40 protein-coding genes and 2 pseudogenes are annotated in these 47,485 nt (G+C 62.8%); 34 read left to right on the top strand and 8 right to left on the bottom strand.

Annotation, left to right across the window (positions count from 1 at the left end; translation table 11 throughout):
- From A2J01_RS09175 to A2J01_RS09165, 3 genes are all read left to right on the top strand, one after another.
- A partial coding sequence (locus A2J01_RS09175; RefSeq protein WP_156519220.1) for an amino acid adenylation domain-containing protein occupies window positions 1-7,510 on the top strand: 7,510 nt, incomplete at its 5' end.
- A gap of 86 nt (window positions 7,511-7,596) precedes the next feature.
- Complete coding sequence (locus tag A2J01_RS09170; RefSeq protein ID WP_064112564.1) at window positions 7,597-8,619, top strand: alpha/beta hydrolase; 1,023 nt, start codon at window positions 7,597-7,599, stop codon at window positions 8,617-8,619.
- Between the two features lie 102 nt (window positions 8,620-8,721).
- The gene (locus A2J01_RS09165) at window positions 8,722-9,543 is read left to right on the top strand and encodes a helix-turn-helix domain-containing GNAT family N-acetyltransferase (RefSeq protein WP_030536776.1); all 822 of its coding nucleotides are present in this window, start codon (window positions 8,722-8,724) and stop codon (window positions 9,541-9,543) included.
- 10 nt (window positions 9,544-9,553) lie between these two features.
- Here the strand turns inward: A2J01_RS09165 and A2J01_RS09160 are convergent, their stop codons facing one another.
- The 5 genes from A2J01_RS09160 to A2J01_RS09140 all read right to left on the bottom strand — a co-directional run bounded on the left by A2J01_RS09160 (window position 9,554) and on the right by A2J01_RS09140 (window position 14,761).
- Entirely contained in the window at window positions 9,554-11,020 is a 1,467-nt protein-coding gene (locus A2J01_RS09160) for an FAD-dependent oxidoreductase (protein ID WP_064112563.1), read from the bottom strand.
- An 87-nt stretch (window positions 11,021-11,107) separates the two neighbouring features.
- Window positions 11,108-11,569: a carboxymuconolactone decarboxylase family protein gene (locus A2J01_RS09155; protein WP_003944075.1), complete on the bottom strand. Its 462-nt coding sequence runs from the start codon at window positions 11,567-11,569 to the stop codon at window positions 11,108-11,110.
- A complete protein-coding gene (locus A2J01_RS09150; RefSeq protein WP_064112562.1) occupies window positions 11,566-12,501 on the bottom strand; it encodes an NAD(P)-dependent oxidoreductase in 936 nt (311 codons plus the stop codon). The genes A2J01_RS09155 and A2J01_RS09150 overlap by 4 nt, the downstream gene beginning before the upstream one ends.
- On the bottom strand, window positions 12,498-13,247 hold the full coding sequence (locus A2J01_RS09145; protein ID WP_064112561.1) for an SDR family oxidoreductase: 750 nt from the start codon (window positions 13,245-13,247) through the stop codon (window positions 12,498-12,500). Before A2J01_RS09145 ends, A2J01_RS09150 begins: the two co-directional genes overlap by 4 nt.
- A gap of 47 nt (window positions 13,248-13,294) precedes the next feature.
- Window positions 13,295-14,761 (bottom strand): aldehyde dehydrogenase, encoded by a 1,467-nt coding sequence (locus A2J01_RS09140; RefSeq protein ID WP_030536772.1) that lies wholly within the window; start codon window positions 14,759-14,761, stop codon window positions 13,295-13,297.
- Between the two features lie 217 nt (window positions 14,762-14,978).
- Between A2J01_RS09140 and A2J01_RS09135 the strand changes: the two genes are divergently transcribed.
- From A2J01_RS09135 to A2J01_RS09040, 20 genes are all read left to right on the top strand, one after another.
- Entirely contained in the window at window positions 14,979-15,836 is an 858-nt protein-coding gene (locus A2J01_RS09135; protein ID WP_064112560.1) for a mycofactocin-coupled SDR family oxidoreductase, read from the top strand.
- A gap of 136 nt (window positions 15,837-15,972) precedes the next feature.
- Entirely contained in the window at window positions 15,973-16,539 is a 567-nt protein-coding gene (locus A2J01_RS09130; protein WP_024487471.1) for a TetR/AcrR family transcriptional regulator, read from the top strand.
- Window positions 16,536-17,741, top strand: coding sequence for a cytochrome P450 (locus tag A2J01_RS09125; protein ID WP_003944019.1), 1,206 nt, complete (start codon window positions 16,536-16,538; stop codon window positions 17,739-17,741). Before A2J01_RS09130 ends, A2J01_RS09125 begins: the two co-directional genes overlap by 4 nt.
- Window positions 17,741-18,547, top strand: a complete 807-nt coding sequence (locus tag A2J01_RS09120; RefSeq protein WP_003944110.1) for an SDR family oxidoreductase — start codon at window positions 17,741-17,743, stop codon at window positions 18,545-18,547. Before A2J01_RS09125 ends, A2J01_RS09120 begins: the two co-directional genes overlap by 1 nt.
- A complete protein-coding gene (locus tag A2J01_RS09115; RefSeq protein WP_064112559.1) occupies window positions 18,544-19,938 on the top strand; it encodes a cytochrome P450 in 1,395 nt (464 codons plus the stop codon). Before A2J01_RS09120 ends, A2J01_RS09115 begins: the two co-directional genes overlap by 4 nt.
- Window positions 19,939-19,940: 2 nt before the next feature.
- Complete coding sequence (locus A2J01_RS09110) at window positions 19,941-20,132, top strand: ferredoxin (RefSeq protein WP_020907945.1); 192 nt, start codon at window positions 19,941-19,943, stop codon at window positions 20,130-20,132.
- 37 nt (window positions 20,133-20,169) lie between these two features.
- The gene (locus A2J01_RS09105; RefSeq protein ID WP_007728648.1) at window positions 20,170-20,721 is read left to right on the top strand and encodes a hypothetical protein; all 552 of its coding nucleotides are present in this window, start codon (window positions 20,170-20,172) and stop codon (window positions 20,719-20,721) included.
- 5 nt (window positions 20,722-20,726) lie between these two features.
- Window positions 20,727-21,974 carry a hypothetical protein gene (locus A2J01_RS09100; RefSeq protein ID WP_082900828.1) on the top strand — a complete coding sequence of 416 codons (1,248 nt, stop codon included), beginning with the start codon at window positions 20,727-20,729 and terminating at the stop codon, window positions 21,972-21,974.
- A 26-nt stretch (window positions 21,975-22,000) separates the two neighbouring features.
- The gene (locus A2J01_RS09095) at window positions 22,001-23,638 is read left to right on the top strand and encodes an acyl-CoA synthetase (RefSeq protein ID WP_064112557.1); all 1,638 of its coding nucleotides are present in this window, start codon (window positions 22,001-22,003) and stop codon (window positions 23,636-23,638) included.
- A gap of 53 nt (window positions 23,639-23,691) precedes the next feature.
- Complete coding sequence (locus A2J01_RS09090) at window positions 23,692-24,945, top strand: cytochrome P450 (RefSeq protein ID WP_064112556.1); 1,254 nt, start codon at window positions 23,692-23,694, stop codon at window positions 24,943-24,945.
- A gap of 34 nt (window positions 24,946-24,979) precedes the next feature.
- A complete protein-coding gene (locus A2J01_RS09085; protein WP_042923097.1) occupies window positions 24,980-25,720 on the top strand; it encodes an MlaE family ABC transporter permease in 741 nt (246 codons plus the stop codon).
- Window positions 25,717-26,589 carry an MlaE family ABC transporter permease gene (locus A2J01_RS09080; protein WP_082900827.1) on the top strand — a complete coding sequence of 291 codons (873 nt, stop codon included), beginning with the start codon at window positions 25,717-25,719 and terminating at the stop codon, window positions 26,587-26,589. Before A2J01_RS09085 ends, A2J01_RS09080 begins: the two co-directional genes overlap by 4 nt.
- Window positions 26,590-26,598: 9 nt before the next feature.
- Entirely contained in the window at window positions 26,599-27,768 is a 1,170-nt protein-coding gene (locus tag A2J01_RS09075) for an MCE family protein (protein ID WP_064112555.1), read from the top strand.
- Window positions 27,765-28,787, top strand: a complete 1,023-nt coding sequence (locus A2J01_RS09070) for an MCE family protein (RefSeq protein WP_064112554.1) — start codon at window positions 27,765-27,767, stop codon at window positions 28,785-28,787. The genes A2J01_RS09075 and A2J01_RS09070 overlap by 4 nt, the downstream gene beginning before the upstream one ends.
- Window positions 28,784-29,806, top strand: coding sequence for an MCE family protein (locus A2J01_RS09065; protein WP_064112567.1), 1,023 nt, complete (start codon window positions 28,784-28,786; stop codon window positions 29,804-29,806). Before A2J01_RS09070 ends, A2J01_RS09065 begins: the two co-directional genes overlap by 4 nt.
- Window positions 29,806-31,068: an MCE family protein gene (locus A2J01_RS09060; RefSeq protein WP_064112553.1), complete on the top strand. Its 1,263-nt coding sequence runs from the start codon at window positions 29,806-29,808 to the stop codon at window positions 31,066-31,068. Before A2J01_RS09065 ends, A2J01_RS09060 begins: the two co-directional genes overlap by 1 nt.
- On the top strand, window positions 31,065-32,198 hold the full coding sequence (locus A2J01_RS09055) for an MCE family protein (protein ID WP_197494187.1): 1,134 nt from the start codon (window positions 31,065-31,067) through the stop codon (window positions 32,196-32,198). Before A2J01_RS09060 ends, A2J01_RS09055 begins: the two co-directional genes overlap by 4 nt.
- Window positions 32,195-33,514 (top strand): MCE family protein, encoded by a 1,320-nt coding sequence (locus A2J01_RS09050; protein ID WP_064112552.1) that lies wholly within the window; start codon window positions 32,195-32,197, stop codon window positions 33,512-33,514. The genes A2J01_RS09055 and A2J01_RS09050 overlap by 4 nt, the downstream gene beginning before the upstream one ends.
- Window positions 33,481-34,017, top strand: coding sequence for a hypothetical protein (locus tag A2J01_RS09045; protein WP_231915745.1), 537 nt, complete (start codon window positions 33,481-33,483; stop codon window positions 34,015-34,017). The genes A2J01_RS09050 and A2J01_RS09045 overlap by 34 nt, the downstream gene beginning before the upstream one ends.
- Before the next feature lie 5 nt (window positions 34,018-34,022).
- Window positions 34,023-34,481, top strand: a complete 459-nt coding sequence (locus A2J01_RS09040; protein WP_231915748.1) for a hypothetical protein — start codon at window positions 34,023-34,025, stop codon at window positions 34,479-34,481.
- Here the strand turns inward: A2J01_RS09040 and A2J01_RS09035 are convergent.
- The gene (locus A2J01_RS09035; protein WP_064112550.1) at window positions 34,478-35,068 is read right to left on the bottom strand and encodes a TetR/AcrR family transcriptional regulator; all 591 of its coding nucleotides are present in this window, start codon (window positions 35,066-35,068) and stop codon (window positions 34,478-34,480) included. The genes A2J01_RS09040 and A2J01_RS09035 overlap by 4 nt on opposite strands.
- Before the next feature lie 203 nt (window positions 35,069-35,271).
- On the opposite strand from A2J01_RS09035, the pseudogene A2J01_RS09030 reads away from it, so the two are divergent.
- Window positions 35,272-36,810, top strand: a pseudogene (locus A2J01_RS09030) (FAD-binding protein).
- Between the two features lie 28 nt (window positions 36,811-36,838).
- Here the strand turns inward: A2J01_RS09030 and A2J01_RS09025 are convergent.
- Window positions 36,839-37,348, bottom strand: a complete 510-nt coding sequence (locus A2J01_RS09025; RefSeq protein ID WP_030536759.1) for a MarR family winged helix-turn-helix transcriptional regulator — start codon at window positions 37,346-37,348, stop codon at window positions 36,839-36,841.
- Window positions 37,349-37,522: 174 nt separating this feature from the next.
- Between A2J01_RS09025 and A2J01_RS09020 the strand changes: the two genes are divergently transcribed.
- Window positions 37,523-38,305, top strand: a complete 783-nt coding sequence (locus tag A2J01_RS09020; RefSeq protein WP_003944012.1) for a dioxygenase family protein — start codon at window positions 37,523-37,525, stop codon at window positions 38,303-38,305.
- A gap of 39 nt (window positions 38,306-38,344) precedes the next feature.
- On the opposite strand, the gene A2J01_RS09015 is transcribed toward A2J01_RS09020, so the two are convergent.
- The gene (locus A2J01_RS09015; protein ID WP_030536758.1) at window positions 38,345-38,803 is read right to left on the bottom strand and encodes a peroxiredoxin; all 459 of its coding nucleotides are present in this window, start codon (window positions 38,801-38,803) and stop codon (window positions 38,345-38,347) included.
- 57 nt (window positions 38,804-38,860) lie between these two features.
- Between A2J01_RS09015 and A2J01_RS09010 the strand changes: the two genes are divergently transcribed.
- The 9 genes and pseudogenes from A2J01_RS09010 to A2J01_RS08970 all read left to right on the top strand — a co-directional run.
- Window positions 38,861-40,447 carry an anthranilate synthase component I gene (locus A2J01_RS09010; protein ID WP_007728697.1) on the top strand — a complete coding sequence of 529 codons (1,587 nt, stop codon included), beginning with the start codon at window positions 38,861-38,863 and terminating at the stop codon, window positions 40,445-40,447.
- The gene (locus tag A2J01_RS09005) at window positions 40,444-41,148 is read left to right on the top strand and encodes a TIGR02234 family membrane protein (protein ID WP_050656512.1); all 705 of its coding nucleotides are present in this window, start codon (window positions 40,444-40,446) and stop codon (window positions 41,146-41,148) included. The genes A2J01_RS09010 and A2J01_RS09005 overlap by 4 nt, the downstream gene beginning before the upstream one ends.
- 125 nt (window positions 41,149-41,273) lie before the next feature.
- Window positions 41,274-42,083: an indole-3-glycerol phosphate synthase TrpC gene (trpC, locus tag A2J01_RS09000; protein ID WP_003944016.1), complete on the top strand. Its 810-nt coding sequence runs from the start codon at window positions 41,274-41,276 to the stop codon at window positions 42,081-42,083.
- 74 nt (window positions 42,084-42,157) lie between these two features.
- Entirely contained in the window at window positions 42,158-43,507 is a 1,350-nt protein-coding gene (trpB, locus tag A2J01_RS08995) for a tryptophan synthase subunit beta (RefSeq protein WP_007728699.1), read from the top strand.
- Window positions 43,504-44,307, top strand: a complete 804-nt coding sequence (gene trpA / locus A2J01_RS08990) for a tryptophan synthase subunit alpha (RefSeq protein WP_064112549.1) — start codon at window positions 43,504-43,506, stop codon at window positions 44,305-44,307. Before trpB ends, trpA begins: the two co-directional genes overlap by 4 nt.
- The gene (lgt, locus tag A2J01_RS08985; protein ID WP_176742007.1) at window positions 44,304-45,362 is read left to right on the top strand and encodes a prolipoprotein diacylglyceryl transferase; all 1,059 of its coding nucleotides are present in this window, start codon (window positions 44,304-44,306) and stop codon (window positions 45,360-45,362) included. Before trpA ends, lgt begins: the two co-directional genes overlap by 4 nt.
- Window positions 45,359-45,784: a TM2 domain-containing protein gene (locus tag A2J01_RS08980; protein ID WP_030536756.1), complete on the top strand. Its 426-nt coding sequence runs from the start codon at window positions 45,359-45,361 to the stop codon at window positions 45,782-45,784. The genes lgt and A2J01_RS08980 overlap by 4 nt, the downstream gene beginning before the upstream one ends.
- Window positions 45,785-45,910: 126 nt before the next feature.
- Window positions 45,911-46,783 carry a TM2 domain-containing protein gene (locus tag A2J01_RS08975; protein WP_058227005.1) on the top strand — a complete coding sequence of 291 codons (873 nt, stop codon included), beginning with the start codon at window positions 45,911-45,913 and terminating at the stop codon, window positions 46,781-46,783.
- Between the two features lie 207 nt (window positions 46,784-46,990).
- Window positions 46,991-47,485 (top strand): annotated as a pseudogene (locus tag A2J01_RS08970) (glutamate synthase subunit alpha); the annotation flags it as partial.

The following is a 47,485-nucleotide window of genomic DNA, read 5'->3' as shown; positions in this document are numbered from 1 at the left end:
CACTCTTTCGCAACTTCCGGTGCCTCAGATCAGCTTCAACTACCTCGGACGCGTCGGTGGATCCGACGCCGACGCTTCAGCGGGATGGGTACCGATCCGTGACGAGGACCTGCGGACGGTTGCGGCCGTCGATCTCCCACTCGCCAGCGTCCTCGAGGTCAACGTGATGACGGTCGACAGCGATACCGAGGACGGTCCGCAGCTCGTTGCCGGCTGGACGTTCCCACCGGACATTCTGGGTGCGGACGACGTTCGGCAACTGGGGCAGTGGTGGCTCGACGCACTGGCCGGGCTCGCAGAGTTCGCGGCGGGCGGCGGCGGATTCACACCCTCGGACTTCGATCTGGTCGATCTTAGACAGGAGGCGATCGACGACCTCGAAAGTCGGTGTCCTGACCTGAGCGATGTCTGGCCACTCTCTCCACTGCAAGCGGGGTTGTTGTTCCACGCCGAATTGGCCGAACGATCGGTCGACGCATACCTCGTACAAGTGGCTCTCGATCTAGCCGGCGCAGTCGATTCGGAGCGCCTGCGCCGCGCCGCCGACGCGCTGCTCGGCCGGCATGAGAACCTGCGTACCGCCTTCCTTCACAGCGCCGACGGCCGTGCCGTCCAGGTGGTCCGAAGCAACGTGGCAGCGCCGTGGCAGGAAATCGACCTCACTGGTGCACCAGATCAGGAAAATGATCGAGCGCTGGCCGAGGACCGAGCGCGCCCGTTCGACATGGCACGGGCGCCGTTGATCCGATTCACCCTGATCGCTCTCGCCCCCGAAAAGTTCACGCTCGTGCTCACCAATCATCACATCCTTCTGGACGGCTGGTCCATGCCCCTGCTGATCCGGGAATTGGCGACGCTCTATGCCGCCGACGGTCAAGTGGCGGCCTTGCCTCACGCGCGCGCGTATCGCGACTATCTGACCTGGATGAGCCGCCGCGATCAGCAAGCTTCCCGAGCTGTGTGGGCGAGGATGCTGAGCGGAGTCGAAGGACCGACGCTGTTGGCTCCAGCGGTTCGATCGCGTCGACTCTCCACCATGGCGGCCGAGTGGGTGTTCGATCTGGACGAGGAATTCACAACCTCACTTCGCGGGATGGCGCGTGAACTCGGGCTGACGATCAACACGATTGTTCAGGCATCGTGGGGGATCGTCCTTGCTGCACTGACCGGGAGAGACGATGTGGTGTTCGGAGCGACGGTGTCGGGTCGACCTCCCGAGCTGACCGGGATCGAAACCATGGTCGGGCTGTTCATCAACACAATTCCGGTCCGAATCACGCTGCGCCCGAGTGAAAGTATCGGCACACTCCTCGCGCGGATCCAGGCCGAGCAAGCAGAGCTGTCGGATCACCACTGTCTCGGGCTTTCCGAGATCCACGTAGGCGCGGGGCCGGAGATCGGATTCGACACGTTGACTGTCTTCGAATCGTATCCCGTTGACCGTCAGGGGCTTTCGTCCGATGCCGATATTGCGGGGGTCCGGATCACCGATGTCGAAGCCAAGGACGCTGCCCACTACCCGCTCAGCCTCGTAGCATCGGTCGACACCAGGCTCCGCCTGAAATTCGAGTACATACCCGAGGTTTTCGGTGCCGCCGACATCGAAGAGATCGCCGGACGACTGCGGCGCGTACTCGAAGCGTGTACCCAGCCGGATCGCCCCTTGGCTGTGGTGTCGGTGCTCGCAGTCTCCGAACATGCTGAATTGGTGCCAGTCCGTGGCACGGCCGGCGGGTCGTCGCGCGTCTTCCCGGAGATCTTCGACGAGGCAGCCCAGCGTGATCCGAACGCACCGGCCGTGGAATCGGCGGACGGCAGCATGACCTACGGCGAGCTGGACATCCTCTCCAATCGCATTGCTCGCATGCTCGTCTCGCACGGCCTGGGAACCGAGGACTATGTAGCGGTCGGTATCCCACGTTCTCTCGCGTCCGTGGTGTCGATACTTGCCGTCGCCAAGACAGGCGCTGCGTTCGTGCCGATCGATCCCGACTATCCGGACGAGCGGATCAATCACATGCTGATCGATTCGAAGGTCAGCTTCGGATTGACCACCACCGCGGGCCGAGATCGATTGCCCGATATCGCGGAGTGGCTGATTATCGACGATCCGCATTTCACGAAGAAGTGCGAGGGATTCTCGGGGAGCCCGTTGACCGACAACGACCGACTCCGTCCGATCGGGTTGGATTCAGCTGCCTACGTGGTCTACACCTCGGGGTCGACCGGCGTGCCCAAGGGCGTCGTGGTCACGCAGCGAGGGCTCGGCAACTTCGCCCGAGACCAGCTCGAACGCTACGGCGCAACTCCACAATCACGCACGCTGCACTTCTCCACTCCGAGTTTCGACGGGTCGCTCTTCGAATATCTGCAGGCTTTCGGAGCCGGGGCGACGATGGTTATCGCTCCACCCGGGATCTACGGGGGCGAGGACCTGGCGCAACTTCTGGCAGAGCACGCCGTCACGCACGCGTTCGTCACCACGGCGGCATTGGCATCGGTGGACCCGGCTGGGCTGGAACAACTTTCGGAAGTCGTATTCGGGGGCGAGGCGTGCCCGCCCGACCTCGTCGCTCGCTGGGCACCTGGCCGCCGCCTGTACAACGCGTACGGACCGACCGAAGCAACGATCATGTCCAACGTCAGCCCGCCGATGACCGCCGGAGAACCAATCACCATCGGTGGACCCGTCAGGGGCGTCAGCGAACTGGTGCTCGACACTCGACTTCAAGCGGTTCCCGTCGGGGTCCCCGGCGAGCTGTACCTGGCCGGACCAGGCGTGGCACGGGGATATCACCGAAGGGCGGGGTTGACGGCAGAACGCTTTGTTGCCAACCCGGCTGACCCAGGAACGCGGATGTACCGCACCGGCGACATCGTGCGATGGACGGCGGACATGTGTGTCGAGTACGTCGGGCGAAGCGACTTCCAGGTCAAGGTTCGAGGCTTCCGTGTCGAACTCGGTGAGATCGACAGTGTGCTCATGTCGGAGCCCAACGTCGGTTTTGCCGTTACGGTCGCCGATTCCGCCCCCACCGGAGACACCCGACTCGTGTCGTACGTCGTGCCCACGGCGGGTCGACTGGACACCAGGATCCTGAGTCGCGCCGTGGCCCGGCGCTTGCCTTCGCACATGGTGCCTGCCGTTCTCACGGTGCTGGAGAACATTCCGTTGACCGCTGTCGGAAAAGTCGACCGTTCGGCGTTGCCAAGACCCGAAATCGAGACGACCACAGGGGATTTCCGTCCCCCGGTCGGCCCGGTCGAACAGGCAGTGTCGGACGTGTTCGGCGAGGTGCTCGGCCTCGAACGAGTCGGTACCGACATCAGTTTCTTCGAGCTCGGTGGAAATTCTCTGAGCGCCACTTCGGTCGCGGCGAGGCTACGGGCGGTGCTCGGAGCTACCGTAGGCGTGCGGGATCTGTTCGAGACGCCGACGGTGGCCGAGTTGGCTACGGTGATCGGCCAGTCGGTTGCCGAAGGGTCGGAGCGACTGGGACCGCGCCCCCGACCCGACAACATCCAATTGTCGTTTGCTCAGCAGCGGATGTGGTTCGTCAATCAACTCGACACCAGTTCTCCTGCATACAACATTCCGCTCGTGGTGCGGTTGAGCGGTGAACTCGACAAACCGGCCTTGAGATCAGCGATGTCCGATGTCATCGCCCGCCACGAATCGCTGCGAACGATGTTCCCGGTCCACGGTGACGGACCGGTCCAGCACATCCTGCCCACCGAGAGCGCCGAGCTGCCGCAACTGACCGAGACATCGGTGACCGACGAACATCATCTCCGTGACGAGCTTGCCCGGATGGTCTCGGCCGGTTTCGACGTCGCCGCACGAATTCCCCTGCGGGCAGCGTTGTTCACCATCGATGAGCGCGAACACGTGCTTGCCGTAGTGGTGCACCACATCTCGGCTGACGGCTTCTCGATGTCTCCGTTGACCCGAGACGTGACGATTGCATACGAGGCCCACGCGTACGGCGGGGATCCCCAGTGGACGCCGCTTCCAGTCCAGTACGCCGACTTTGCGCTCTGGCAACGGGAGATTCTGGGCTCAGTCGACGACCCCGGGTCGGTGATCAGTGAGCAGTTGGCTTACTGGCGACGTGCACTGTCAGGTGCTCCCGACCTCTTGGAACTTCCGCTCGATCGAGACCGGCCGACGCAACAGAGTTTTCACGGCTCGCGGATTCACTTCTCGATCAGCAGTGATCTTCACCGCCGTATTCTGAACGTGTCGCGGCAGCACGAGTCCACTGCATTCATGACTGTGCATGCAGCGCTCGCGCTCTTGCTGGCACGTTTGGGCAGCACCGACGACATCGTGATCGGCACGCCGATCGCCGGCCGGGGAGATCGTGCCCTCGATGATCTGGTCGGCATGTTCGTCGGCACGCTCGCACTGCGCACACAGGTGGATCCGGCTCGATCGTTCCGCGAGTTGGTTGAGCATTGCCGCGAAGTCGACCTCGCCGCGTTCGCTCATTCCGACGTGCCCTTCGAGCGGGTAGTGGACGCGGTCGGGCCGAAACGGTCGAGCGCTTATGCACCGATTTCCTCGGTGTCGCTGGAATTCCAGAACAACAAACGACCGATTCTGAAGCTACCGGGACTGGAAGTCCGCGGGATCGACCCTGAACTCGAGGTAGTGAAGGTAGACCTGGAATTCCTTCTGGCCGAGGAGTACGACGATCGCGGTGAACCGGGAGGGATGAGCGGAGCCGTCGACTTTGCCACTGATCTCTTCGACCCCGGTACGGTCGGCGGTTTTGCCGACATGTTCGTTCGTGTGCTCGAGGCCGTGACCCGGAATCCGCAGGTACCGATCGGTGACATCGACCTACTCGGCGATCTCGAACGTCGCGAGTTGACGCCGGCGCATGGGCTCCCCGAAGTACCTCCGAAATTGTGGCCTGAGTTGTTGGCGGACGCCGTGGCGATCGATCCTGACTCGGTGGCCCTGTCGCTCGAGAACCGGCAGCTCAGTTATCGCGACCTGGACGAGTGGTCGAATCGTGTTGCCCGGGAGTTGTGCGGTCGCGGTGTGGGCCCGGAGACCTTCGTGGCACTGGGAATGCCTCGTTCGATCGAATCGGTGGTGGCGATCTGGTCGGTGACCAAAGCCGGAGCGGCTTTTGTGCCTGTCGATCCGGCCTATCCGCGCGAGCGCGTCGAATACATGCTCGCCGATTGCCGAGCCTCGCTCGGTTTGACTGTTCAGACCAGCCGAACTCACCTACCCGACGTTGTTCCCTGGCTGGAACTCGACGACCCACACTTCGCCCGGCGGGTAGCCGCGCTGTCGCCGGAACCGATCACCGATGACGATCGAACCGGTGAACTGAACCTCGATCATCCGGCCTACCTGATCTACACCTCGGGATCTACCGGGAAACCCAAGGGAGTGAACATTACTCATCGAGGTTTGGCGAGCTTCACGGCCGAAACTCGTGAGAGGTTCGAGGTCACTCACGACTCTCATGTCTCTCAGTTGGCATCGCCGAGTTTCGACGCTTCCATCTTCGAGTTGACGATGGCATTCAGCGCCTCGGCGCAAGTCGTGATCGTTCCGCCTGCTGTGTACGGTGGCGCCGAATTGGCCGATGTTTTCCGGCGCGAGCAGGTCACTCATGCCACCATTACACCGACCGCGCTGGCGGCGTTGGGTGACAACGGTTTCGAGGCGCTTCGTGTTCTCGATCTGGTGGGCGAGGCCTGCCCGCCGGAGGTCGTCGCGCAATGGGCGCCGGGTCGGAGGCTGCACAACGGCTACGGCCCGACTGAAACCACCGTGCAGGCGAGCGTCAGCGATTCGATGAAACCCGGTGCGGGAGTGAACATCGGCTCGCCGGCAGTGGGCTTCGGCTTCCTGGTGCTGGACGAGCGTTTGCAGCCCGTCCCGGTGGGCGTGCCGGGGGAGTTGTACATCATCGGTCCAGGTATGGCACGTGGGTACCATAATCGGGCGTCGCTCACGTCGGAACGATTTGTCGCGTGCTCGTACGGGTCGCCGGGGCGCCGGATGTACCGCACCGGAGATGTCGTGCGTTGGCGTGAATCCGGCGGTGACAGTGCCAAAATCGTTGGCTCCGGCGATGGAGTGCATCACACGCTCGAATACATCGGGCGCAGCGACTTCCAGGTCAAAGTCCGTGGTTTTCGGATCGAACTCGGGGAAATCGATGCAGTTCTCTCACGCCATCCGTCGGTGGACTTCGCCGCGACTGTCGGCCACACGGGACCGTCGGGTGAAACGGTCCTGGTGTCGTACGTGCGTGCGTCAGCTGCCGACGCCACCGGCACCGACGAGATACGGGCGTACGCAGCCGACCGACTACCCTCGCACATGGTTCCGTCGGCAGTGGTGCTTCTCGATCGGATTCCGATGACACCGGTGGGCAAGCTCGACCGAAAGGCCTTACCGGAACCCGAATTCGGTTCGGCTGCAGCCGAGTTCCGCGAGCCGGTCACCGACACCGAGCGCGCCGTGGTCGACTCGTTCGTCGAGGTTCTGGGTGTCGACCGGGTGAGCACTACCGACAGCTTCTTCGACCTGGGCGGGTCCTCCCTGGTGGCCACCCGAATCGTCAGCGCACTGCACTCTCGTTTCCGACGGAGAATCCCGCTTCAGTGGATGTTCCTCGACCCGACACCCGCTGGAATCGCTCGACGCCTCGACATGCCGACAGCCGACGCCGGTATGGAAGAGCTTCTCGCCGTGGTTGTTCCACTGCGGACGAAAGGGACTGGGCGACCGCTGTTCTGTGTGCACCCCGGTATCGGCCTGTCCTGGGGGTATGCCGGCTTGGTGCGGTATCTGCCCGAGGACAGACCCGTGTACGGACTTCAGCTCCCCGCTCTCAGCGACGACGGTGACTATCAGTCGATCGAACAGTTGGCGCATCGCTACGTCGAAGAGGTGGAGGCCGTTTCGCCGGACGGGCCGTACGACTTGCTCGGGTGGTCCCTTGGCGGAGTCATCGCGCACGCCATGGCCGTCGAATTGCAATCGTCCGGCCGCGACGTCGCCACACTGGCGATGATGGACAGCTACCCCGACAACGGCGATGCCCCTGCGTCAGCCGAACTCGACGTCCGAGACATACTGCGAGGACTCGGCCTCGAGATCGAGACCGACCGAGGTCTGACCTTCGACGAGGCGGCGGCCGTGTTGGCCCGGAGGCTCGGGCCCGAGACGGGAGTCGACGGTCGGGACCTCGAACGGATTGCCCGAGGGTACAAGACTTCGCAGAGAATCACGCACCAGTTCGTTCCCCAGGTCTACGAAGGAGATCTGCTGATCTTCCTGGCATCCGGAGAAGACGACACGATTCCGCGCGACAGGTCGCCGCAGGAATGGAGCCCACTCGTTACGGGCCGGATCGTGGAGGTGCCCGTGCGCTGCGAACACAACGAGATGATCGAACCTCCGGCCATGGCGGTCATCGGACCGGAGCTCGCCCGGGTGCTCTCGATGTTTTCCGGATACCCCGAACGGGCATGACAACTTCAAGCCACCAAGCCGCACGCCCGCGAAGCGAGCGCCACCGAGCTGTTGCCGGGCACCGCAATCGAGCACGAGGAGCGGCAATGAGAAGAATCGGACGTACTCGGGCAATGCTTGTCGTCGCCCTCGTCGCGTGGACGGGACTGTTCGGCGAAGCAGCGTTGGCCTCGGCTGACCCGGCCCCGACATCCCCTTCAAGCGGTTCAGCTCTCGATCACGTCGAGGAGATCAACGCCCGTCAGCTGACTATGTACGTCTACTCGGCTGCGATGGACAAGGTGATTCCGCTCGAGGTGATTCGGCCGGCAGACACAAGTGCGCCCCGGCCGACCCTCTATCTACTCAATGGCGCCGGCGGAGGCGAGGACACGGCGACGTGGCAGACACGGACAGACGTCGTCGACTTCTTCGGCGACAAGAACGTCAACGTCGTCAACCCGATCGGCGGTGCCTACAGCTACTACACCGACTGGGAGAAGCCCGATCCTGTTCTCGGACTGAACAAGTGGACCACATTTCTCACCCAGGAGTTGCCACCGATCGTCGATGCCACGCTCGGGACTACGGGTACGAATGCCGTTGCCGGATTGTCGATGGCAGGTACCTCGGTTCTGAGCCTGGCCGAGGCGGCGCCATCCGTTTACCGTGCCGTCGGTGCTTTCAGCGGGTGTGCCGAGACGAGTACTCAACCCGGTCAGGACTACGTGAGATTCGTGGTCGGATTCCGCGGCGGCAACGTGGACAACATGTGGGGTCCTCCCGGCGGTCCGGGCTGGGTAGCCAACGATCCTGTGGTCAACGCCGAGAGATTGCGGGGGGTCGACCTCTACATCAGCAATGGATCGGGCCTGCCCGGCCCACACGAGAATCTGGGCGGACCGATGGTCAACGGCGACCTCGGCGTTCTGGCGAACCAGGTGATCGTGGGTGGAGTCATCGAGGCCGGGACGAACCAGTGCACCCAGCGTTTGGCCGAGCGGCTCGACTCCTTGGGCATCCCGGCCACCTATGATTTCCGGGCAACTGGCACTCACTCTTGGGGTTACTGGCAGGACGATCTTCACAACTCGTGGTCAATGATTGCCGCGTCGATCGGTGCGCGTTAGCCGGCGAACCCTGGGGTCGGTGGCTGAGTTGTTTCTCACTCCGGGACACTCTTGCCGAACCTAGCCGACCGAACTGCAGGTCAGCGGCGTTATAGTCGCCTCATGAGTTCAGAAACACTCGCTCCCCTCGACACCGACGTACTTGCGCGCAGGTTTGCGTGCCTGGGTGATCCGACGCGGCTGCGAGTGCTCCGACTTGCTGCCGGCGGTCCGATCGACGTCGAGACGATTGCACACGCCGCATCACTCGAGCCGTCGGCGTTGAGTGCTCACCTCGAGGCCTTGATCGAGGTCGGTTTTGTCGAGGCTTCGGTGCGTGAAGGCACTTCGGTTGTCAGTGTTGCCGGAACGGCATACTCCGATCTGATGGCAGCGGCCGCCGTCGTGGCTGCTCGTGGTCCGGTCGAAGACACACTGGGAGTTCTTCCCGATGACGTGGTGGTGCGCCGCATGGAATCCGGCGACTGGGATGCCGTCCGCTCGATCTACCGCGAAGGAATCGACACCGGAACCGCGACGTTCACCACCTCGGTGCCATCCGCCGAGAAGCTCGACGCGCAATGGTTACCCGATCATCGATGGGTGGCCGAGATCGACGGCCGCGTCGAAGGCTGGGCGAGCCTCAGCCCGGTGTCCTCGCGTGATTGCTACCGCGGGGTCGCCGAGAACTCCATCTACATCGGTAGCGGCGCTCGCGGGCGCGGCGTGGGCAAGCTGCTGCTTCGCCGACAGGTGCAAGCCGCCGACGCCAGTGAGATCTGGACAGTGCAGTCGTCGATTTTCCCGGAGAACCGGGCAAGCGTCGCCTTGCATCAGGCCGTCGGATTCCGAGTCGTCGGCACTCGGTCGCGTATCGCTCAACTGGGTGGGCGGTGGCGTGACACGTTGTTCCTCGAACGTCGCAGCGAGGACGCTGACATCTGAGAAGAGACGCTCAGCCCTTGGCAGCGCTGATTCCCGCGCGTCGCCCGTAGAAGCTGCCGTCTCCGAGGGACGTTCCGGAGGCATACCCTCCAGCGCAGACACCGGCGGTGCATCGTCCAGCGGCAAACAGACCCGGGATCGGTTCGCCGGAGACGTGCATGACCTCCGAGTTGATCGACGTGCGCAGACCGCCGAGCGTGAAACCGGCGGTGAAATTGCGAAGATCGAGCGCAGCGACGGGTGAGCCGATCGGCTTGACCCACTCCTTCTTCTTACCGAGTACCGGGTCTTCACCACGGGCGGCGTGGCGGTTGTAGACCTCCACGGTCGATTGGAGGGCGCCTTCCGGCAGGCCCATGTCGGATTCGAGTTCCTCGACGGTCTCTGCCACCCACTTGGGCTGGAATCTGAAGAACGGGGTGGAACTGTCGGCGGCGCAGCCCTCTTCGTAGGAAGCTTCGTCGATGATCAGGTAGGCCTGATTCTCGTTGCGCAGCAGCGTCTCCTGGCCGATTCGTCCCGGGTACGTGTCCTCGTTGACGTAGCGCTGGCCGCGTCCGTTGACGAGAATGCCGCGGATCATCAACTGGGGGTCGCCGAAGAATGCGACCTCGGTGGCGTCCATGTGCGCGAGGTCGGCCCCGAGAGCCTGCGCCATCTGGATGGACTTTCCGTCGTGCTCTTCGATAGCCGCACCGGGGCGCCCGATCAGCCGTGGGGCGTACGACTGGATCATCGCTTCGTTGTAGGCGAAGCTTCCCGTCGCCAGAACGACACCCGTGCGTGCTCGAACTGCCACTTCCTTGCCGTACTGCTTGGCGATGATGCCGACCACTCGATCTCCGTCGACGACCAGGCGCTGGACTCGCATGTCGTATTCTGCTCGTACGCCGAGGCTTTCGGCTGTCTCGATCAGTGGCTTCATCAACATGAAACCACCGCCCTTCTCCCCGGTGCGCTTGCCGCTCATCTGTGGAACGTGCCCGCGAGGGGCCGGTGTCGCGATCGTGTTGAACGGTGCCGAGTTCTCGCCGCCGGAATACATGAGTCCGTCGTCGAAGGGTGTTTCCCAGCCGGGTTGGCCGTAGAAACTCTCCTTGAACGGCACACCGTTGTCGACGAGCCAGTTGTAGTGGTCGACGCTGCCTTCGCAGTAGTCGGTGATCTTCTCCTCGTCGGCGCCGGGACCGAGTGCGGCCATCATGAACGATTTCATGTTGGCGGGGGAGTCCTCGAACCCGAGTGCCTGCTGCAGCGGGGTCCCGCCGCCCAGATAGATGAATCCGCCTGCCAGCGCCGCAGCGCCGCCCCAGCCGCTCGTGCGCTCGAGCACCAACACGTCGGCGCCCGCTCGCGCGGCCTCGATCGAAGCACTCACTCCGGCAATGCCGTAGCCGGCGACGACGACGTCAGCCTCGAAGTGCCACTGCTCGATGTTTGCGGAGGACTGCGGACGGATTGAGCTGGCCTCGGCCATGGATTCGGATCCTTCGTTCTTCTGGTCGGTTGGTGGGGGAATCGGTGGGTGTGATGGATGCCCTGATGGCAGTATCTCGACCGAAAGTCAGTCGGTGTCCGTTTTCGCGGAATCGGCCGCGGCCTTCTCCTTGGCGCGCGCGGCTTTACGTCTGTCGGCCTTCACGGCGATCAGCGCATTGTTGAGCCCGGTGGCCAGCGGCCAGCCGACGTAGTGGCACAGGAAGATTGCGGCCTCTTCGAACTGCTGCTCGGTCAACTCCTCGTTGTGGAGAGCAGCGTTGATCTGGATCTTCGCCACATCGTTCTGCCCCTGGGCGGTGATGGCACCGATCAGGAGTAGTCGTCGATCACGTACCGACAGTCCCGGTCGCGTCCAGATGTCGGCAAAGAGGTGGTCGGCGGTGACCGCGAAGAAGTCGCCGGGAACGTCGGCGGGAAGCTCCCAGCCGTACACCTCGTTCATCTTCGCGACGCCACGAGCACGGGCCTCGGAGATGCGGCTTTCGTCGGTTCCACCGGCATCGGTCATGTGAGTGGTGTCGGTCATGCGTGCTCCCGAGTAGTAGATGCCGTCGAAGGTTCGGCCGGCCTGTCTTCGCTGTCATTCCCGACGCCCAGACCGGCACCGAGTCCGGCGAGCGCAAGGTGCGCGAGCGGCAGGTCGAGATTCAGCCGATCACCGAGGTCGATGGCCAAGGCCAAGTCCTTCTCCCCGAGATTGCGCACATGCCGCAGTATCGAGAACCACGGGTCGTCCTCCGAGACCGGTGCGGTGGTGTCGCGGAGCATGATCGCGCCCGCGCCACCAGTGATCGCATCGGTGTGCCTGACGACCTTTCCGAGCGTGCGGAGATCGAGTCCTGCTGCTTCGGCGAGTCGCGCGGCCTCGGTCGTGGCGGTGAACGAGACGAAGTGAAGAAGGTTGCGTGCGAGCTTCATTCGCGTTCCCGCGCCGACGTCACCGGCGTGAACCACCAGCTCGGCCCAGGATCCGAAGGGCTCGCGGACGGCTTCGAACGCCTCGTCGGAGCCGCCGATCATCACTGCCAGCCTGCCCTGCGCTGCGCCGCCGGCACCGCCACTGATCGGCGCGTCGACCAGCAGAACACCACGCTGTTGACAGATGTCAGCGAGTTCCACCGCCGTGGTGTCCGAGATAGTGGAGTGAATCGCGACGACAGTGCCTGGCTGTGCGGTCGACAGAATCCCGTGCGGCCCGCACACAACCTCGCGTACCTGCGCGTCGTCGAGCACCGTGACGGAGATGATGCTCGCCTGCGCTGCAACGTCGGCGGGCTTCGATGCTGCGCTCGCGCCCGCAGTGGTGAACGGTTCGAGCGCTTCTGCGCGGGCATCACACACCACCAGTCCGCCCGGCCAGTCCAGGAGGCGCTGCGCCATCGGCGCGCCCATGTTGCCTAGGCCGATGTATCCCAGTCTGGTTTTCGAAGCGCTGGCTTTCGGCGCCGATTGCGTCATGACCGGTACACCTGGCCTCCGTCGACGTTGAAGATCTGCCCGGTCACCCAGCCTGCGTCGTCGGAGAGGAGGAACAGGCACATGCCGACGAGATCGTCCGGTGTTCCCATGCGCTGCAACGGGATTCGTTTCACCATGTCCTTGACGATGTTGCCGGGGGCGACGGTTCGAGTCGCCTCCGTGTCGATAGGGCCGGGAGCGATGGCGTTGATCCGGATGTTCGACCAGCCGAGTTCGGTCGCGAGTTGTTGTGTCAGGCTGTTGACGCCGGCCTTCGCGAGTCCGTAGTAATTCGAGTACAGCCAGGCTGCTGTGGAGGACTGGTTGACGATCGAACCGCCCTTCGCTCGCATGTGAGGTACTACCGCCCGGCACACGTGCAATGCGCCGTCCATGTTGACGCTCATGAACTTTCGGTAGTAGTCCCAGTCCACCGTCAACAGGGAATCGATCTTCATTCCGCCGTAGATGGCAGCGTTGTTCACCAGGTGCTCGATGCTGCCGAACTGCTCGATCGTGAAGTCGGCGAGTGCCGCAGTCGACTCCCCGTCGGCGACGTCGACGTCCTTGAACACGGCATTTCCGCCGTCCGCGTTGATCTGCTTGGCGACTGCTTCACCGAGTTCGCGATTGAGGTCCGCCACGACCACGTTGGCCCCCTCCGCGGCCAGAGCGCGGGCATACGCCTCTCCGATACCCTGCGCTGCTCCGGTGACTATCGCGGTGCGACCGTCGAAACGTCCCATGTCGACCTACTTTCGTGGTGATCATTCTGTGGTGAGGGTGTGGAATGTCAGGAAGGTGAAGCGACGAGCTTGGTTTCGAGGTATTCCTCGAAACCGGCGAGGCCCATTTCGCGGCCGATCCCGGATTGTTTGTAGCCGCCGAACGGTGCGTCGGCCGAATACCAGACGCCGCCGTTGACGCTCAGCGTTCCGGTTCTGACACCGGCAACGACGTGCGCGACGCGATCGGGATCGGTGCCCCACACCGACCCGGACAGGCCGTATGGGGAATCGTTGGCAATCCGGATAGCGTCGTCGTCGTTGTCGTACGGAAGGATCACGAGGACGGGCCCGAAAATCTCCTCCTGCGCTACGCGAGACGAGTTGTCCAGCCCGGCAATGAGAGTGGGTTCGACGAAGAAACCCCTCTCGCGATCGTCGGGACGGCCCCCACCCGTCACGATCGTGCCGCCCTCTTCGACCGCGAGGGCGAGGTAGCTCTCCACCCTGGCGCGCTGGCGCGCCGAGATGACCGGGCCACACACCGTTCCGCGCGCGCTGGGGTCGCCGGCTCGGATACCCGCCATCGCGGCAGATGCCGCGGCCAGAGCATCGTCGTACCGAGAGCGCGGCACCAGAAGTCTGGTACTGAGCGCGCATCCCTGACCGGCATGAACGCAGACGGAGAACGCGGCAACCGAGCATGCACCCTTGATGTCCGCATCGTCGAGGACGATGAATGCGGACTTACCCCCGAGTTCGAGGAAGACCTTCTTGAGAGTTTGCGCGGCCGTGGCCATCACTGTGCGTCCGGTGGCGGTGGAACCGGTGAAGGACACGAGATCGACGCGCGGATCGCTGCACAGCTGCGCGCCTAGGGAGTGATCCGTCGACGTCACGACGTTGACTACGCCGGCCGGGATCTCGGTTTCTTCTGCAATCACCTTGGCGACCAGCGCGGCGCACCAGGGCGTGTCCGGCGCGGGTTTGAGAACGATGGTGTTGCCGGCTGCGAGGGCGGGACCGAGCTTGGCGAAATTGATCTGGTGCGGAAAGTTCCACGGTGTGATTGCGCCGACGACGCCGACGGCTTCCTTGAGCAGTCGGCGATGGGTCGGAATCCCCATGGGTGACGCGTGCCCGAGATCTTGTTCCCACGAATAGGTTTCGATCAGATCGGCCCAGTAGCGAAGATCTTCGATCGGGCCTTCGAGTTGCGGACCGCTCGTCAGCATGACCGGTGCGCCGACCTCGGCGACGGTGATCTCACGCAACTCCTCGATGTGGGACTGGAGTGCATCGCACAGTTGGCGCAGGCAGCGAGCGCGAAACCCGTGATCGCGTGCCCATTCGGTGTCGTCGAACGCACGGCGCGCAGCGGCGATGGCCGCGTCCATGTCCGCGGCGGTGCCTTCGGCCGCACGGCCGATCAGTTCCTCGGTCGCCGGGTTGAAAACTTCGAAGGTCCCGCCGGATCCGGGAACCAGTTTTCCGTCGACGAGAAGTGCAGAACTGTCTGCGGGTCGAAGCGTCATAGCGCAAACCCTCTCTTTCTGGACATGTGTCTGGACTCTAGTTCACACTTGTGGTTGAGGCAATGGTTTTTGGGGCATAAGAGATTTCGAGAGCCCAGCAGTCTCGAGAGGGTCTCGGATCTGCTTCGACGAAAAGCGCCTCGTGTCCGGTGCGGCGCCGCTACGGTTCACCGCACATTCACAACCACGTCTTCACATCCACAGGAGAGAGGTCGAAATGAACAGAGTTGACGGAAAAGTGGTGTTGGTGACCGGCGCTGCTCGAGGTCAGGGGCGCAGTCACGCCGTCCGTCTCGCGCAGGAGGGCGCGCACATCATCGCCTTCGATCTGTGCGCAGACATCGCCAGCAACGAATACCCGCTCGCCAGTCCAGCCGATCTGGAGGAAACCGCTCGCCTGGTAAAAGAGGCCGGGCAGCAGGTGGTGACGGCGCGTGTCGACGTCCGTGATCGCGCCGGACTCGAAACAGCACTTGCCGAGGCGGTAGGGCAGTTGGGCGGATTGCATGTCGTCGTGGCGAACGCCGGTATCTGTCCGCTGGGCAAACACGTGTCGACCGCCGGTTTCGTCGACGCCTTCGATGTGAACTTTCTCGGTGTCGTCAATACAGTGCACGCGTCGATGGAATACCTCGGCGAAGGGGGTTCGATCATCGCGATCGGCTCTGTTGCCGGTCTGGTGCCGCAGACCGGATTCAACGGGCAACAGGCGCTCCCGGGTCCGGGTGGCGACGGATACGGCCTGGCCAAGAAGCTGATTCAGGCCTACACCAGTTCGTTGGCGCTGACCCTCGGGCCGAGTTCCATTCGCGTCAACGCGATTCATCCGACCAATGTGAACACCGACATGTTGCAGAGCATGCCGATGTACCGGACGTTCCGTCCCGACCTCGAGAATCCGACCGCCGAGGATGCGGCTGTGACGTTCCCGTTCATGCAGGCGATGCCGATCCCGTGGGTCGAACCCGCGGACATCTCGCATGCAGTCGTGTACCTGTCCTCGGACGAGTCGCGATTCGTCACCGGCCAGCAACTGCGCGTGGACGCTGGTGCCGGGATGAAGATCGGTCTGTAGTAGAACTTTTCGCGTTGCTGCTGCCTGTTCGTGGTGAATTTTCCAAGTTTCCCCATTTCGTTGCCCTGGACAGGACGCTGTAGTAACGTCCAGACACGTGTCCAGCAAACGGGGCGATTCAAGTGGCGGGGGATCGATTGTCTACGAATCCACTCGCAGGCGCCTCACGGGCAAACAGGCGGAAACTGTGGCCAGGCTTGCCGAAGCAACAGTGAAAGTTCTACGCAAACAAGAGTTTTCCGGGCTGACTGTCCGTTCGGTTGCGGCCGAAGCGGGTGTAGGAACTGCGACCGCCTACACGTATTTCGCGTCCAAGGAGCATCTCGTCGCAGAGGTTTTCTGGCGAAGACTTCAGAACTCGTCGGCGCCTGATGGCTCAGGGTTGGATCGCACCGCGCACGTGCTGTCTGTACTTCGAAATATCGCGCTGCTTCTCGCGGACGAACCGGAGGTATCGGCCGCCGTGACCAATGCACTGCTCGGATCCGACCCTGAAGTGGAACATCTTCGCGGCCGGATCGGGCTCGAGATCCATCAACGACTCGCCTCGGCGTTGGATCCGAATGGCGAACCCGAAGTGTTGGAAGCGCTCGAAATGCTTTATGCCGGGGCGCTTCTGCGGGCAGGGATCGGCTACGGAACCTACGCGCAAATCGCTGGACGCCTCGAGGCCTCAGCTCTACTGATCCTGGAGAAATCATGACAGAAGCTTTGATCGATCCGGTGGTCTTCAATCCGTACGACTACCACTTTCACGACGATCCGTATCCGACGTACAAGCGTCTGCGCGAAGAATCACCCCTGTATCACAATCCGGACGTGGGATTTTGGGCATTGTCGCGATATGCGGACGTGGTCGACGGATTCAAGGACAACAAGCGTCTGTCGAGCGCAAACGGAGTATCACTCGACCCCGCAGCCTACGGTCCACACGCGCATTATGTGATGTCGTTTCTCGCTATGGATGATCCCCGCCATATGCGGTTGCGCCAGTTGGTTTCTCGCGGATTCACACCGCGGCGTGTTGCGGAGCTCGACGGCCGGATACTCGAACTGACGAAGCAACATCTGATACCCGCGCTGGGCGCGGGGGAGTTCGACTGGATTACGGAGGTGGCGGGAAAGCTGCCGATGGACGTCATCTCCGAACTCATGGGTGTCCCCGAACCCGACCGAGCCGAACTGCGGCGCAAGGCGGATCTGGTGGTGCATCGAGAGGCGGGTGTTCTCGACGTGCCGCAACCTGCGGTGGAGGCTTCGATCAGTTTGATGGGCTACTACAAGGAGATGATCGCGCAGCGTCGCCGATCGCGGACGGACGATCTGACCTCGGCCTTGCTCGACGCCGAGATCGACGGAGACAAGCTTTCGGACCAGGAGATCCTCGGATTCATGTTTCTGATGGTCGTGGCCGGAAACGAGACCACGACCAAGCTTCTCGGAAACGCTCTGTACTGGGGTTCGCACCACCGGGAGCAGATCGCACCGGTCCTCGACGATCCCGAACGAGCCTCGGAATGGGTGGAAGAGACTCTTCGCTACGACACGTCGAGTCAGATCGTGGCTCGGACTTCGGTTGTCGACCTCGAATACCACGGGCGCACGATTCCGGCGGGGGAGAAGGTCCTGCTCCTGATCGGATCGGCCAACCGAGACGCCGACGTCTTCGACGATGCCGACAGCTTCCAGATCGGCCGGAGTTCGTCGGGCAAACTCGCGAGTTTCGGTGGTGGCGTGCACTTCTGCCTCGGTGCCCACCTTGCCAAGCTCGAAGCCAAGATCGCCCTGGCGGAGTTCGGGCGTCGGGTCAGCGACTACGAAGTCGTCGAGTCCGGAATCGAGCGTGTTCATTCGACAAATGTCCGGGGCTTTGCGGCCCTGCCGGTGAAAGTGCAGGTGCGCTGATGCCTCGTTTCGAACCCAATCCTGTTCGCCGGCCGGCACTGATCAGTGGTGCGTCGTCGGGAATCGGCACAGCCACCGCGTATGCCCTGGCCGAACTCGGGCATCCGGTTGCACTCGGTGCGCGTCGAGTCGCCGAATGCGAAGCCATCGCCGAGAAGATCCGCAGCAACGGTGGTGAAGCGTTCGCCCACTTCCTCGACGTCACGGACGGTGATTCGGTCGACGGGTTCGTCTCGGCCGCAGAGGCAGTCCACGGCCCCGCGGAAATCGTCGTCTCCGGTGCCGGAGACCTCGAATTCGGGGCTGCGGACGAGATGAATCCTGAGGCGTTTCTACGGCAGATCCAAGTTCACCTCGTCGGTGCGCAGCGATTGGCGCATCGTGTTCTCCCCGGTATGAGGCAACGACAGCGCGGTGACTTCGTACTGATCGGCTCGGATTGTGCCGAGCGCCAGCGTCCACTCATGGGTGCGTACGACGCAGCGAAGGCCGGGCTCGAGGCAATGGGGCGTCAGATGCGAATGGAGCTCGAGGGAACAGGCATTCGCGCGTCGATCGTGCGACCCGGGCCGACACTGACCGGCATGGGGATGGACACGACGCCGGAGATCATCGGACCGGTCGGGGAATCGTGGAGCAAGTGGGGGTTCGCCCGCCATGGTTACTTTCTGCGCGCCTCGGACATCGCCAATGCCATCGTCGCCGTTGTGTCGGCGCCGCGAGGAGCACACATCGTGCTCGTCGAAGTTCAGCCCGAGGCGCCACTGGACAAACTTCCCACTGCGAACTCACAGGAGACGACATGACGCACGGAGTGCAAGAGACGTCGCGAACACTGCCAGAGCCGCCGCGGGTGTCCGGCGGGGATCTCCCGCACGGGCATCTCGAGGAACTGCGAACCGACCCGATAGCGCTCATGCGCCGGGTGCGTGAGGAATGTGGTGACGTCGGCGCCTTTCAACTTGCCGACCGCACAGTGATCTTGCTGTCCGGAGCCGAGGCAAACGAGTTCTTCTTCCGCTCCACCGACGAGGATCTCGACCAACAAGCGGCTTACCCCTTCATGAAGCCGATATTCGGTGAAGGCGTCGTCTTCGACGCCAGCCCGGAGCGGCGTAAAGAGATGCTGCACAACTCGGCTCTGCGCGGCGAACAGATGCGCGGGCACGCCGCCACGATCGGCCGCGAAGTCGAGGCGATGGTCGCGCAGTGGGGAGACGAAGGCGAGATCGATCTGCTCGACTTCTTCGCCGAGCTGACCATCTATACCTCGTCGGCGTGCCTGATCGGCAAGAAGTTCCGCGACGAACTGGATGATAGCTTCGCCAAGCTGTATCACGAGCTCGAACAGGGAACGGATGCATTGGCTTTCGTGGATCCGTACGCGCCGATCGAGAGTTTCCGCCGCCGCGACGAGGCCCGGTTGGCGTTGGTCGCTCTGGTACAGGACATCATGAACGGGCGCATCGCGAATCCTCCGCAGGGCAAGGATGACCGCGACATGTTGGACGTGTTGGTCTCGGTCAAGGACGAGAACGGCGACCTCCGGTTCAGTGCCGACGAGATCACCGGAATCTTCATCTCGATGATGTTCGCCGGCCACCATACGACTTCCGGCACGGCAGCGTGGTCGCTGATCGAGATGTTGCGGCATCCCGACACCATGACGGACGTCGTCGACGAACTCGACAATCTGTACTCCGACGGCGCCGACATCAGTTTTCATGCCCTGCGCCAGATTCCGGTTCTCGAGGCTGTGGTCAAGGAAACCCTTCGACTGCATCCGCCGTTGATCATCCTGTTGCGGGTGGCACGTGGAGATTTCGAAGTGGGCGGCTTCGAGATCCGAGAGGGCCATCTTGTCGCCGCGACACCCGCGATCTCCAATCGAATCGCCGAGGACTTTCCCCGGCCGGACACCTTCGATCCCGGGAGGTACATCGACCCGAATCAAGAGGACATCGTCAACCGCTGGACGTGGATTCCGTTCGGAGCCGGCCGGCATCGCTGCGTCGGCGCTGCGTTCGCCCAGATGCAGCTCAAAGCGATCTTCTCGATCCTGCTGCGGGACTTCGAGTTCGAGATGGCGCAGCCGTCGGAATCCTACCGAAACGACCACAGCAAGATGGTCGTCCAGTTGCAGCAGCCGTGCGCGGTGAGGTACCGGCGCCGAACACGTCCCGTGCGTGAGGGGTGATCATGCACGTCGAAGTCGACCTCGACCTGTGCCAAGGCCATGCGGCGTGTGAGCTGGAGGCACCGGAGATCTTTGTCGTCCCGAAGCGGGGGAAGGTCAGTCTTCTGGACTCGGACCCACCCGAGTCGCTCCGCGGTGAAGCCGAGATGGCGGTCAGGTACTGCCCGACCGGCGCCCTGAGAATTGTCGATTGATTGCAGCGAATTCATGTGCTCGAGGGAGGAAGTTCAGATGACGGGTTTCGACCGCGCAGAGCTCGACGAGATGGTCCAACGCTGGATCGAGGCGAACAAAAAGGCCGAAGCCGCCGGCGATTGGAAACCGTTGGCGGACATGTATACCGAGGACGCCACGTACGGGTGGAACTACGGCCCCAAGCAGGATTTCATGGCGGTGGGGCGCGAGGAGATTCGCGAAGTCGCGCTCGGTCTCGAGATGAAGGGCCTCGAAGGCTGGGAGTATCCGTATCAAGACTTTGTGATCGACGACCGTAGCGGAAACGTGATCGGCTTGTGGAAGCAGATTTCCGATGCCAAGCGTGAGGACGGTAGCAACTACTCCGTCTACGGTATCGGTGGTAGTTGGTTCCGCTACGGCGGGGATTTCCAATGGTCGTGGCAGCGTGACTTCTTCGACTTCGGGAACGTGTCGGCACTGTTCATGGAGATGATCGGCAACAACGCTCTCTCGAAGGGGATGCAGGGCCGGATCCAGCGATCGATCTCGGGCGACCCGCTGCCGGGCTGGTATCCGGTGGGCACCGCGCCGGTTTCGCTGTGGTGAGTCCGATGTCGGTGCGCGATTCCTTCGAGGCACTCTCGCAGCGCGACCTTGCCGTGCTGGTGCCCGAGTTGCTCCTGTGCGGGCAGCTGATCGATCGCTCGGGCATGGCGCATCTGATCGTCGAATTCGGACGCGAGGGTATGGCACAGGTGGCCGTCGAGGAGTGGGAGTCGGCCAGCCCCTGGTACACCCGCCGCATGCAGAAGGCTCTCGGATACGAGGGCGACGACGTCGTGACGATCTTCAAAGGATTACAACTCGACATCGGCGCTCCTCCACAGTTCATGGACTTTCGATACCGGGTCGACGATCCGCTGCACGGTGAATTCTGGCTCGATCATTGCGGAGCACTCATGGACGTCGAGCCGTTGGGCGATGAGTTCGTGACCTCGATGTGTCACGACATCGAGGATCCGACTTTCGATGCAACGGCCATCGCGACCAACCCGCGCGCCCAGATCCGGCCGATTCACCGACCACCGCGCAGGCCCGCGGACCGACATCCGCACTGCGCCTGGACCGTTTCCATCGACCCGTCGCACGCGCCTCCCGTGATGACCGCGCACACCGAGCAGATCGGACGCACCGCCGCGGTGACGGTCGAGCTGAGCCCGATCGATCACGGTGGGGACGGTAGGGCGGACTACTCGGGTCCGTTGTTGTCCGACCTGAGGTTTTCCGACTTCTCGCGATCAGCCTTGGTTCGTATCGCAGAGGAGATCTGCGTGCAGCATCATCTGTTGGCGTTGGGCTTTCTGGCAGCGGTTCGCCGCCGTGCCGACGAAGACAAGGCTCGCGAGATCACGCGAAAGCAATTGACCGGAATCGCGGGAGTTGCGGCACAGCGTATTCGAGATGCGCTCGGGCTTCCTTCGACGCTGGAATCGTTGGCATTGGTCCTGTCCGTGCATCCCTTGCTGAATCCGAAGCAGTATGTGGAGAGCGAGGTCCGACAGGACGGCGGTGCTCTGGAGCTGCGGATCTCGCGAGAAGCTCTTGTCGACCGCGACGGCGGTTGGCCGACCTTGCTCGGCAGCGAGCACCTCGATCCCCTCCAAGCTTTGGTCCGCGGCGTGAATCCGCACTTCACCGTGAGAGTGGTGGCCGAAGATGCCGCGGGGCTTCTTCTGGCCGTCGACATCACCGAAGCTCCCGCTCCGGAATGCGTCGAAGTCGCCATCACGAAGGTCAGTACCGGCGCGGCATTCGTATTCGAAGATCGCGGAATCCCCTTGCCTCTCTTCGTCGTCTGACCGGCCGAACCCGAAGGACTCAACCTATGGCGTACACGTTTGCAGACCTGTTCGAGCACTCCGTCGATGTGATGCCCGATCGCCTCGCGCTGATCGTTTCCGGCGAGGAGGTGACATACCGTGAGCTCGACGAGCGCGCCAACCGATTGGCGCATTACTTCCAGTCCGTCGGGTTGGGTGTCGGTTCGCACATCGGTATTCAGCTGCACAACTCGATCGAGGCGATGGTTGCTGTCCTCGCGGCCTTCAAGATCCGCGGCGTTCCCATCACGGTGAACTACCGCTACACGAGCGACGAATTGGTTTACCTGTACGAGAACGCGGATCTCACGGCGTTGGTTTTCCATCGTGGTTTCGCTGAGCGGGTTGCCGAGGCGTTGGTGTCCGCGCCGCGGGTCAAGTACGTGATCGAGGTGGCGGACGAACTCGCTCTCGGGAACGAACCGTCGATTCCGGGGGCAGTGGCGTACGAGGATGCGCTCGGCAACCAATCCTCGCTTCGCACAGGTGAACATGCATTTCCCGAGCGTTCCGGCGATGACGTCTACGTTCTCTACACCGGCGGAACAACCGGACGACCGAAAGGCGTCGTCTGGCGGCAGGAAGACATCTGGCGCGTATTGGCCGGCGGTTACGACTTCTATTCGGGTGAGCCGATCGCCGACGAGTACCAGCAGTCGCGCGGTGGCGCCGCGGCAGCCGAACCGATGCGGTGGTGCATGCTTCCACCGCTGATCCACACCTCGGCACTGATGCCGACGTTCAACGCTCTGTTCTCCGGAAACACCGTCATCTTCGAACCGAAGTTCGATGCGGCACAGGTCTGGAAGGTCGTCGCCGAATATCGCCCGCAGGTCATGGTCATCACCGGCGACGCCATGGGCCGTCCACTGGTCGAAGCCCATCACGAATTGCAACCGGATGCGTCGAGCCTGGCTGTGCTCGCCTCCGGCGCTGCGCTCTTCTCCGGATCGGTCAAAGATGCGTTCTTCGACGTCTTTCCGAATCTGATGATCTCCGATTCGGTTGGATCGTCCGAAACAGGCTTCGGCGGAATCGGATTCGCAACCAAAGGGCTCGAGCAGCGTGGCGGACCCAAAGTGGGCGCCAACAGATTCACGGTCGTCGTCGACGACGACAACCGAGTGTTGGAGCCGGGCTCGGGCGCCGAAGGATGGCTGGCGAAACTCGGAAACGTTCCACTCGGCTACTACAACGATCCGGTGAAGTCGGCCGAGATATTCCGAGAGGTGAACGGCGCGCGGGCAGTGGTGACCGGAGACCGGGCGCGGATCGAGGACGACGGCTCGGTCACCCTCCTCGGACGGGGAAACATGGTGGTCAACACCGGCGGCGAGAAGGTCTTCGTGGAAGAAGTCGAAGCCGTGGTGAAGGCCCATCCCGACATCTACGACGCGACAGTGATCGGTGTTCCGGACGCGCGGTGGGGCAATCGGGTGGCGGCAGTGCTTCGCATCCGCGACGGTGTGGAACCGGATTTCGAATCCATCGAGAAGCACGCCCGCAGTCACCTCGCCGGCTACAAGATTCCGCGTTCCTTCTGGATCGCCGACGAGGTCGTTCGAGCGCCGAGCGGCAAGCCGGACTACCGCTGGGCCAAGGAGTTCTCACAGAACAGCGACCCGGTCCACCGGATCGACTAGCGCTCACACACAACACCCGGCACCCGGCACCCATCCGTAAAGGAGCATCTGCAATGCCTGAGATCGACCTTCCCGACGGGTTCGACGTGACCGACCCACATCTGTACGGCGAGCGCGTCCCGCTTGCCGAGTTCGCCGAACTACGACGATGCGCTCCGGTCTGGTGGAACGCCCAGGAACCGGGTACCGGCGGATTTCACGACGGTGGTTGTTGGGTTGTCTCCCGCCACGCAGACGTCCGCGACGTCTCGTTGCGCAGCGAGGAGTTCTCGAGCAACGTCAACGGCTGCATTCCGCGGCATGAAGACAACATCTCGGCGGAGGAGTTGGAGGCGACGAAACACGTCCTCATCAACAAGGACGCCCCTGAGCACACACAGCTGCGCAAGTTAGTGGCGCGCTTGTTCACTCCGCGGTCGGTGGAAGCGATGCGGGCCGGGCTGGAAGCGCGGGCAGAAGACATAGCGTTGGCTGCCGTGGCGGAAGGTAGCGGTGATTTTGTCAGCCAGGTCGCCAGCGAGTTACCCATGCAGGCGATCTCGGAGCTGATCGGTGTACCGCAGGACGGGCGCCGTCAGCTGTACGAATGGTCGAATCAGATGACGGGATACGACGACGAGTCGCTCGCCGGCGAGTCTCGGATGGCGTCGGCGCAGATATTGGGCTACGCCTATCAACGGGCCGAGGCGAGACGGGAGGAACCGCTCGACGACATCATCTCGCGCTTGGTGCATGCCGACATCGACGGACAGAAACTCACCTCGGAACAGTTCGGTTTCTTCGTCATCATGTTGGCTGTCGCAGGCAACGAAACGACGCGCAACGCAACGACACTCGGCATGATGGCATTTCTCGAGCATCCGGATCAGTGGGAACTGTACAAGCGTGAGCGTCCGCGCACCGCCGCGGACGAGATCATCCGCTGGGCTTCGCCACTGACGTCGATGCAACGAACAGCAGTGGTGGACACACAGATTGCCGGCACTGCGATTGCGAAGGGGCAGCGCGTCGTACTGCTCTACGGCTCGGCGAACTTCGACGAAACCGTCTTCGGGAACCCCGACGTCTTCGACATCACCCGAGACCCGAACCCGCACCTCGCGTTCGGAGGAACCGGGCCGCACTACTGTGTCGGCGCCAACCTGGCCAGAATGGAGGTCGATCTGATCTTCGGCAAGATCGCCGATCACATGCCCGACATCAGCAAGCTCGGCGATCCGAGCAGGCTCTCGTCCGGTTGGCTCAACGGGATCAAGGAATTCAAGGTGGACTACGGCAACTCCACGTCATGTCCTTCGGGGCATTGACGTGTACAGCGGAAGAGTTGCACTTGCGGGCCCGATGCGCGAACTCGGCCAGTTCTACCGGATGGGCGCCGATGTCGCAGTGGGCTTGTTCCGCAACCGCTTTCAGGTGCAGGAGTTTCTCGAGCAGAGTTGGATGATCGCCCGGGTGTCGATCGTGCCGACCGTATTGGTGGCCGTGCCGTTCACGGTCCTGGTGAGTTTCACGCTCAACATCCTGCTCCGTGAGATCGGTGCCGCCGACCTCAGCGGCGCCGGGGCCGCGCTCGGCGCCGTGACTCAGGTCGGTCCGGTGGTGACGGTGCTGATCGTGGCAGGTGCGGGCGCGACTGCCATCGCCGCCGATCTGGGATCGAGAACGATTCGTGAAGAGATCGACGCCATGGAGGTGCTCGGGATCGATCCGATCACTCGGCTGGTGATTCCTCGGGTGGTCGCGTCGACCGTGGTGGCTTTGCTGCTCAACGGACTCGTCTGCGTCATCGGCATCGCCGGCGGTTACGCCTTCTCGGTGTTTCTCCAGGGCGTGAACCCTGGCGCCTTCGTCGAGGGAATCACGTTGTTGACCGGCCTGCCCGAGGTGGCGTTGTCGATGGTCAAAGCTGCACTGTTCGGGATGCTGGCGGGATTGGTGGCCTGCTATCGCGGACTGTCGGTACGGGGTGGGCCGAAAGGCGTGGGGGAGGCCGTCAACGAAACGGTGGTGTACGCATTCATGGCGTTGTTCGTCGTCAACACCATCGTCACCGCGGTCGGCATCCGATTGACGGCGGGGTGATCGAGGTGACGCTGTCGGATTCGCTGGCACAAATCGGCAAGTTCGGACGCACGCGGGCGCGGGTGGCTCGAACGTCACGCTCGATCGACGATGTCGGGCGACAAGCTGCCTTCTTCGCGCGCGCCATCGCTCACATCCCGTGGGCAATTCGCAAACACCCTAAGGAAGTGTTGAGACTGGTAGCCGAGATCAGCATGGGCACCGGAGCTTTGGCAGTGATCGGCGGCACGGTTGCGGTCGTGGGATTTCTGACTCTCGCCTCGGGCGGCACCATAGCGATCCAAGGTTTCAGCTCACTGGGAAATATCGGAGTCGAAGCGCTCACCGGATTCTTCTCCGCCTTCATCAACGTTCGTATCGCCGCGCCGGTCATCGCGGGAATCGGCCTGTCGGCCACGATCGGAGCAGGTTCGACCGCGCAGATCGGTGCCATGCGCATCAGTGAGGAAATCGACGCCCTCGAATCGATGGCGATCAGTTCGGTCCCGTACGTCGTCAGCACCCGCGTCACCGCAGGGATGATCGCGATCTTGCCGCTGTACTCATTGGCGCTCGTAGGATCTTTTCTGGCCGGAAGGTTCACCACGGTCGTGCTGTTCGGTCAGTCGTCCGGCCTCTACGACCACTACTTCACGACGTTCCTCGATCCGGTCGACGTCGCGTGGTCCTTCGTTCAAGTGCTCGTGATGGCACTGCTGGTGATGCTGATCCACACGTACTACGGATACAACGCGTCCGGGGGACCGTCGGGCGTGGGAACTGCAGTGGGCCGCGGGGTTCGGCTCTCGCTGATCTGCGTCGTGGCGGTGACCCTGCTCGTCTCACTCGCACTCTACGGCGGTTCCGGCAACTTCAATCTGTCCGGTTAGGGGGACTGCGTGCACAGATACGGCTACAAGTTGGCTGCTCTGGGCTTGGCTGCGGCGATCGTCGGGGTCATCGCCTTGTCGGTCGCGTCTTTCAACCAGACGTTTGTCGCTCGCGTCCCGATCACGGTGATCGCGGAGCGCGCGGGACTCGTGATGGATCCCGGCGCACGGGTGAAGATGGCCGGGGTGACCGTGGGCTCGGTGGAGTCCATCACGCCGACTGACGACGCCACCGCACAACTGTCGTTGTCGATCGATCCCGAAGCGCTCGAATCGATTCCGTCAAACGTGAATGTGGCGATCACGTCGAACACGGCCTTCGGCGCGAAGTTCGTCAGCCTGTCCTCGCCGGAGCAGCCGAGCAGCGCGCGACTTGCCGCCGGAGCGACGATCGACGCATCCCGGGTGACCGTCGAGCTGAACACGGTGTTCGAGAAACTCACCACCGTGCTCCGGACGGTGGACCCGGGCAAACTCGATTCGACATTGGGTGCCCTCTCGACTGCTCTGCAAGGACGCGGCGAACGGCTCGGGGTCGCACTCGAACAAGCAGATTCCTCCTTGCTCGAATTCAACACTGCACGTGAGGCTCTCGATCATGTGTTGACGGATTTACCAGCCGTCACACAGACCTACCGCGACGCTGTTCTCGACTTGATGGACACCCTCGACTCGCTCACGACGACGGGAACCACTGTTCTCGACGAGCAGCAGAATCTTGATCTCCTCTTGCTCAACGTGATCGGGGTCGCCCGCACCGGAGAAGATGTACTGGGAGCCAACGCCGCCGGTATCGACACCGTTCTGTCGTTACTGCGGCCGACCACCGCACTGCTCGAGGAATACTCCCCGGTGATTCCCTGCATGTTCCACGGACTGCAGGAGAGCAAGAAGATCGGAGACGGCGCCTACAACGGACAACCAGGAATCAAGATGTCGATCGGTCTGATCGCCGGAACCGAACCGTACCGATATCCCGACGACCTCCCGAAGGTCGCGGCAACCGGTGGCCCGCAGTGTATGGGCCTTCCACTGCGCGACCCGAACGTCAATGCGCCTTACCTGGTGACCGACACCGGGGTGAATCCGTTTGCGCCCGAGCGTCAGCCGAACGGTGGGCAACCGATGAACACGGTCCCGGATCTGATGAGCTACCTGTTCGGGACGGAGATCCGATGAAAGTTCGTGGGTACACCGTCAAGTTCGGAATTTTTGTTCTGGTGATGATCCTCGTCAACGCCGGGCTGATCCTCGTGTTCGGCCAGATGCGAGGTGGCGACGCGAGGTCGTACTCGGCGGAGTTCGTCAACGCCTCCGGGCTCAGAGCCGGCGACAAGGTGCGCATCGCCGGTGTGCCGGTCGGTTCTGTCGGCTCCGTCGAATTCGGTGGGAATCACCGTGCCCACGTGAGTTTCAGTGTGGATACGGGTGACACCGTGACCGTATCGACCAGAGCCGCTGTTCGATATCAGGATCTGGTGGGTAATCGATACCTCGAACTGCTCGACGATCCGGGGATCGCGGAACCGCAACCGGAGGGCGAGAGCATCCCCGTCGATCGCACCGCACCGGCACTCGACCTCGATGCGCTACTCGGTGGTTTCAAGCCGCTGTTTCAAGCCCTGGACCCGGAGCAGGTCAACGCGTTGTCGATGTCCTTGCTCGAGGTGTTTCAAGGCCAGTCCGGAACTGTGGCATCGGTGCTGGCGCACACCGGATCGATTACGAACACTCTCGCAGACCGCGACCAACTGATCGGTCGAGTGATCGGCAACCTCGACGGTGTGCTCAGCGAATTGCGCAGCCGCGGTGGTCAGTTCAGTGACACTCTCGATCACCTACAACAGCTGGTCAGCGGGCTCGCGGCTGACCGGGAGATGATCGGGACTGCCGTCGAGAGTGTGAACACCGCATCAGGCGCCTTCGCCGATCTCCTCGCCGGAGTTCGCCCGGACATCGCGGGAAACCTGTCGAAGCTGGACGCAAGCCTGAATCCGCTGATCGAGCAACAAAGTGAGCTCGATCGGATTCTCGCGTCCATGCCCTCGAACTACAAGCAGCTGATCCGAGTCGGCTCGTACGGGTCGTTCTTCAACTTCTATCTGTGCGGAATCGCACTGAAGGTCGACGGTGCCGACGGTACGCCGCTCACTGTCGACCTGGTGGATCAGACGACCGGAAGGTGCGCACCACGATGAGAGAGATGGCACAGAGCCAGGCCGTACGCGTGGGGGTCGTGGGATTGGTCGTCACGGCCGCCGTCGTATTGGCATCGCTCCAGTATCAGAATCTGCACTTCCTGAAATCGGGTGTCGGGTACAGCGCGGTGTTCGCCGACGCCAGCGGTCTCGCGCCGGGAGACGAAGTCAACGCCGCCGGAGTGAAGATCGGAACGGTGAACCGGATCGAGGTCGAGCACGGACTCGCCCGCGTGGACTTCACACTCGACGGCTCGATCGGTTTGGGAGAAAGCACATCGGCGGCCGTCACCACTCTGTCGTTGCTCGGCAAGCGAGCGGTATCACTCGATCTGGACGGTCCGGGAAGGATCGCGGTCGGCGGGGAGATCCCGGTCGAGCGAACAAGATCGGCGTACTCGCTGCCCGACGTACTCGGTGACCTCACCACGACGGTCGAGGACATCGATCTCGACCAACTCTCCGAATCGCTCGACGCAGTGGGACAGGTGATGTCCGACAGTGCGCCGAACCTGAGGCCGGCACTGGACGGTGTCGCACGGATCTCCGACAGCGTCAATAGACGCGACGACATGTTGCGCACCTTGCTGTCCGATGCAAACGACGTCGCCGGGACGCTGGCCGAGCGTGGACCACAGGTCAACGCGCTACTCGTCGACGGCAACGCCTTGTTGGGAGAACTGGATCGGCGACAGGCGGCGCTGGGGGAAGTGATCACGAACATCTCGGCGTTGTCGACCCAGCTGAGCGGACTCGTCCACGACAACGAGGCGCAATTGCAGCCGGTCCTCGGCAAACTCGACACGGTTGTCGGCATTCTGCAGAACAACAAGGACAACCTTTCTCAGGGAATCGACGGTCTCGGTACGTACGTGGGCACGCTCGGTGACACCGTGGCCAGCGGCCCCTTCTACTACGCCTACGTCCAGAACCTGGTGCCGGCGCAATACACCCAACCGTTGATCAACGCGATGTTCGGGCTACCACCTGCGCCGCTACCGATTCCGGAGGTTCGATGATGGGTGCCTTACGAGTTCGCAAACCGGTGAACTGGCGTCGAATCGCCGTCGTTGGTGGAAGCGTCATCGGTGCGGCGATCGTCGTCGTGTCGGGATACCTTGCGGTGCAACATCTGCGCTACTACAACGTGACGGCCTACTTCACCTCGACGACCGGTCTGTATGTCGGTGACGACGTTCGTGTCGTGGGAGTCGACGTCGGCCGCGTCACCGCGATCGCCCCACAGGGAGATCGAATGCGCGTCGAACTGAAATTGGCGCGCGAGGTTCCCGTCGCCGAGGACGCGAAAGCGGTGATCGTTGCCCAGTCGCTGGTCTCGGCCCGCTTCGTGCAGTTGACGCCGGCGGTGACGGACGGCGCCGACGCACTGAATGACGGTGCGGAGATCCCACTCGACAGAACGGCCGTCCCGGTCGAGTGGGACCAGATCAAGGAACAGCTGGGCCGGGCTGCCGATGCTTTGGGTCCCGTCGGGGACGATCGCGGTCCCGCCGCCAACTTCCTCGACGGTGCCGGATCCGCACTGGCCGGCAACGGGGAAGCGCTGGGGCGCTCGGTGACCGAACTCTCGGAGGCTATGAGCACACTCGACGAAGGCGGAGCCGATCTGTTCGGCACCATCCGCGGCCTGCAGACCTTCACGACCGCACTCGCCGCAAGCGACGAACAGATCGTTCAGTTCCAAGGACGACTGGCAAATGTCTCGAGTGTGCTCGCCGAGAGCCGGACGCAATTGGCTCCGGCTCTCGCCGATCTGGACGCCGCCGTCGTCGACGTACAGCGGTTCGTCGAACAGAACCGAACCGGCTTGACGGAGCAGATCGGGAAGTTGGCCGACGTGTCCCAGGTACTGGTCGACAAGCGCGCAGGTCTCGAGAAGGTACTGCATCTGGCTCCGACAGCGTTGTCGAACTACTACAACGTCTACCGGCCGGCCCAAGGAGCGATGGTGGGTGTGCCCGCATTCCAGAACGTCGGCAACCCGATCGACTTGATCTGCGGCGGAATCGCCGGCCTGGCAAACGACACCTCGAAGAAGGGCGCGGATTTGTGCATCGAATACCTCGGCCCGTTGCTCAACACGATCAAGGCCAACTACCCGGACCTGAGCATCAATCCGACCCGGGCGCTCGGCGCTCTTCAGGACCAACTGGTGTACAGCGAGCCTGATCTGGAACCGACTGGCGCCTTGGGCTTTCCGACGGTACCGGTTGCGTCGAGTCTGACCGGACTGATCATGCCGTCGACAGGATCACGATGACTGCCCGCTGGTGGGGAACAGTGTGTGTGGCGGCGAGCGCCGTGCTCGTTCTGACGGGTTGTCAATGGAGCGGGCTGAATTCGGTGTCGCTGCCAGGCGCGGCCGGCCGCGGTGAGGGAAATTTCTCGGTCGTGATCGAGATGCCCGACGTCACGTCGATCAGTCCGAACTCTCCGGTCATGGTCAACGACGTGACAGTCGGGAGTATCAGTGCGATCGAGACCGACAACTGGCACGCACGAGTGACGGTTGCGCTCGACGGCTCGGTGTCGCTGCCCGCCAACGCGACTGCCAAGATCGGCCAAACCAGTCTGCTCGGATCCAAACACGTCGCGCTCGCGCCGCCCACCGAGGTAGCACCGGAAGGGAGGTTGTCGGAGGGATCCGTGATTCCCCTTGCATCGGCCAGTGTCTATCCCACCACCGAGGAAGCGTTGACCGCACTGTCATTGGTCCTCAACGGCGGCGGGCTCGCTCAGATTCACAACATCACCACGGAGCTGAACACGGCGCTCGGCGGACGGACCGACGCGGCTCGCGACCTGCTGAGCCAGATGGATACCGTGACCGAAACACTCGACCGTCAACGCGAGGCGATAGTCACGACCATGGAGAATCTCGACGTGTTCGCCGGCGAGATCACGGCTCAGCGAGACGTTCTCGGTGAGGCGTTGGAGACCCTTGATCCAGCCTTGGCGGAACTCAGCGCCCAACGCGTCGACCTGACCACCGCCCTCGATGCGGTCGGCAGGTTCGGGGACGTCGGGACCGATCTGGTCGACCGGACCCGCGACGATTTGAAAGCCAATTTGAGCGCCTTGGAATCGACGCTGCAGAAGGTGGTCGAAACAGGACCGGACCTGATCAACAATTTGGGCAACCTGAGTACCTTCCCCTTCCCCCAGACGACCATCGACGACGGAATGCGCGGCGATTACACCAATTTGTGGGCGCTGATCGACCTCACGAGTAATCGCCTCCAGTCAGGTCTCGGCTTCGGTACGCCGTTCGGGGCGCCGCAAACCCCCGTGGAGAACGGAGTACTGGTCGATCCCTTGACCGCCCCACTCGGCACAGGGCAGCCCGGCCCACCTGGCACAGCGCAACCCGCCCAGGGAGGTGGACGATGATTCTCACGAAGTTGGTGCGAAGGCAATTGACGATCTTCGCGATCCTGGCGGTGATAGGCATGAGCGCAGCGGCTATCTCGTACCTGAGAGTTCCGACCATGCTCGGCATCGGGCGCTACTCGGTGACAGTCGAACTGCCCGACGCCGGCGGCCTGTATCGGAACGCGAACGTGACCTATCGCGGCGACACCATCGGTCAGGTCAGGTCGGTGCGTCTGTCTCCGGGAGTTGTACGCGCCGAATTATCTTTGGAGAGTGCGGTTCCCGTTCCCTCCAGCGGGCTCACAGTAGCGGTGCGAAGCGTGTCGGCAATCGGCGAGCAATACGTCGACATGCAACCGAGCACCGCGGACGGACCCTTTCTGACCGACGGAGACGTGATCGGCCCCGACGCTGTCACGATCCCGACCGAGATCGGACCGGTCCTCGATCAGGCGCAGGCGATGCTCGCATCCGTACCGCAGGACAAGTTGCGATCGGTGATCGACGAGTCCGCGGCAGCTTTCGGAGGCAGGGGAGAGGATCTGGCTCGTCTGCTGGATTCGACCACCTCGTTCGTCGATCAGATGTCTGCTGCCACAACGCCGGCTACGACGCTCATACAGAAGTTGGATCCGCTCCTGCAGACACAGGTGGTGACGGGCGATCAGATTCGCCAGTGGGCGGCCAGTGTCGCTCAACTCAGTGGACAGTTGGAGGTCGCCGACGGGTCCGTGCGCAATATCCTCGAGACCGGACCGGGCCTTGCGACCGAGGCCGACTTGCTGTTTCAAGGCCTCAAACCCACTTTGCCTGTGCTGCTTGCCAATTTCACCAGCACCGCTCAGGTGGCTTTGACGTACAACGCCGGGTTGGAGCAGGTGCTCGTCATCTTGCCGCCACTGGTCGCGGCACAGGAAACCGTCGTACAACGCGGGCAGGTGGACGGCGCCGCGAACGTCAACTTCCATCTCCAAGCGCAGGACCCTGCGGCGTGCTCGACCGGTTACCTTCCTGCCGATCAGCGACGGGACCCGACCCAGACGAGTGTGCCGGACACCCCGGCTGATCTGTACTGCAAAGTGCCACAGAACTCGGTCTTCGCCGTTCGTGGATCCCGGAACATTCCCTGCATGGAGGTACTGGGCAAACGAGCACCGAGCCCGGAGATCTGTCGGAGCCCCGAAGCGTACGTGCCGTCGGGGACCAATGCGCCCGGCGAGTTGTACACCGGGCCTGACGGAGTCGACTATCAACACACGGAGTTGGCTCCGGCTGACTCCGGTCCGGGGGAGGGTGAGCCGTGGCAACAGTTGCTGACGCCGACGAATCGCTGAGAGGTGAGGTGCTGGATCCGGTCGGAGGGAAGCGCGGTGTACTTACTGCCCTGGTCTGGATTGCACTCGCGGCTCTGAGCGTCGTTGTGGTCTTCGGTGCTCTGGCAGTTCGATCGGACCGCGCGCGAGAGTCCCAGCGTCAAGGGTTCGTCGACGGTGCTGTCGCAGGAACCCTTGCTCTGATCGACGTTCACTCTGCCACGCTCGACGAGGATCTCGCGGAGCTGAAGTCGCTGACTACGGGAACTTTTGCAGACGAACTGAAGTCCGGTGAATCTGCGTTCGTCGCATCGATCCGTGATTTCGCCGTCGATTCCGACGGTCGTGTCGACACCGCAGCCCTGGCATCGGAATCCGGAACCTCGGGGGTGGTACTGATCGCGGCATCGGCTCAGGTCGCCAATTCAGCGGGAGAGTCTTCGGCGCGAACCTACCGTCTGCGCGTCGGTGTCGAGGACGTCGACGGGCGGGTACTGATGTCGAGTGTGGAGTTCGTGCCGTGAAGCGCATGGTCATAGCGCTTGCAGCGTTGGTCTTGATGGGAGTCGGCGGCACTGCGATCTGGAGTCACCACCGTTCGGCAGCCGCCGAAACCGCACGTGCCGAGGTGATCGGTGTGGCGCCGATGCTCGTCGAGAATCTCTTGAGCTACAACAGCGACACGGTGGACGAGGATCTTGCACATGCTGCCGAGGGCGCAAGTGGAACATTTCAGGACCGCTTCGCTGAATTCGGATCGAAAACCGTTGCACCCCAGTCGAAGGAGCAAGGAATCAGCACGAAGGCGCGAGTAGTCGATGTCGGAGTGCTCTCCGCTGCTGCAGACCGAGCGGAATTGCTCCTGTTTGTCGATCAGATCACGACGAGTATCGCGCGGCCGGCACCAGCGTCGACGTCGAGCCGAGTCGAGGTGACACTCGATCGAGTCGACGGCACATGGCTGGTGAGTGCCATGACCCCCATCTAGTGAAGGTTGTCGCGGCCCGCCATGATCAGCCTGGCAGTGACTTCGAGCCGGTCTGCGATCTGCGAATAGGACTCGTAACCCATGCCGGCTCGGACAAGCGCTCCGGACCAGGAGATTTCGAGTGCTTCGAGTACGTCGGGATCGTATGACGGCCCCAGCGCCTCGATGAGCCGCTCGCGGATGTTCTTGCCGATACGTCCCCGAAGGTGTTCGACGTCGGGATCGTTGCCCATCATCGCCGTGGTCACGGCCGCGGCCAGCTCCGGTTCGTCGGAAACGAGGAGTGCGACGCTTCGAAGGACCGAGCAGACCTGCGCTTCTCGTTCCGTCTCGGGGGAGGGCTCGTGCGGTACCGCGTCGAGTCGGCGCCAGAACAGTTCTGCCACAAGGTGACTCTTGGACGAGAAATAGGTGTACGCCGTAGCCGCGGCGACACCGGCTTCCGCTGCCACCATCCGCACGGTCAGATCCGCAAACCCTTTGTCGCGCAGGACCGTGATCGCTGCCGCGGTCAATCGATCGACGGTTTCGGCTTGCTGCTGTGTGAGCCGTCGACGAGTGGACTCGAACTTGGTCTTACCAGACATGTGTCCAGACACTACGGGATCGGACCCGTGCGAGCAAAGTGTGCGCTATCGCTGCTCGTTCTCGTTCTCGCTCCCGCTCGGCGTCATGTCTCGCTCCCGCTCGGTGGGACAGAATTTCGAACCCGCGCGATCGCTAAGTCCATGTGTTAGAACGATTTCTAGAACATGTTCGGAAACTGTGCCCAGAATCAGAGAGGCTGACGATGACGAAGTGGGACGAGACGTGCGACGTACTCGCTGTGGGATCAGGCGGCGGACTCACCGGCGCGTACACGGCAGCCCGCGAAGGCCTCGACGTCATTGCGATCGAAGCAACCGACAAGTACGGCGGAACAACGGCGTACTCGGGCGGCGGCGGAATGTGGTTCCCGTGCAACGCCGTTCTTCGTCGGGGCGGGGACGACGACACCATCGAGGATGCGCTGGAGTACTACCGATCAGTGGTGGGTGATCGTACGCCCGCCGACGTTCAGGAAGCCTACGTTCGAGGTGGCGCCGGGTTGATCGACTACCTCGAAGAGGACTCGAACTTCGAGTTCCAGATACTGCCGTGGCCCGACTACTTCGGTGAAGAGCCCAAGGCTCGAGCGAGCGGACGGCACATTGTTCCCAAGCCGATGAACGCGAACAAGCTGGGTGCGCTTCGTGATTCGCTTCGTCCGCCGCTGGCGACGGAACGGCTGGGGGAGGAGTTGCCGAAGTACCTCGTCGGCGGCCAGTCGTTGATCGGTCGATTCCTGTTGGCTCTTGCGGAACTCCCGAACGCCACCATGCACCTGAAGACCACTCTCGAGGAACTGGTTGTCGAGGACGGAGTGGTGGTCGGAGCCGTCGTCGACCGAGATGGTCGGCGTCGAACCATTCAGGCACGCAGAGGAGTGATCCTCGCCGCCGGTGGATTCGAGCAGAACGAGACCATGCGTGCCGAATTCGGTGTCCCCGGATCCGCTCTCGACACGATGGGCTGCCCCGGCAACCTCGGGAAGGCGCACCAGGCGGCGGTCGCCGCGGGTGTCGACACCGACCTGATGGGCGAGGCCTGATGGTCGCCGGGACTCACCCATCCAGATGGGCGCTCCGCGTTTGCGCTGTGGTTCACCGGCGGAATCTTCGTGGACGACGACGGTCGTCGATTCGTCAACGAATCAGCGCCGTACGACCGCTTGGGTCGCTCTGTCATCGAACACATGCGGGCAGGGAAAGTGACCACGCCGTACTGGATGATCTACGACAACAGAGAAGGCGCAGTGCCGCCGGTGAAGGCACCCAACGTACCCATGGCCCAGACGGAGCAGTATGTGGCTGCGGGGTTGTGGAAGAGTGCACAGACACTCGAAGACCTCGCTGCCCAGATCGATGTTCCCGCAGCGGAACTGGTGGAGACCGTGAAGCGATTCAACGCGTTTGCGGCGACTGGCTTCGACACGGACTTCGGTCGAGGAGACACTGCGTACGACCGCGCCTTCTCCGAGGGGGCTTCGCCGCTCGTACCGATCGATCAAGGGCCGTTTCACGCTGCCGCTTTCGGCATCTCCGACCTCGGGACCAAAGGTGGTCTACGGACCGACGCGACCGGGAGGGTGCTCAAAGCCGACGGTACGGCGATTGCCGGGTTGTACGCGGCGGGGAACACGATGGCAGCGGCCAGCGGGACTACGTACCCCGGCGGTGGAAACCCGATCGGAGCGAGCATGCTGTTCAGTCACTTGGCTGCACTCGACCTCGCGAAGCTGCCGTCTTGATCATCAGTCGCTCGTCTCGGGGATGTGGTCAGGCCTTGCCGAGTCCGGCGGCGATTCCCTTGTCCAGTTGGGTGAGCATTGCTGTACCCAACGACGAAAGCTGGGCGACCTGGCGATCGTCGAGGCCCTCGAAGAGGAGACCTTGAACTGAGGCGACGTGCGGCGGTGCGGCCGCGACCACCTTTGCCATTCCCTCATCGGTGAGCACTGCGTTGGAGCCGCGGCTGCCACGAATGACTTCCCGTTTCACCCAGCCGGCCTTCTCCATCTTCGTGATCACGTGCGAGAGGCGGGACAGGGACGCGTTCGCGCGCTGGGCCAGTACCGACAACTGGAGCTTGTGGTCGGGGGCGTCCGAGAGTGCCGCGAGTACGAAGTATTCGAAGTGTGTGAGTGCCGAATCGCGTTGTAGTTGAGTGTCGAGTGCGGCAGGCAACCGTGTCACGAGAGCGATCAGTGTCAGCCATGCTTCTTGCTGCTCGGCTGTGAGCCACTTCGTCTGAGACTGCGCGTCGGGCTGCGCGGTCGGTTCACTCATCGGTGACTTCTCCTTCGGGTCGAGCATTCTTCGTGCACGGAGCGTGCTTGTGTACAGCGTCTCAGACGCATGTCCAGAAGAATCCTGCGGGGAATAGTTGCGGGACGCAAGTGTTGAGTTTTATATTAGGTTGAATCTTCAACTTACGACGAATGTCTATCCCGAGGAGTCCGTATGTCCACCACAACCATGCCTGCGCTGTATCTCAGCCACGGTGCTCCGCCGCTGGTGGACAGCGCGTTGTGGGTCGACCAGTTGGGGGCGTGGGCCGGCGATCTTCCGCGGCCGACGGCAATCCTCGTCGTATCGGCGCACTGGGAATCAGCACCGCTGACGATCGGATCGACGACCACGGGCACCCCGCTCATCTACGACTTCGGTGGTTTTCCCGAGAGGTTCTACCGCGCGAAGTACAACTCTCCCGGCGCTCCGGAACTCGCCGCCCAGGTTGCCGCGTTGATGCCGGACAACGAACGCGTGGTTCAGCAGCCGAATCGAGGCCTGGATCACGGTGCCTACGTGCCGCTCACGGTGATGTACCCGGACGCAGACATCCCGGTACTGCAAATTTCGCTGCCAACCCTCGATCCCGAGCGTTTGCTCCATCTCGGACAGCGCCTACGGCCACTCCGTGAGCAAGGTGTACTGATCGTGGGATCCGGATTCACCACGCACGGGCTACCGTTCCTGCGCGATCCGTCACCGGAGGCGCAGGCCCCGGGATGGTCGGCGGAATTCGACGCGTGGGCAGGGGAGAGGTTCGCTGCCGGTGACGTCGATTCCTTGATCGACTTCCGCGCTCAAGCTCCCGGGATGCCGTACGCGCATCCGACCATCGAGCACTTCGCCCCGTTGTTCGTCACGCTCGGTGCGTCGTCCGATCCGGAACAGGTGCCCACCCAGGTGATCGACGGATTCTGGATGGGGCTTGCGAAGCGCTCGATTCAGGTCGCATAGAGGGTTTAAATCGCGCAGAGAATCAGGTGCCCAGGCACGTCAGCTTCGATTGCGAAGGAACTCGAGCGCCTGGTCTCCGTGGGTGTTGGCGCGTAGTTCACTCGAGATGACTTTGAGGACGGTGCGGTCGGTGTCGATCACGAAGGTCGAGCGTTTGACCGGAGCCAACTTGCCCAGGAGTCCGCGCTTGACGCCGAACTGTTCGGCTACCTTGCCCTCGGTGTCGGCGAGTAGGGGGTAGTCGAAGGATTGTGCGGTGGCAAAGGTGGACTGAGCTTCGACCGTATCGGTGCTGATGCCCGCTCGCGAAGCGCCCACCGCGGCGAATTCGCTGCCGAGGTCACGGAAGTGGCACGCCTCGGCGGTGCACACCGGCGTCGAGGCTGCCGGGTAGAAGAAGAGGACCAAGGGTCCGTTCTCGAGCAGGCTCGTCAGCGAGCGCGGAGTCCCGTCCTGGTCGGGCAGTGAGAAATCGGGAGCGAGTTGGCCTGGTTTCATTCGGCCGAGGTTACCCGCGCACGACGGCCACATGGGGGAGCCTGGGATGATGGAGCCATGCACGGCGAGCCCACCTCCATGTCCGCACGGTCATCCGACACCGCGATCGTCGGTGACGCGTCCGATTCCACCACGACCCGGGAGCAGTTCCGAGCTCTCGCAGCTGAGCACCGGGTCGTTCCGGTCACTCGGAAAGTGTTGGCGGACTCCGAAACTCCGCTCTCGGCGTACGAGAAGTTGGCCGGCAATCGTCCCGGCACCTTCTTGCTCGAGTCGGCCGAGAACGGTCGTTCGTGGTCGCGGTGGTCGTTCATCGGCGTCGGGAGTCCGGCTGCACTGACCGTCGTGGACGGAGAGGCGGCCTGGTACGGCAACGTTCCGGCCGGCGCTCCGGCCGGCGGCGACCCGATCGACGCGCTCGGTGCCACCCTCGAGCTGCTTCGTTCGGAGCGGCTGCCCGACCTGCCCCCGCTGACCGGCGGAATGGTCGGATTCCTCGGCTACGACGCGGTGCGGCGCCTCGAGAGATTGGGTGACTCCGCGGTCGACGACCTGCAGATCCCCGAGATGGTCATGCTGCTTGCCGCCGACATCGCCGCAGTCGATCACCACGAAGGGGCGATCACCCTCATCGCCAATGCCGTCAACTGGGACGGCACGGACGAGCGCGTCGACACGGCGTACGACGACGCAGTCGCCAGGTTGGACGCGATGACTCGTGCTCTCGCGGCGCCGGCGAAATCGACGGTGTCGACATTTTCGAAAGCGACTCCGAACTACCGTCGTCAGCGCACCACCGAAAGCTTCGGTGTCGATGTCGAAAAGTTGATCGGCGACATCGAAGCGGGCGAGGCATTCCAGGTAGTTCTCTCGCAGCGATTCGAGATCGATTGCACTGCAGCACCGATCGACGTGTACCGGATGCTGCGAGCGTCGAACCCCAGCCCGTACATGTATCTGCTCAACGTGCCGAACGGTGATGGAGAGACGGCGTTTTCGATCGTCGGTTCGAGCCCGGAAGCACTGGTAACCGTCGCCGAGGGCGTCGCGACAACACACCCGATCGCTGGAACCAGATGGCGCGGTGCCACAGAGGAGGACGACATCCTGCTCGAGAAAGATCTCCTCGCCGACGAGAAGGAAAACTCCGAGCACCTCATGCTCGTCGATCTGGGGCGAAACGATCTGGGTCGTGTCTGTCGCCCGGGCACGGTGAAGGTGCACGACTACCGGCACATCGAGCGGTACAGCCACGTGATGCATCTCGTATCGACGGTCACCGGACATCTGGCCGAGGGAAAGCACGCTCTCGACGCCGTCACCGCATGCTTCCCCGCTGGAACCCTCTCGGGGGCACCCAAGGTCCGAGCGATGCAGCTGATCGAAGAACTGGAACCGACCAGGCGCGGTATCTACGGCGGCATCGTCGGCTACCTCGACTTCGCCGGCGACGCCGACACCGCGATCGCGATCCGAACGGCATTGATCAAGGACGGGATCGGATACGTCCAGGCGGGCGCCGGCGTCGTCGCCGACTCGGATCCGGTCTACGAGGACACCGAGGCCCGCAACAAGGCGATGGCAGTGCTGAGCGCGATTGCGTCGGCGCACACCCTGCGCACCATCGGAGGTGACGATCAGTGAGTGAGAACGAGTCGAGTGCAGCGGAGCCTACAAGCGTTTCTCGTGGCACCGCCGTGCCGAGAACGCTTCTGCTGGCGTTGTCGGCAGCAGCTCTGTGGGGCAGCTCACGAATGACGTGGGTTCATCTGACCTCGAGCGACGGCAAGACGCTGGAGAGGACGACGGATCTCGACGGCAGCACCTGGGCGGCGGCGATGACTCCGCTCGCGCTCGCGCTTCTGGCGGCGATCGCGGCGTCGTTTGCGGTGCGAGGTTGGGCACTTCGGGTAGTCGGACTGTTGGTTGCCCTCGTCGCCATCGCGGTAGCGGTTCCGGCAGTGCAGTTGTTGGTGTCCGGAGCCTCTGCGGACCGAGCGGTGGACTTGGCCGAGTTGTCCGGTCACCCGGAAGATCTCTCGACGACTGTTTCGGTATTGCCTGCCTTGCTTGCGTTGGTCGGAGCGGTGGCGGCGCTCGGCGCGGCGGTACTTCTGATGCGCAAACCTCCAGTGCGAGGCGGGTTGTCGTCGAAATACGACAACCCTGCCGCGCGCCGCGAGGCCGCAGCCAAGCTCGGTCAGGGAGACAAACCCGCATCGGACGAGCCTGTGACACAACGGATGTTGTGGGATGCGCTCGACGCCGGAGAGGACCCGACAGAGACTGACGGGGACGACGGAGTTGGGGGAGACAACGGCGCGAAACCGGGGTCGTCCCACTGAGTAAGACTGAACCCTCACCTGCGTGGGTACCCCGACGGAGTAGCAAAATTTCGTCCCACTAGGCTGAGACCACCCTGATGACGTATCTCACATCGGGCTCTTGCCCAGAAAGGATTCGGGCCACGATGACCGTACTCGACTCGATTCTCGACGGGGTGCGCGCTGATGTCGCCGCCCGCGAAGCCGTACTCGACTTCGCTGCAGTCAAGGCTGCTGCGGCCGCTGCACCGCCTGCACTCGATGCTGCAGCAGCACTTCTGGAATCGAGCATCGGCGTCATCGCCGAGGTCAAGCGAGCGAGCCCGTCAAAGGGTGCGTTGGCCGACATTGCCGATCCCGCTGAGCTTGCCGCGGCGTACCAAGCCGGTGGCGCACGCATCATCAGTGTTCTCACCGAAGAGCGCCGTTTTCACGGCTCGTTGGCCGACCTGGACGCAGTCCGTAAAGCGGTCACCATTCCGGTGCTCCGCAAGGACTTCATCGTGGGGCCGTACCAGATTCACGAGGCTCGCGCTCACGGCGCCGACGTCATCTTGCTGATCGTCGCGGCACTCGAGCAGCAGGCGCTCGCCTCGTTGATCGATCGCACCGAATCTCTGGGAATGACTGCCCTCGTCGAGGTGCACACGGAGGAAGAAGCCAACCGCGCGCTCGAAGCCGGCGCCAAGGTGATCGGTGTGAACGCCCGCAATCTCAAGACTCTCGAGGTGGACAAGAACACCTTCGGTCGCATCGCTCCCGGTCTTCCGACCGAGACGATCAAGATTGCCGAGTCCGGTGTTCGCGGAACTGCCGATCTGTTGGCGTACGCCGGGGCGGGCGCCGACGCAGTGCTCGTCGGTGAAGGCCTCGTGACCAGCGGCGACCCTCGCAAGGCCGTCGCAGATCTGGTCAATGCAGGTGCGCACCCGTCCTGCCCCAAACCGTCTCGATAAATCGCTTCACCCGCCCGGCGTGCTTTGATGCACCCGGGCGGTGACCAGCGACACCGTTGGGGCAGACTGGTGGGGTGACTTCACGTACTCAGGAACCAGGCTCCGGTGCAATATTCAAGGGCGGCAACCTGCCGCCGGCCAGCGCGGGACTCACCGAGCGCTCCCACGATCCCGACGCCGGAGGCCATTTCGGCGTCTACGGCGGACGGCATGTGCCGGAAGCCCTCATGGCGGTTATCGACGAAGTCACTGCGGAGTACGAAAAGGCTCGAGCGGACGACACGTTCTTGAACGAACTCGACCGCTTGCAGCGCGATTACACCGGGCGCCCGTCGCCGATTTTCGAGGCAACGCGAATGAGCGAGTTCGCCGGCGGTGCGCGCATCCTTCTCAAGCGTGAAGATCTGAACCACACCGGTTCTCACAAGATCAACAATGTTCTCGGTCAGGTTCTGCTGGCAAAGCGTATGGGCAAGACCCGCATCATCGCCGAGACCGGAGCGGGCCAGCACGGTGTGGCATCGGCCACCGCCTGTGCACTGCTCGGTCTCGAGTGCGTCATCTACATGGGTGCTGTCGACACCGAACGTCAAGCACTGAACGTCGCACGCATGCGCCTGCTCGGCGCGGAGGTCGTTTCGGTCGAGACCGGTTCGCGCACGCTCAAGGACGCGATCAACGAAGCCTTGCGCGACTGGGTTTCCCACGCGGACAACACCTATTACTGCTTCGGTACCGCGGCAGGCCCGCACCCGTTCCCCACCATCGTTCGGGACTTCCAGCGAGTGGTCGGCCTCGAAACACGCGTCCAGGTTCAGGCACTGACCGGCCGCCTGCCCGATGCAGTCACAGCCTGCGTCGGAGGCGGCTCCAACGCAATCGGAATCTTCCACCCGTTCATCGACGATCTGTCGGTACGGCTGGTTGGCTACGAAGCGGCCGGCGACGGTGTCGAAACCGGAAGGCATGCAGCAACGTTCGCCGGCGGTACCCCTGGTGCATTCCAGGGTGCCTACTCCTACCTCCTCCAGGACGAAGACGGTCAGACCATCGAATCGCACTCGATCTCTGCTGGTCTGGACTACCCGGGCGTCGGACCCGAGCACGCTTACCTGAGCGATATCGGGCGTGCGACCTACGAACCCGTCACCGACAGTGAAGCCATGGATGCGCTGCTGCTGCTCTCGCGCCGCGAGGGCATCATCCCGGCCATCGAATCGGCCCACGCCGTCGCCGGCGCACTCCGACTGGGCAAAGAACTCGGTGAGGGCGCGATCATCGTCGTCAATCTCTCCGGTCGCGGTGACAAGGACATGGACACCGCCGCAAGCTGGTTCGGTCTTTTCGACGGCGCCTCAGGTCAGGCAGCCGCTCCGGATGATGCAGCAGACGAGAACGACAACACGGAAGGCTCGGACAAGTGAGCGAACGACCATCACGCCTCGCACCCACCTTTGCCGCCTGCAAGGCTGACAAGCGTGCCGCCCTCGTCGGTTACCTGCCTGCCGGTTATCCGACCGTTCCCGAATCGATCGACGTGTTCAAGGCGATGGTCGACGGTGGCTGCGACATCATCGAAGTCGGTGTCGCGTATTCCGATCCGGTCATGGACGGTCCGACCATCCAGCGTGCAGCCGAAACTGCACTCACCAACGGCGTTCGCCTTCGCGACATCTTCACCGTGATCGAGCAGATCAGTTCGGTCGGCGGCAAGGCCGTCGTGATGACCTACTGGAACCCGGTACTGCAGTACGGCGTCGACAAGTTCGCACGAGACCTCGCTTCCGCCGGCGGGCTCGGACTGATCACCCCCAACCTCATTCCGGAAGAAGCCGGCGCCTGGATGGAAGCATCCGAGGAGCACCACCTCGACCGGATCTTCCTTGTCGCTCCGTCCTCGACGGAAGAACGACTCGCGATGACACTCGATGCGAGTAGTGGATTCATCTACGCGGCCTCGACGATGGGTGTCACCGGCGCTCGCGACGCCGTGTCTTCGATGGCTCCGGAACTGACCGCACGAATCCGCGCGCATTCCGACATTCCCGTCGGCGTCGGATTGGGAGTTCGCTCCGGCGCACAGGCTGCCGAAATCGCGGCATACGCCGATGCCGTCATCGTCGGCTCGGCTCTGGTCTCCGCGGTCGAGAACGGCCTGGGAGCGGTTCACTCGCTCACCGAAGAACTCGCCGAGGGCGTCCGCTCGGCTACCGTGGCGTCGTGACCTCAACTGTGGACCTGCTGGCCTATATCCCCAGCCCGCCCCAAGGCGTCTGGTACGTCGGACCGGTGGCGCTTCGCGCCTACGCGCTCTTCATCATCCTCGGCATCATCGTCGCGATCGTGTGGGGAGATCGTCGTTGGGTCGCCCGCGGCGGCGAGAAGGGGACCGTTCTCGACATCGCGATCTGGGCCGTTCCCTTCGGTCTGATCGGTGGCAGGCTCTACCACGTTTTGACCGACTGGCCCGCCTATTTCGGCGAGAACGGTCAGCCACTCGACGCACTCAAGGTGTGGCAGGGAGGCCTCGGAATCTGGGGAGCAGTGTTCCTCGGCGGCATCGGTGCGTGGATCGGCTGCCGTCGACGCGGCATTCCGGTGTCCGCCCTCGGAGACGCGATTGCGCCCGGAATCTTGCTCGCGCAGGCTATCGGTCGTATCGGCAACTACTTCAACCAGGAATTGTACGGTCGCGAGACCACCGTCCCGTGGGGCCTCGAGATCTTCGAGCGTGTGAACTCTTCCGGCCAGCTCGATCAACTGGCAGGTGTCTCCAACGGAGAAGTCATTCGGGTCGTTCACCCGACGTTCCTCTACGAAGCTGTGTGGAACGTCCTGATCGTGATCCTGCTGGTCCTCGTCGACCGACGATTCAAGATCGGCCACGGACGCCTGTTTGCTCTGTACGTCGCGGGCTATTGCCTGGGCCGGTTCGTCGTCGAACTGATGCGCGACGATTTCGCCTACGAGATCGCCGGCATTCGCGTCAACACCTTCACTTCGGGGATCGTGTTCTTCGCCGCACTGGCCTACTTCTTCCTGGCGAAGAAGGGTCGTGAGGATCCGGCTGATTTGAAGTCGAAGGACTACGTCGCTGCGGTAGCTGCCGGCGAAGCAGGAGTCGCGGCGCCAGTTACCGAAACTGATTCGGCGAAGGCCGATGCTGAAGATTCTGAATCCGATGCTGCTGAATCCGCTTCCAGTGAGGCAAGCACCTCCACGGCAGCGTCGGATGAGTCGTCGGACGCGGTGAAGCTGTCGAAGAAAGACAAGCCGTGACAGGTCCCTATTCGCAGGGGGGATTCCCCGAGGATCAGGGACCGGTCTACGGCGCGCCCAATCCGTACGGATATCAGCAGCCATTGCCGCCTCCATCGATGTACGGGTTCGGAGATCCCTACGCCCCGTACGGTCGGCACCCGGTAACCGGGGAACCGTATTCCGACAAGTCGAAGGCCACCGCTGGACTGTTGCAGATCTTGCTGGGCTTCTTCGGAATCTGTGGAGTCGGGCGCCTCTATATCGGAAGTGTCGGCATCGGATTGTGCCAACTGCTCGGCATGTTCTTCGCGCTGTTCATGTCGGCGTTCCTCATCGGAATTCCATTTGCGATCGGAATCTGGATCTGGGCGTTCGTCGACGGCATCGTGATACTTTCGGGCAATGCGCGGGACGGTGCTCGCCGGCCATTGCGAGGATGAGTCGCGAGCGCGAACCGAGGAAACATGTGTGGGGGACTGGCCTCGAGAAGGTCGAACCTTCTCGAAGTCCGATAACAAAAGCTATTACGTACCGTCGTCGAATCGAAGGAAAGTACGTTGCCTAACTTGAACAAGAATCCGGAACCTTCCGAGTCGGGGGACTCGTCTGGATCACAGCCGCCGGTTCCACCGCAGTTCGGGTCGCCGTTCGACTACGACGCGACGGCGGATGCGTCGTTGACGGAAACCTCGGCACCCACCGAAAAGACGCCGTCGACGGAGACCACCGGCACCGGTCCAGGCTGGGACACGTATTCGGGAGTCGGAAACGGTCCGGGATGGGGAAACCACCCCATCTACCCGCCGCCGACCGGAACCGAATCGACCACAGCGTTTCCCGCTGCCGATTCTGATTCCACCCCGAATCAGCCCACAGCGCCGTACACGTCGCAGGAAAGCTACGCCGCTCAGAACTATCCGGCGACCGACTATCCGGCGCCGGACTACTCGAGGCCGACCCAAACCCCGACGGACGGTCCCGTCTACGGTGCACCGGCAGATCAGACTCCGAATCCCTACGCGGCTCCGCCGCAGGGCTACCCCCAGCCGGGATACTCACAGCCGGGTTACGGTCAGCCTCAGGGGTACCCACAAGCTCAGGGGTACGTCCAACCCGGCTACGGTTTGGTTGATGCATCCGCGCCTTATGGCCGTGATCCGCTGACGGGTGAACCGTTCTCGGACAAGTCGAAGACCACCGCTGGCCTGTTGCAGATTCTTCTCGGATTCATCGGTATCTGCGGCATCGGTCGGTTGTACATCGGAAGCACGACTATCGGAGTGCTCCAGCTACTCGGAATCTTCCTCGGCTACATTCTTCTGTTTCTGGTCGTGGGAATTGTGGTCGTCCCAGCGATCTGGATCTGGGCTTTCATCGACGGCATTATGATGTTGACGGGTAGCGTGCGTGACGGCCAAGGTCGGCCACTGCGTAGCTGATCGAAAACGATGTTCGGAACTGTGGCCCCCTGACGCTCGTCGTCAGGGGGCCACAGTTTTACTCTCGCGACCTGCGGTTATGGGCTGATAAACTAGCGCACGTCGGCTGCATGTCCGCGTGGAGGTCGCCGAGTGCCGTTTTCTCGAATACCTGAACCTCGGGGCCTGTACGACCCCGATCAGGAAACCGATTCGTGTGGTGTAGCCGTGGTAGCAGACACCTCTGGACGCCACCTGCATTCCGTTGTCGACGATGCGCTCGCGGTCCTGGGCAATCTCTCCCATCGCGGCGCAGTTGGGCGCGAATCCAACAGCGGAGACGGCGCGGGCATTCTGATTCAGCTGCCGACGGAGTTCTTCGACGCGGTGACCGAGTTCGAGCTTCCACCACCCAACGCGATGGGTGAGAACACCTACGCGGCCGGAAACTGCTTTCTCCCGGTGGATCAGGAAGCACGTCGGCGCGCGGTAGTTCGGATACACCGGTACGCAGCGGCAGAAGGACTGCAGATTATCGGGTGGCGAGAGGTGCCAGTCGACCGAGACTGCGTCGGAACCGTTGCCGCGCAGTGCGCTCCGTACATCAGTCAGTGTTTTGTGACGTGCGCCGAGTCACGAGATCGTAGTGTGGGCGGAATTGCCTTGGACCGACGAGTCTTTGCCCTCAGGAGACAAGCCGAGCGGATTCACTGTGCCGACACT

The sequence above is a fragment of the Rhodococcus sp. EPR-134 genome (assembly GCF_001647205.1).
Lineage (GTDB): Bacteria > Actinomycetota > Actinomycetes > Mycobacteriales > Mycobacteriaceae > Rhodococcus_F > Rhodococcus_F qingshengii.
Note: the sequence above shows the minus strand (reverse complement) of the source record. Positions and strands in the feature narration are given on the sequence as shown.

Bases quoted from the DNA above. Each gene is read 5' to 3' on its own strand.
- A2J01_RS09170 (WP_064112564.1), top strand. From the start codon at position 7,597: ATGAGAAGAATCGGACGTACTCGGGCAATGCTTGTCGTCGCCCTCGTC.
- A2J01_RS09165 (WP_030536776.1), top strand. From the start codon at position 8,722: ATGAGTTCAGAAACACTCGCTCCCCTCGACACCGACGTACTTGCGCGC.
- A2J01_RS09160 (WP_064112563.1), bottom strand. From the start codon at position 11,020: ATGGCCGAGGCCAGCTCAATCCGTCCGCAGTCCTCCGCAAACATCGAG.
- A2J01_RS09155 (WP_003944075.1), bottom strand. From the start codon at position 11,569: ATGACCGACACCACTCACATGACCGATGCCGGTGGAACCGACGAAAGC.
- A2J01_RS09150 (WP_064112562.1), bottom strand. From the start codon at position 12,501: ATGACGCAATCGGCGCCGAAAGCCAGCGCTTCGAAAACCAGACTGGGA.
- A2J01_RS09145 (WP_064112561.1), bottom strand. From the start codon at position 13,247: ATGGGACGTTTCGACGGTCGCACCGCGATAGTCACCGGAGCAGCGCAG.
- A2J01_RS09140 (WP_030536772.1), bottom strand. From the start codon at position 14,761: ATGACGCTTCGACCCGCAGACAGTTCTGCACTTCTCGTCGACGGAAAA.
- A2J01_RS09135 (WP_064112560.1), top strand. From the start codon at position 14,979: ATGAACAGAGTTGACGGAAAAGTGGTGTTGGTGACCGGCGCTGCTCGA.
- A2J01_RS09125 (WP_003944019.1), top strand. From the start codon at position 16,536: ATGACAGAAGCTTTGATCGATCCGGTGGTCTTCAATCCGTACGACTAC.
- A2J01_RS09120 (WP_003944110.1), top strand. From the start codon at position 17,741: ATGCCTCGTTTCGAACCCAATCCTGTTCGCCGGCCGGCACTGATCAGT.
- A2J01_RS09115 (WP_064112559.1), top strand. From the start codon at position 18,544: ATGACGCACGGAGTGCAAGAGACGTCGCGAACACTGCCAGAGCCGCCG.
- A2J01_RS09110 (WP_020907945.1), top strand. From the start codon at position 19,941: ATGCACGTCGAAGTCGACCTCGACCTGTGCCAAGGCCATGCGGCGTGT.
- A2J01_RS09105 (WP_007728648.1), top strand. From the start codon at position 20,170: ATGACGGGTTTCGACCGCGCAGAGCTCGACGAGATGGTCCAACGCTGG.
- A2J01_RS09100 (WP_082900828.1), top strand. From the start codon at position 20,727: ATGTCGGTGCGCGATTCCTTCGAGGCACTCTCGCAGCGCGACCTTGCC.
- A2J01_RS09095 (WP_064112557.1), top strand. From the start codon at position 22,001: ATGGCGTACACGTTTGCAGACCTGTTCGAGCACTCCGTCGATGTGATG.
- A2J01_RS09090 (WP_064112556.1), top strand. From the start codon at position 23,692: ATGCCTGAGATCGACCTTCCCGACGGGTTCGACGTGACCGACCCACAT.
- A2J01_RS09085 (WP_042923097.1), top strand. From the start codon at position 24,980: ATGCGCGAACTCGGCCAGTTCTACCGGATGGGCGCCGATGTCGCAGTG.
- A2J01_RS09070 (WP_064112554.1), top strand. From the start codon at position 27,765: ATGAAAGTTCGTGGGTACACCGTCAAGTTCGGAATTTTTGTTCTGGTG.
- A2J01_RS09065 (WP_064112567.1), top strand. From the start codon at position 28,784: ATGAGAGAGATGGCACAGAGCCAGGCCGTACGCGTGGGGGTCGTGGGA.
- A2J01_RS09060 (WP_064112553.1), top strand. From the start codon at position 29,806: ATGGGTGCCTTACGAGTTCGCAAACCGGTGAACTGGCGTCGAATCGCC.
- A2J01_RS09055 (WP_197494187.1), top strand. From the start codon at position 31,065: ATGACTGCCCGCTGGTGGGGAACAGTGTGTGTGGCGGCGAGCGCCGTG.
- A2J01_RS09050 (WP_064112552.1), top strand. From the start codon at position 32,195: ATGATTCTCACGAAGTTGGTGCGAAGGCAATTGACGATCTTCGCGATC.
- A2J01_RS09040 (WP_231915748.1), top strand. From the start codon at position 34,023: ATGGTCATAGCGCTTGCAGCGTTGGTCTTGATGGGAGTCGGCGGCACT.
- A2J01_RS09035 (WP_064112550.1), bottom strand. From the start codon at position 35,068: ATGTCTGGTAAGACCAAGTTCGAGTCCACTCGTCGACGGCTCACACAG.
- A2J01_RS09025 (WP_030536759.1), bottom strand. From the start codon at position 37,348: ATGAGTGAACCGACCGCGCAGCCCGACGCGCAGTCTCAGACGAAGTGG.
- A2J01_RS09020 (WP_003944012.1), top strand. From the start codon at position 37,523: ATGTCCACCACAACCATGCCTGCGCTGTATCTCAGCCACGGTGCTCCG.
- A2J01_RS09015 (WP_030536758.1), bottom strand. From the start codon at position 38,803: ATGAAACCAGGCCAACTCGCTCCCGATTTCTCACTGCCCGACCAGGAC.
- A2J01_RS09010 (WP_007728697.1), top strand. From the start codon at position 38,861: ATGCACGGCGAGCCCACCTCCATGTCCGCACGGTCATCCGACACCGCG.
- trpC (WP_003944016.1), top strand. From the start codon at position 41,274: ATGACCGTACTCGACTCGATTCTCGACGGGGTGCGCGCTGATGTCGCC.